The organism is Pseudoalteromonas sp. SR43-7 (assembly GCF_014163785.1).
GTDB classification, from domain to species: domain Bacteria; phylum Pseudomonadota; class Gammaproteobacteria; order Enterobacterales; family Alteromonadaceae; genus Pseudoalteromonas; species Pseudoalteromonas distincta.
Genome location: NZ_JACJDY010000009.1, coordinates 1 through 57,671, shown reverse-complemented (window position 1 = coordinate 57,671; position 57,671 = coordinate 1). Strand labels below are relative to the sequence as shown.

Genomic DNA, 57,671 nt, shown 5'->3' with positions numbered 1-57,671 from the left:
AGTTTATTTGGTATATCGGCGATTGCCAGCTCCCAGCTTGAGGTGTTTGAAGCACTGAGTAAAAAAACAGAGGTTATATTATTCTTTTTTAACCCAAGTGAGCACTACTGGGGCGATATCATAGATGAAAAAACAGCAGCTAAAATAAGCGCTAAATACGCCAAAATGCCGCTGGTGGAAGCGCAACAAAAAAAACAAACCAATCCAGATGAAGAATACTACTTTATTGGTAATCCGTTGTTATCGTCGTGGGGTAAATTAGGCCGCGACTATTTTGAACAACTTGTACAGTTAGATGCCCGTTGGATTGATGGTTTTATTGATGTGTTTGACGACACCTTACTAGGGCAAGTACAAAGCGAGATTTATCAGCTTGCGTTTAAAGGCGAATCGCTGACCGATAACAAAGAGTGGTTTATAAACGACGAAGGTAAGTTACCAATCAGCGCAACCGACACCAGTATTACGCTCAGCGATTGCCATACACCGCTCAGAGAAGTTGAGCGCTTGCACGACTACTTACTTAACTTATTTAATCAAAACCCAACGCTTACTCCCAAAGACATAATTGTCATGATGCCCGATGTAGGCACTTACAGCCCTTATATTGAAGCTGTATTTGGCGGGGCGCAAGGCAGCCGTTTTATTCCGTACGCATTAGCCGATTTAGCCATAGAGCAAGAAAAGCCCGTGCTTAGTTCATTTGCGAGTTTAGCTAACTTACCGTTTTCGCGCTTTGGTGTGTCGGATATTCTCGATTTATTACAAGTGACGCAAATAGCCGAAAAGTTTGGGCTTGAAGCGCACGAATACGAGCAAATTCAATATTGGCTTGAACGTGTAGGGGTAAAATGGGGTATAAACGCAGCGCATAAAAGCAGCTTTGATTTACCCGCTATCGATTTAAATACCTGGCAACATGGGCTCAACCGTTTACTGCTTGGTATAGCCATGCGCGACGAACAATGCCCGTTTAACGGTATTTACAGCGCTGATGAAGTAGAAGGCATGGCGCTTGATACACTTAACAAGCTCGTACATTTTATTGATGTACTGCAAAGCTTTAAAGAGCAGCTAACGCCCGATGATACGCTCACTAATAAAGCGCATATTTTAAGCGAGCTATTAAACGCCATATACGAAAGTGAAAGCGACGACAGCTGGGATTTATTAGTACTTCAAAACGTGCTCGAAGAGTTACAAAAACACCACGACAACGGCGATTACAGTAAAGCAGTTTCGCAGCGTATTGTTAGTTACTTAGTTAAACAAGGCATTCAAGAAAAAGGCGTAGGGCAGCGGTTTTTGGTTGGGCAAGTAAACTTTTGTACGCTTATGCCCATGCGCGCCGTACCATTTAAAGTGGTATGCATGCTGGGCTTAAACGATGCTGACTACCCGCGTAACGTACAGCCTATTGGTTTTGACTTAGTGCCTTATTCTAAAAAGCAAAAAGGTGACCGATCACGTAAATTAGATGACCGCTACTTATTTTTAGAAGCGCTACTGAGTGCCCGCGACAACTTATACATGAGTTACATTGGTCGCTCGTGTTTTGATAACCAACCGCGCATGCCATCAACCCTTGTAAGCGAGCTGTTAGAATATATTGGGCGTAGTTTTGTATTAAGCGAAAAGAGTGAAAAAACGCTGCCCGCATGTCTAATTAATCAGCAGCATTTACAGCCCTTTAATAGCCATTACTATTTAGCCGATGAGCAAGCAAATACTGTGCTGAGCAACCACAGTTACAATCCAATTTGGCTGCCAAGTGAGTCAATTAAAGCAGAGCCAGTTATTGCGCTTGATGTGACTGTGCCAGATCAGCTAGATCTTGATGTGTTTATTAGAAGTGTGTGCAGCGCACAAGAGAGCTTTTATCAACAAACATTGGGCTTACGCCTGCCACAATTTAACGAAGTAGCAAAAGACGAAGAACCCTTTAGCCTAGATGCGCTGCGCCGTTATTTTTACCTTGATGAAATACTTAAAGCCAATATAAACGAGCAACCCCTAAGTACCGAGCAAATACTGCAGCGGGGTGAGTTACCTCAAGCCAATGTAGGCAGTCTCATATTTGAGAGTATGGAGCACCGAGTTGACGCGCTTGCAGGGCAAGTAAAAGAGCACATTAAAGGCGGGAAAAGTGAGCCAATAGAAGTTTTGCTTACCATTGAAGGCACTAAAATAGAGGGCTGGCTCAATCATGTGTATTTGCAAAAACAAGTGTTTTACCGCAGTGCGAGTATTAAAGCGAAAGATTTAATTAAAGGCTTTATTTATCACCTCGCAGCGCAAAGTATGGATCAACAAGTAGAAACATTGTTACTTGGGCTTGATAAGCAAATTACCTTTGCGCCAATTAATAAAGCTGATGCCGATGCATTGTTACTTGATTGGTTTGAGTTATACAAAGCGCTGCGCGCGGAGCCTGTGCCGTTCTTTCCGGTAAGTGGTTATGAATACGTTAAAAGCGGCGGCGATATAACAAAAGCAATGAGCAAATTTAGCCCGCAATACATAGGGCGAGGCGAGGGCGAAAATCCGTATATTCGCTTAACGGTGCAATCGCTAAATGACTGCCAAGAAGAATTTATAAAATGGAGTGATAAATTGCTCACGCCTTTATTTGAACACGCAAAGGAGAGTGACCATGCAAGCACTTAATCCTCTTACTATGCCGCTCATTGGTCAAAGTTTAATAGAAGCCAGTGCGGGTACCGGCAAAACCTATACGATTACGGGGCTGTATTTACGTTACTTACTAGGTATGCAAATAGAAGGTGAGTTAAGTACGCCGCTCAGTGTTGAGCAAATTTTGGTTGTAACCTTTACCGACGCCGCCACCCAAGAAATTAAAGACCGCGTACGCAGCCGAATTATTGCTGCGCGCGACGCATTGCTTGGGCAAGACCCAAACGACGAACTCATTGAAGGCGTAATTGCCAAAATTGATGATAAGCACCGCGCGTTTGATTTGCTCGATGCAGCTGCTAAATCAATGGACGAAGCCGCTATTTTTACTATTCATGGCTTTTGTCAGCGGATGCTAAAACAACATGCGTTTGAGTCGGGAGTGGCGTTTAATCTCGAATTTATTTTAGATGAGCGCGACATATTACTTGAAACCATTAAAGATTTTTGGCGTGCGTTTGTATACCCACTTAATAAAGAACGCACCGATGCTATTTTAGATGTATTTGCCGCACCAGAGTCTTTATTCGCTCAAGTGGCGAGCATTTTAAACAAAGCTAATGCACACATTACACCACAAATAAATTTAGATGATGTATGGAAAGCCCGTGACGAGTACATAACCCGTGTGCCTGCATTTAAAAAAGCGGTGTTAGAGCAAGAGTTTATCGGTGCTATTAAAAGCTCGGGTTTAAGCGGGTCTAAAACGCCAGCACGAAAAGGCAGCCTTGGTGCGCTTGAAGCATTTTGTTTAGGCGGCGATTTGTTTTTTGAATTTGGCACTAGCAAGTATTCGTTTGAAGTGTGGAGTACAGAAAACTTAAGCGATGTGAGCAATTATAAAAAAAATCAGCCATTATTTGTGCATCCATTACTGAGTCAGTTTGACGAGCTTGCCGCCCTTAACAACACCATAAACCAAGGGCTAAAAATAGCGGTTGTACAACATGCAGCACGCTGGGTAAAAGCCGCAATAGTTAAGCGCAAGCAAGAGCAAAGCGTTATCACCCCAGATGACTTATTGACCAATTTACACAGTGCGCTTAATAACGAGCAAGGCGACGTACTAGCGCAAAAAATTGCGCAGTTGTTCCCGGTTGCCATGATTGATGAATTCCAAGATACCGATCCGATTCAGTACGGTATTTTTAGTAAAATTTATGGGCAACAAAATACCACGCTTGCCATGATAGGCGACCCTAAACAAGCTATTTATGGCTTTAGGGGCGCAGATATTTTTACCTATATTGGCGCAAAAGAAGCTGTACAGACTGATCAGCAATTTACGCTGGGTACTAACTTTCGCTCAAGCACCGATATAGTCAATAGCGTTAATAGTTTATTTGGCAAACACGCTAACAGCTTTATTTATAACGACGCCATCCCCTTTAACGCAGTAGCTGCTAAAGGTAAAAAAGCGGAAGACTCTTTTTTAATTGATGGCAAACCCACGACCGCATTCGAATTTAATGTATTTGTGGATGAAGCCGCAGACGAAAAAAACAAACCAACCAACAAAGGTGTAGGGCAAGCACATTTAGCCACTCACTTTGCTAATAAAATAGTGATCCTGCTTGAAAAAGCAAAACAAGGGGATGCGTGTATTGGCAGTACCCCTGTCAGCGCTGCCGATATTTGTATATTAGTGCGCGACCGTGTTGAAGCGCAAATAATGAAAAAAGCGCTAGGTGATGCCAAAATTTCCAGCGTGTATTTATCGCGCGAGAGCGTTTTTAGCCAAGAGCTTAGCCATCACCTACTTAACTTTTTAACAGCGCTGCATGGACAATATGATGAGTCATTGCTGCGCGGTGTTTTAGCTGGTCCGCTATTTTGTTTAAGTTATAACGAAATACATGCACTCGCTGATGATGAAAATAAATGGCAAGACTACTTAAACTTTTTTGCACAACTTAGCCACATTTGGAACAAGCAAGGCGCTATGGCAATGCTTGAGCGCTTAATGAGCCATAACCAACTTAGCGCTAAATGGCAAGGGTTAGGATATAACGTTGAGCGTTGGCTGACGGACTTTAGGCACTTGGGCGAAATACTTCAGCAAAAACAAATAGAGCTTGAAGGCACGCTGCGTTTACTGCGATGGTTTGCACAAAAGGTAAGCCAACAAGACGGTGAAACAGTACAGGTACGCCTAGAAAGTGACGCCAACTTAGTTAAAATTGTCACTATGCATGCCTCAAAAGGGCTTGAATACCCTTTGGTATTTATGCCGTTTGCCAGTGGCTATCGCGAAACAAAAGAAGCGCTTTATCATAATAATGGCAAGCTAGTTTACGATTTAAGTAAAGACGAAGATGCCCTTCAAAAAGCAGAACAAGAACGCCTAGCTGAAGATTTACGCCTGCTTTATGTAGCACTTACTCGCGCCGTACATTTTTGTGCGCTTGGTGTTTATAACATAGGGCAAGGACAAAGTAGCCGCTTGGCTATGCAAAGTAGTGCACTTGGGCATGTTTTATTTGCAGGGCTTGAACTTGCCAGTAGCCAAACATGGCGCACGCATTTAAGTGAGTTTTGCGACGCTAACAGCGCGATGAGCTATCAGCAATTTACCTCACAAACATTATTAGAGCAGGGAACACTTTGTTTTAATAACAGTGAAAGTGCGCAGCAAACGTTAAGTGTTAATAAAGTAACAGCAAATATTGAACGTAACTGGCGAGCAACCAGCTTTAGTGCGTTGAGCTTTAAAAAGCACAGCGACCAATTAGCCCCAGGGCGAAGTGATGAAGATCACGAAAAAGACGAGTTTGCAGTGCAAGAGGACGAACTACCATCACCTTATAGTTTTCCTAAAGGGGCAAAGCCTGGTAGCTGTTTACACGAAATATTTGAACAAATAGATTTTACTAGCCCAATAGTTCACCCAACTAATACCGAGCAAAACTTATCTGAAGTAGTTAAGCGCAGCCTTGAAAAGTACCACATAGGTGATCAATGGCGAGAAGTGGCTGAAAAGTGGGTACTTGATGTTCTTGCGTGCCCCCTAGATAACAGTTCTTTAGAAAAAAGCCTTCTTTCATTGGGTGTGCTTACACCCAGAGATTGCCTAGTCGAAATGGAATTTAATTTACCTCTTGAGAGCTTAAGTGCACCAAAGCTAAACGAAATGCTGGTTAAACATTTTGGTTTTACACAAAGTAAGCTTGAATTTTCGCACGTAAAGGGCTTGTTAAAAGGCTTTGTCGATTTAATATTTTGCTACCAAGGCAAATATTATATTTTAGATTATAAGTCTAATTATTTAGGTAGCACGCCAGCTGATTACGAGAGCGACATGCTTGAGCAAGCGATGAGCAGTCATCAGTATCATTTACAGTATTTAATCTACACGGTAGCGCTGCATCGTTTATTAAAACAACGTATAGCTGATTACTCAATAGAAACCCATTTAGGCGGCGTGTATTACACGTTTTTACGTGGGATGCCGGCAGGGCAAGGCGTGTACTTTAAAAAGCTAACTGAAGAACAAGTGATTATTTTAGATGGCTTATTTAGCCAAGGAGCCATGCTATGAGCGATTTAAATGAGCAACCTGGCTTGTTTGACGATATAGACGAGACACTTAATAATGAAGCCGTAGAGCCTCTTACTTCAAAAAATGTAGCACAAGATGTCCCATTAGAGGACATTGTGTTAAATAATACTATTATCGAAGTCCCGTTACTTGAATATTTATTAGCGCAAAATAGACTACGTGTGGTTGATGTTAAACTCGCTGAATTACTGTGTGCTAATGACATTGAGCAAACACATAATGAGCTGTTTTATATTATTTTATTACTGTGCTTATCGCAGCAAAGTCAGCATAGCTGCCTAACTTTAAATGAGGTTGACTGGAGCAATCCTTTTAACTTGCGCAAAAGCGACTTTAATAAACTAGATGGCAATGTACCCAGTACGCTAAGCCCGTTTAGTGATGACTTTAATGTACATACAGCGCTCAGTTATTTACAAAACCATGAAAGCGTGGGCGAGAGTAAACCACTGCAACTGTTTAAAGAGCGACTTTATTTTGCGCGCCTTGCCGGTTATGAGCAAACACTCGCTGACAGATTATTAAGTATGAGCGAGCGAAAGCTCAATATTAATAATGAAATATTGGCAGAACTTTTAAATACCTATTTTCCTGCTGATTCTGCAATTGAAACTGATTGGCAAAAAGTGGCGTGTGCGATTGCTGCCACCAAAGGCTTTAGCGTGATCACGGGTGGTCCAGGTACCGGTAAAACTACCACAGTGACTAAGTTGTTGGCTATTTTGCAGTCACTTTATAAAACCGCGCCGCTTAGCATTAAGCTGGTGGCACCGACAGGTAAAGCCGCTGCACGTTTAAGTGAGTCTATTTTAGGCGCTAAAAATAAGCTCACAACGATTCCTGATGATATAAAAACGCTGATACCGCAAAACGCTCAAACTATTCATCGCTTATTAGGCGTAAAACCGTTTACTAATAAATTCAGACATAACAAAAGCAATCCACTGCATTTAGATGTGCTGATTATTGACGAAGCCAGTATGGTCGATTTATCGCTGATGGCTAAATTAATAGAAGCACTGCCTGCGCATGCGAGATTAATACTCCTAGGTGACAAAGACCAGCTTGCCTCGGTAGATACTGGCAGCGTAATGAGCGATTTATGCCAAGGTTTAACACTTGGGCAAACGCCACGCTACTCGCAAGCACGTTGTGATGAGCTAAATAGCTTATGTTTTAATAATGAGCCTAAGCTCGTAGCGCAAAGCGTGAGTGAATTTATACTCGCAGATTGCGTTGCCTTTTTACAGCACAGTTATCGATTTGATGCACAAAGCGGCATTGGTCAACTCGCACTTGCGGTAAACACAAATAACACCGGTATTTTAAATTACGTTGAGCAAGAAAGTACCGAAGGGCGTTTTAACGATGTAATTTTAGATTACGACTTTGTAGCGAAACCAATTGAAAAGCTTGTTAAAAGTGCAGCAAGTCATTATGCAAAATACCTTAACTTAATTGCCCAAGGTGCAGATGTTGCTCAGGTGCATGCTGCTTTTGCTAGTTATCAGCTTTTAGCTGCGGTACGAGAGGGCGATTACGGCGTGCATAGCTTAAATCAGCGAATAGAGCGCGTATTGCAACAGCAAGGTTTAATAACAGTTAGCCCTAATACTCATCATTATACAGGCATGCCCATTATGGTGAGCCAAAACGATTACCAGCTTAAGTTATTTAACGGCGATATTGGTATTTTAATGCCCGATGAAAGCAATCAGCTCAAAGCCATATTTATTGACGAGCAAGGTAATCAACGAGCATTTTCGCCAGCACGACTCCCTGCACACGATAAAGTATACGTAATGACTATTCATAAATCACAAGGTTCAGAGTTTAGTTACACCGCTATGGTACTGCCACCGCTAAAACAAGCGCGCATGGGTATTAACAGGCAATTAGTGTATACGGGAATAACCCGCGCTAAAAATAAGTTTGAGCTGGTGGCTGACAAAAAAGTACTGCAACTAGCAATGAATAAAAGCGTATCAAGAGCATCTGGTTTATATGAAAGGTTACAATTTTAAGCTTAATTTGAATTTTTTATTAATAATTTAGCTTCAAACTGCTTGTTATTTATCGCGTTATTATAAATGTCTTCTATACTAAAGTTAATTTTATATTGAATGTATTCGGGCGTGTTGATCTTTGGTGGGTGAATTTGCAGTAGTGTGTTTGGTTTTTAGGCAAGGCAGAGCCTATGTAGTGTGGTATTTCCCATAAATAGGCGATAACGTAGTATAAATACCAAACATACGCTGCCCTTTGGGTTCTTTCTAGGGACGATTAACTCTTTGTTGCCTACATGGATGTAGGTAAGGGGCGTGAGCAGGACGCGGAAGCTTTGCTCGGTTTTTACTTATTCTTACATGGATGTAAGCCATTAGAATAACGCAGGAGCAGTTATCGAGCCCACTAGGTTACAAACCTCGCGCCGTGATTTAATCGCCCCTAGATTGAACAAATTTCAATCCACAAAGGTCAACACGCCCAATTAAGGATATTAATGTTTTTTTCTAAAAATAAGCAAAATGAAATAGCCTCTTTAAAAGCAGAACTCTATCCGTTACAACAAGTGTGGGAAGGGCTTTACCGAGAGATGTTAGTACTGAACATTCTCTACGATGGCAGAATTTCGCACGCCAATGATAGGTTTTTAGAAAACTTAGGCTACAACGAAGACGATCTTACTAATAACTCTTTTGATGATTTTATTACTGAGTCATCTCGTCAATCTGTCGAATTTAAAAGCCTACAGCAAGCTATAAAAAAAGAAGGACATTGGGGCGGTGCATTACAAATTGCGCGCGGTGATGGTAAAGCTGAATGGTTACGTTTAATAGTACATCCTGTAAAAGGGGAGCAAGATCAGTTGCTCTATTTTTCTATATTCGGGAGTGTGCTTACAAAAACAATTACGGCTTCCCGCGAGCAAAGCGACACTATCAAAGCGATATATCGCTCTATGGCAGTAATTGAATTTGATTTAGAAGGCCATGTTTTAAAAGCAAATGAGCAGTTTTTATCAGCAATGGGTTATCAAGAAAGTGAATTAATAGGAAAACACCATCGCACATTTTGTGAAGCTTCAGAGTATAATTCCCAAGAGTATCAACAGTTTTGGGCTAAATTAAGAGAAGGACAGTTTATAGCGGAGCGCTTTAAGCGTGTTGATAAATACGGCAATGTTGTATGGTTAGAAGCGTCATATAACCCAATCTCAAATGACGCGAATGAGCTTTATAAAGTAATGAAGTTTGCAACAGTTATTACAGAGCAAGTAAATCAAGAAATTGCGATATCTAAGGCTGCCGAAATTGCTTATAGCACCTCAACCCAAACGGATAAAAAAGCAGAGCAAGGCGCGAGCGTTATACAAGATACGGTTGCAGTAATGACCGAGCTGGCTATTAACATGGAGCAAGCGGCAAGTGAAATTTCAGCGCTTGATCAGCAGTCGCAACAAATATCGAGTATTGTACAAAGTATTAGTAGTATTGCAGAGCAAACCAATTTGTTAGCATTAAATGCCGCAATTGAAGCGGCTAGAGCTGGCGAGCAAGGTCGAGGCTTTGCTGTGGTTGCAGACGAGGTTCGACTGCTTGCATCTCGTACATCAAAAGCAACAGAAGAAATAGTAGAAGTAGTACAGCGTAACCAATCACAAACCCAAAATACGGTGGCTGTAATAGAAAAAGGTAAAGAAAAAGCAGAGCAAGGTTTAGCACTATCTAAAGAGTCGGGTGATGTGATGCAGGAAATTCAGCAAGGCGCACAAGAAGTTGTAAATGCGATTGGGCAATTTACCAGTGAACTCAAAGCTAACGGCTAGATTAGTTACGTCCTTATTCTAAAGCGGGCACCTTTACCGGTACCCGCTCAACCTAACCCCCCTCAATATTACTCTCGAAACATCCCTGATAATTTTAAATTTAACAACTATTCTTTATTAACCCATTAAATAACAAGTAATAAGTTTCTTCATCTCTATAAATGATAATAAATTGTTGCATTTTTGTTCTTTGTTCCTAATACTGATGAACGCCAAGGCTGACAAGCCCTAGTATGAATACCTTAAATGATAATAAAATATTACGTACACAACATTAAGGAATTGTATGAACAACACTAAGCGCACACACACATTAATTAAACCAAGTCACCTAATTGGTGCTGGGCTTGCTATGCTAATGAGCTTTTCTGCTGCGAGTAAAGACTACAAAATTATATTAATTCACGGGTTACAAACTTCGCAAATAACCAATAAGTCGGGTAGTGATGTAATTAATGACGGTGAAACATATTGGCAATCGTACTGGAATAATCGTGCAGATGAGCGAATTGATTGGCCTGCTTATGAGCGAATTGAAGGTAAAATTGCTACCGATTGGGTGTGGCCAAAGTTAAAGCAAATTTCACGCTCTAATTTATGCAGTGATGGCTGTGTATTTGTAACACATTCAACAGGCGACTTAGTTGCACGCCATATTATTGATAACCAAGAAAACTGGTTAGAAAACGCAGGCTTACAGCCGCTTAATATTGTTGCGACGTTTGATTTAGCAGGCGCGGGCGGTGGAAGTGAGCTGGCTGATGTAGCAGTTAGTGCTTTAACTGGCGCATCATGGAACTTTGCGGTCGATGCAGCACTCAAATGGTGGCTAGGGAGCGATGTAACCGAAGCTGTTGGTGTATTACACGATTTAAAAGTGAATAATGCCCGTAAAATATCGCCATTTCCTGATGCACGTACACCTAGATTACGCTTTGTGGCAGATGGTAATGCGTATTTAGGTTTAACAGGTGGATTTTTAAAAGGTAATGATGATTCGGTTGTAGCATCGCACTCTTCATGTGGTGCAAGTTCGGCTGGCTCGTTTGGAAGTTGTAGCAGCAGTATTGATACAGATGGCCATTTAAAATCGCAAGGTGATGCTGTTAGTAGCTTTATGCCAAATCATTATCCAATGATGATGAGTGACAGTTATAGCCATAACGAAATACATAACGCGCAGCGTAAAGGTAATGTCACAATAGCCATGAATAACGTAAATGTTGAAGGTAATAACGTAGGGTTTAATACGTTTGATAAAACTACAGGTAGTTGGTTTTGGAAAAAACAATATCGTTATATTAGGGATTCAAATAATTTAAGTGCATCAGCACTTATTTATAATGTGATTCCATAACATAGAAGGCGTGTAGTTATACCAATCTGCATAAATCTTTGATCAATTTAACGAATTAAATTCCACTATAACGTCGTTAAAAATTTTTTATTTACGACTGCATGGATGCAGGAGGTAGAGCAATGCAGGGAGCAATTGCCGAGAACAACTAGATACAAAAATTTTTGCCTAGTTCTAGCGTAATTTTCTTGACGTTAAATAGACCCATATATAAGCAGATTGGTATTAAAAACTATACGCCTTATAAAAGATTGAAATATAAAAATGAAAAAATTTTATGTCGTTGCTTTAATTATTAGCACTATTTTATTCTCGCTATGGTTTACTGGTAAAAATGATGCTCATAAAGTTGCTGAGCCAATAAAACCACAGATTAAACACAGCGCGAACGCACCTGACTTATCGCCTGTAAAAGTGATCCCTATAGATGTGCCTAAAGCTAAAAAACCACAATCAAAAAAGCAAATTGCGTTTAATGAAGACCTAACAAAAGCAGCGCAGCAAGTGGTGATGCAATACGAAAGTGCACTTAAGTTTCCTCCTTATTCTCAACCTTTAAGTCCTTTAGATGAAGATCGATTAAAGCCAAATCAGTTTTATCCTGTGTCGAGCCCCATAGGTGAAAGCGGCGATGCTTTAACGGTAAGCCTCAAACAATATCGTTTTGTATATCCAGAAGAAATAACAATAAAGGTAAGCGCTCAAGGGCTTGGTAAAGTGGTCATTGAACTTGCAAATACTGATACAAAGGAAGTATTAAATACCCATACGGGCAATGCGCGTGAAGGTGAGGCAATTATTACATTTAAAGAAGATGAAGATTACCCTCGTAGTTTGCAAGTGTATGTGCAGGGCGATGTTGACGGCAAAAAAGTACCCGTAGTTGCGCAAATTCAATATATGCCGCCAAGTGCTACTTTGACAGGTTTTGAAATAGCTTATGCTCAAAATGAAAACATGATTATGCCAGCTAATTTAACGGTGATAAAAAGTGGTTTGTATCGTGTTAGGGCGAATTTATATAGTGGTGATACACCACTTGCTCATTTGGTATCTAAGGAACGCTTAACACAAGGGAGCCAAACCGTAGACTTAAAAGCTCATTGGTCAGTATTACCTAAGGGCGTTACCGATATGCGCTTAAGTGACTTTGTAATAGAAAGAATGTCGCCAAGCCCAGGTGAGCGTAACAGCTTTGGGAATAGTGAAATAAGCCATTTTGATATAAACGATTTCTCGTACGACAGTTTACAGCAGTTGCCGTATCAGACTAATGCACAAGAAAAGTTAAGTTTAGAGTTTTTACAAGGCCTAGCTGAGAGTTAAAAAGACAACGTAAGGCTGAATTGGTAAATTTAAGGGGGTTGTACATAAATACAACCCCCTTAAATTTGTTAGCCTAGATATGTTAGCTTAAATTTATAGTAACTACACTTGGCGCTTCTTGTTCATCAAGCTCATTAGTAACAGGCACTTTAGGAATGTCTGGCTTATCAAGAGCTATATCGCCACCATCAATGACTTCACCGGTTTGTAAGTTTTTAAAATCAAACAAATCAGCATCAGCTAAGTGTGAAGGCACGACGTTTTGCATTGCTGTAAAAATACTCTCAATACGGCCTGGGTGCTCAGCATCCCATTTAGCGAGCATTGCTTTTGTATGTTTACGCTGTAGGTTTTCTTGCGAACCACATAGGTTACACGGAATAATTGGATAACCTTGTGCAAATGCGTATTGGCTTATATCGCTTTCTTTGCAGTATGCAAGTGGGCGAATAACCATATGCTCGCCGTTATCACTCATTAATTTAGCCGGCATACTTTTTAGTTTTCCACCGTAAAACATATTTAAAAACAACGTTTCAATCATGTCGTCACGATGGTGGCCAAGGGCTATTTTAGTTGCGCCTAACTCATTTGCTGTGCGGTATAAAATACCACGACGCAGTCGTGAGCAAAGTGAACAGGTTGTTTTACCTTCAGGAATAATGTCAGTAACAATGCTGTAGGTATCTTCTTCTACAATTTTGTATTCTACATTTAATTTATCAAGATACTGGGGTAAAACGTGCTCAGGAAACCCTGGTTGTTTTTGATCTAGGTTTACAACAACGAGATCAAACTTTATAGGTGCTACACGTTTTAAATGTTGAAGCATTTCAAGCATTGTGTAGCTGTCTTTGCCACCTGATAAACACACCATTATACGGTCACCTTCTTCAATCATATTGAAGTCCATAACGGCTTGACCAGTTTGGCGACGTAAACGCTTTTGTAGCTTATTTAAGTTAAATTGAGCTTTAGCTTGATCTGAGTGTGACAATTACGCCCCCTAGTAAAACAATACAGCAAAGTTATTTGCTAAAAATAAAGGGGCGTATTATACCCAAACCACCTGAATATGCGAGTTTAGGATGTAATTAAACACGGTATTTTTAGCAAGTAATATCCAGTTTGTTACTTGCTAAATTTTTAATTAATCTAGTTTCTTTGCCATCGGGCTTACGTAACCATCGGGCTTAAGTGCTAGTACATCGCAGTCAAGGCTATCAATTACATGCTCTGCTGTATTACCTACTAAAGCGGCACTTAAGCCTGTACGACCAACGGTACCAATAACAACTAATTCGCTATTTAACCGCTTAGCTACATCAGGGATTACATCCTCTGGTAGGCCTTCTTCAATAAAACATTGCTCTTGGCTTAAATTAAACTCAGCAGCAAGTGCATTGGTTGATTCAATGTGGTGTTTTTTAACTGATTCGTTATAAAGTCCAGGGTTAAACTCAGGAATTTCAATTGCTATATTTATGGGCGTTGCAGGATAAGCATTAACTAAATTAAGTTTTGCGTTGGCAAGTTCACATAAAAATTGTGCGTCTTTAATTACCCGTTTATTAAGTGCTACATGTTCTTCGTTTTCACTAACCGCATTCACAGCAGCTAAAATATTACCGTTTTCTGGCCATGCCATTTCTTTAACAAACAACACCGGGGCAGGGCATTTTCGTACTAAATGCCAGTCGGTAGGGGTGAAAATAACGGATTTAAGTGCACCATGTTGATGTGTGCCTTTAATTACTAAATCGTACTTTTGATCAATTACAGTATCGATTATGGCTTCATAAGGACGGTTATGCCAAACCACTTGGGTGTCAATATTTATATCTTTGTAAGGTGAAACCAAATCTTTAAGCCATAGCTGGCGATCTTTTAGTACGGCATCACGCATTGCTTCGCGTTCATCGCCAGATAGCATCGTTGTCATTTCATAAGAGAAGTCGTAAACCGTCATAAAGGCGGTAATACTTGCGCCAGATTTTTTGGCTAAGTCTATTGAACGTGATAAACCGTGTTGCTCGTCTTTGGTAGGGTCAATAACCGCAATAATGCGTTTAATAGTGTTCATATGCTACTCCATTTGCCTAACGGGTGTACAATTAGTGTAACGCAAATATAAAACAGTTAAAGGGGTAGCATATAAATTGTTGTTCTAAATCAAACTATTTAATTTAGCGAGGCTTAACGATTGCTGCCGTTTTAGCTAAGGCATCATTATCTAAAATTGTAATAAATTTACCTTCTACTTTTATTAAGTCGGCTTTTTGAAAACGGCTTAATAAACGGCTAATGGTCTCTACGGTAAGGCCTAAGTAGTTACCTATTTCACCGCGAGTCATGGTAAATCTAAATTCTTTGCGTGAAAAACCACGTTCACCAAAACGCTCTGACAGGTTATAAATAAAACTAGCTAAGCGTTCTTCTGCTGATTTTTTATTGAGTAATAACAGCATTTCTTGATCGTATGTAATTTCGCTGCTCATCAAGCGCATTATTTGTTGACGAAGTTTTGGTAATTTACCAGCAAGTTCGTCAAGGGTATCGAATGGTATTTCGCACACCATTGACGTTTCAAGTGCTTGTGAAAAACTCTGGTGCGCCATTTTGCTTATCGCGTCAAAGCCTACTAAGTCACCCGCTAAATGAAACCCGGTTATTTGCTCATCACCTTGCTCTGATAATGTGTACGATTTAAATGAGCCAGAGCGTACAGCATAAATCGCCTGTAAAGGTGCGCCTGATTCAAATAGATAATCGCCTTTATGGAGTGGTTTTTTTCGCTCAATAATTTCGTCTAGCTTATCCATTTCTTGGCCATTGAGAGAAAATGGCAAGCACAATTGACTAATACTGCAGTTATTACAGCTAATAGCACAATTACCTTTAGCGCGACTTTGAGAGAAATCCATAATTTAATCCGTTTAAATTTTTATACACACGACTGCAAAATAACCATAAAAGGTTAATACTGCGAATAGGTTATTGTATCAGCTTGTCAGTTGCAATTATCAATAAGTAGATACCATACCAGATTATAACACTGCCCAATACAATTCGGGTCCAAGGGTGGTTAATAATACTATTTAGTTTTTGTGCGGTAACGCCTAACGTGATCATTGCGGGGAAAGTACCCAAAGCAAAACAAAGCATCACTAAAGCACCGTCTAGGGCACTTGGGCTAGTCATCGCCCATGTAAGTGCTGAGTAAACAAGTCCACATGGAAGCCATCCCCACAAAGCACCGTAACCTAGGGCTTTAAATGGTGAGTTAATAGGCATTAAGTATTTATTTAGCTTAACAATGTGTTGCCACACTAAGGTTTTACCAATTTTTTCTAACCATTGCAACGTAGGGCCTAAGCGCATTATATACACGCCGACAAGGAGCATAAAAATAGCTGCAATGAATGAAAGTGCTAAAGAAAAAGATGTGTTTTGCCTAGCAAATTGGCTGCTAATACCAGCAACAAGTGCACCTGCTGCCATGTAGCTCAGTGCACGTCCGGTATTATAGGCAAATGAATAGGTGAATGCTTTGCGTTTATCACTTGCCAGTTGTAATGAGCTTGCAATACCGCCGCACATGGCAATGCAATGACCGCTACCTATTAGCCCCATTAAAAATGCGCTGGTGTAAAGAGGGTCAATCATTACTTTTGTTATGTTGCTCTTTGTCGTCTTCAAACAAAATACTATGACCTTGCTTATTTAAATCAGAAAACTGCTCACTTTTTACGGCCCAAAAGAAAACGCCTATAGCAATAATGACAAACAAAATGGCAATGGGGATCAAAATGTAAATTATGCTCATAACTTTAATAGCCTTAGTGAATTACTAATCACAATAATTGAGCTGGCAGACATGCCAATAACAGCCATCCACGGAGCGACTAAGCCCAGCGCTGCCAATGGTAATATGGATGCATTATACAATAAAGACAGTGCAAGGTTTTGCTTAATAATTCGTCTGGTTTGTTTTGCCACATTGAGTAAATGATCAATTGAAGCTAAATCGCTATTAAGGAGCACTACATCGGCGCTATTTTTTGATATGTCAGCACCGGTTTCCATAGCAATAGATAAATGTGCACTGGCAAATACAGGGCTGTCGTTTACGCCATCGCCGACCATTGCAACTACTTCGTTTTGTGACGCCCATTGTTCAACAGCTGTTTGTTTATCTTGTGGCGAACACCCAGATTGCACACTTTCAAGGTTAAGTTGTTTAGCTACTTTTTGCCCAGCATCTGACGCGTCACCGGTTAACATATGACACGTTAAGTTTTGCGATTGAAGTGAGTCTATAAGCTTTTTAGCATCGTTTTTTACTTTATCAATAAAGTAAAAACGTGCAACAACCTGCTTATTTATATACAAGCTTGCTTGTGCATTTGATTTTTTGCTATCAAACCAACCACTTTTACCAATTGCATAATGATTAGTTGCATCTTGTGCGCTAATTCCCAGACCTGGATGCACTTCAACGTTATTAAGATTGTGGTGAGCAGGAGTAATTTCATCAAATGCGCTGGCTATAGGGTGCTCAGAATAACGCTCTAACATAGCTGCCATATCTAGCACTTGCGCTTTTGTGTATTGCTTATCGAGTATATCTACTTCATCTAGGCTAAATTTACCTTGAGTAAGTGTGCCTGTTTTATCAAAGGCAAATAACGTAATTTGTGAGAGTGTTTCGAGCACATGCGCTTGTTTTATTAATACGCCTTTACGGGTCAAGGTTGCAACCGCGCATGTAAGTGCGGTTGGTATGGCTAAACTCAGGGCACATGGGCAGGTAGCAACTAAAACCGAAATGGTGATCCAAAATGCGTGTTCAGGGTCAATTTGGTACCAGCCAATAGCTGTAAGTGAAGCAAATATAAGCAGGCACGCTATAAACCATTGCGCAACTTTATCTGTAATTTCAACCAGTTTAGGGCGTTTAGTTAATGCGTTGTGTTGCAAGCGGATAATTTGATTTAAAAGCGTATTTTGGCCAATTTTATTGATTTTTATTTCAATAACACCGTCATGGTTAACGCAACCGGCGTAGACATTGTGGCCGATAAATTTTGTAACGGGTTGGTGTTCGCCCGTCATCATTGATTCATCAACCGTAGTTTTACCCTTTATAAGTTCGCCGTCGGCAGGGATTGTTTCACCCGCTTTAATGAGTACTACGTCATTAAGTTTTAGTTTTTTGGCTGCAATTATAAGTTCTTCACCACTTTCGTTAATGGTGCGGGCTGTTAATGGCAATAATTTTTGTAAGTTGGCAGTAAATTCGCTCGCTTTTAAACGCGCTCTAAATTCAAGGTACTTACCTAATAAAAGTAAAAAGGTAAACATGCACACAGACTCAAAATATACTTCGCCGACTTGCATAAATGTGGCGTAACAACTTGCGCCAAACGCACCAAAAATAGCCAGCGATACCGGTAAATCCATATTGAGCTGTTTTGCTTTTAAGCCATTTATGGCGTTGGTTAAAAAGGGCAGTGCGCTATATAAAATAACCGGAGAGGCAAGTACTAAGCTGATCCATCTAAAATACTGCTCAAAATTGCTGTCCATCCCGGAGAACATGCCAAAGTACATGGCAAACGCAAACATCATAACTTGCATGGTCATTAAGCCTGCAACACCTAAGCGGCGAATATAGGCTTTGGCAGTTTGTTGCTTTTGTTGAGCTTCAATATCTGATTGAAATGGGTAGGCTTTATAACCAATTTTGGCAAGTGCGGTAATAATTTCACTCAATGGGGTGTTGGTTTTATCCCATTGGATCATCGCGCGGTTGGTGGATGTATTTACATCAACCCGTTTTACAGTCTTTAAGTTTAAGAGTTGTTTTTCGATAAGCCATGCACACGCTGCGCAGGTTATACCTTCAACACTCAACAATACCTCTGAGATATTGTCGTTAGTAGCTATAAATTCGTCTTGAATATCTTCGTTGTCATAACTTTTTATAAATGCGAGTTGCTCAGGTATCAGTTGCTCAACCTTGCCTGCGCGAACAGTTCGGTATTTATAATAATCAGTCATACCTTGATCAACAATATTTTGCGCAACTGCTTGGCAGCCAATGCAACACATTGGCTGGGCTATATCGTCAATTATAACGTTTGCGCTAAATCCGTTTGGCACACTTTCAAGGCAATGAAAGCAAGAGTGAGACATAGTGATGATTACTTATAGTTAGGAGTAACTAAAACGGTTTCAGCCGTCGGTAGAACAATGTTTTCTTTTAGTTTCCAGCTGCCATCAATTGGCTCAATAAATACAGAATATGCACCTGGCGTATACTTATCAAGTAATTCAGTAAATTCTTGATTGGCATTAGGTGTAAGTGTGGCCTCAAAGTCATGCGCTTTAATAGTCCGGTGGTAAAACGAAAGTTTTAAAACATGTACGTTGCTACTGTCACCTTTTGTAAACTTAAAGCTTACACGCTCGTTGGTAACATTTAATTCGCCATGTAAGTAAAGTGCTTTTGCTTTTTCAAACTTAGTCAGTTCTAAGTTTATTGCTTTGCCTTTTTTGTAGTAGTCGTCAACAACCATATCTGGGCCGTTACCTATTGCCGTAATAAATAAGCTAATACAGCCAATAATGGCAACTAACGGAAAAAAGATTAAAAACCAAGGCCAAAAATTTTTATACCACGGAGTAGGTTGCATAGTGTCTCTAAAATTAGTTTAGGAAGCGTTATTTTATAGGAATTATACGTAAAAGACTAAAAAAAAGCCTCCGACTGGAGGCTTTTTTGATCTGGATTAATCTATTGAATTAAATAAATTAATTTATAAACATTTTATTAACCGCGTGCTTATTTATCTTGCGATAAACTGTAAACGTAGGCTGTTAATAAGTGAATCTTATCTTCACCTAAAATGTCTTTCCAAGCAGGCATTACACCAGCACGGCCGTGGTTAAGCGTTTCTTCAACAGCACGTTGAGAACCACCGTATAACCATATGTTATCAGTCAGGTTAGGCGCGCCAAATGGTAGGTTGTGTGCAACCGACCCTTTACCGTCAGCACCGTGACATGCAGCACACATAGCAAACTTAGCTTTACCTGCGGCTGCATCTTTTTGGTTAACAGTACGACCAGAAAGGCTCAACACATGTGCTGTCATTTCTTTAACGCCTTGCTCACCAAGAGCATCGCCCCAAGCTGGCATTGCAGCTATACGACCATTAAGCAGTGTTTCTCTAATTTTGTCTGGTGTACCGCCATATAACCAATCTTTATCAGTTAGGTTAGGGAAGCCTGTTCCACCACGTGCATCAGAGCCGTGACATTGCGCACAGTTTTGTGAGAATAAACGCTGACCAATTTCGATGGCTAATTGACCATCTGTTTGTTCATGTTTGTCACCATTTTCAAGAGCAACTTGCTGCGCTGCGTCACCTTCAAACTTAGAATTAACTAAATCTAAAACCGGCACTTGTGCAAGTCGATTAAAAATAGGACCAAAGCGTTCTTCTGCAGCTTCATACTCTTTATCAAGTTTAACAAAACGACCTTCTGCTTTGGCCTCTGCAACTGCTTTTTTAGATTCAGCTAAAGACGTAATACCTTGATTAGAGCTAGTCCATTTACCTAAACCTTCCCAGTTGCCTAAACCTGGGTAAGCTGCAAGGTAATATACTGACCAAATAAAAGTTGCGAAAAACATGTAAGTCCACCATTTTGGTAGTGGATTATTTAGCTCTTCAATGCCGTCAAATTCATGTCCACAGCTTTCACCTTCTTTTACGCCAGCATAGTTTTTTAAGTTCCAAACTAATAGGCCAAAGATGATGCATAAGCATGCAAGGGTTAATACAATAACCCAAATACTCCAAAAGCTAGTCATTTTTCAGACTCCTTTTCCTCGTTAGAGAGTGTGTTGTTATGTTTTTTTTCATCTTCGAAAATGGCATTAGCAGCGCTATCAAAACGATTTTTGCTACGCTTGCTGTATGCCCATACAACAATCACAATAAACAATACTAAAATTACCAGAGTCAAAATGCCTCTGTATGTTCCGTAATCCATAATAATTTACTTCAAGTGGGTACCAAGTTGCTGTAAATACGCGATTAGAGCTTGGATTTCTGTTGCGCCTTCGCCGTTATTCATAGCGTTAACTTTTTCAACATCAGCTTTAAGTTCTTCGTCGCTGCCATAACCTAGGCCCGGGTGTTTAGGGTTTTCTGGGTTGATAGCAAAAGTATCACGGAAAATTTGTAGTTTTTTCAGAGTCAGGCTTGTATCTACCTTATCCTCTGCTAACCAAGGAAAACCTGGCATATTCGACTCAGGAACCACAGCACGTGGGTCAACTAAGTGAGCATAATGCCAATCGTCCGAGTAACGTTTACCAACGCGAGCAAGGTCAGGGCCAGTACGTTTAGAACCCCATTGGAAAGGGTGATCCCATACTGACTCGCCTGCTACAGAGTAGTGACCGTAACGCTCAACTTCATCACGAAAAGGGCGGATCATTTGTGAGTGACAGTTATAACAACCTTCACGTACATATATGTCACGGCCTTCCATTTCTAAAGCATTAAGAGGGCGTAGGCCTTCTACTGGTTTAGTTGTGTCGTCTTGGAACATTAGCGGAGTAATTTCAACTAATGCACCAAAGCTGATAGCAAAAACAGTCAGAATAGCCATAAGGCCAACGTTCTTTTCTACTATTTCATGTTTGTTTTGTGAATTTTTATTGCTCATCATCTCACTCCGTTATGCTAATTGTGCTTGCGCGTCTAACTTCAGAGATTCTTTCTCAGCTGAAATTGTACGGAAAACGTTATAAGCCATAACTAACATGCCTGTTACGATGAATACACCGCCTACAAAACGCATAATGTAGAAAGGATGCGACGCTTCTAAAGACTGCACAAAGCTGTACATTAATGTACCGTCGGCATTTACCGCACGCCACATAAGACCTTGCATTACACCAGAGATCCACATTGCAACAATGTATAAAACAACACCTACAGTGTGTAACCAGAAGTGGGTATTAACTAATTTAACGCTATACATACGACCTTGCGCAAATAACGCAGGAATTAAGTGGTAAATAGCACCAATTGAAATCATAGCAACCCAACCTAGTGCACCTGAGTGTACGTGGCCGATTGTCCAATCTGTGTAGTGAGATAACGCATTTACAGATTTAATTGCCATCATAGGGCCTTCGAACGTAGACATACCGTAGAAAGACAATGAAACAACTAAGAAGCGTAGTACTGGATCAGTACGCAGTTTATGCCATGCGCCTGATAGGGTCATAATACCGTTAATCATACCACCCCAAGACGGTACGAATAGGATAATAGACATAACCATACCTAAACTTTGCGTCCAATCAGGAAGCGCAGTGTAGTGAAGGTGGTGAGGACCTGCCCAAATATATAATGAAATTAATGCCCAAAAGTGAACTACCGATAAACGGTATGAGTAAACTGGGCGACCTGCTTGTTTAGGTACAAAGTAATACATCATACCCAAGAAACCAGCAGTTAATAGGAAACCTACAGCGTTATGACCGTACCACCACTGAACCATAGCATCTACCGCACCTGCGTAGATTGAGTATGATTTAGTTAACGACACAGGCACTGCCATGCTGTTTACAATGTGTAGTACTGCAACAGTAATAATAAAGCCAGCATAGAACCAGTTAGCAACATAAATGTGCGACACTTTACGCTTGATTAAAGTACCAAAGAATACAATAGCGTAAACAATCCAAACCACAGCGATTAAAATATCGATTGGCCATTCAAGTTCTGCGTATTCTTTTGAGCTAGTAATACCAAGTGGTAATGTAATTACTGCTAATACAATAACTAGCTGCCAGCCCCAAAATGAAAAGGCGGCGAGTTTGTCTGAGAAAAGACGCGTTTGGCAAGTACGTTGTACGACGTAATAAGACGTCGCAAACAGTGCACTAGTACCAAATGCGAAAATTACTGCGTTCGTGTGTAACGGACGTAGTCGAGAGTAAGTTAACCATGGTGTATCAAAGTTAAGTGCTGGCCAAGCTAATTGGGCAGCAATCAGAACCCCAATACTCATGCCAACGATGCCCCAAATCACTGTCATAATAGCGAATTGGCGTACAACCTTATAGTTATACTCAGTTTGTGATGCTACTGTTTGGCTCATTTTCTGGCTTCCGCTGCAATAAATGCGTTTAGAAATGAATTACCCACTATTAAAAGTGGGGCCTACTATTTTTCTCAAGCGTGTTACCTAAAACTTTCAATACATGAAAACTTCAGAAAAAAAACTTGAGAAACCCTTATTTTTTGCGGGTGAAATGATAAATTTTTTGGCCTAAAAAAGATAGGTCAATTACATAAAATTATGACATCAATCAAACTTTGTGAGCTTGTTGTTTATTTTTTGATACAGTTTGTACCTAATTTGGCCTAATAGTAACACTCGCACTTGTTATTTACAGTCACGATTATTAGTATTTGCTTTTCTTTAGTGCGAAATTGTTATGCTTATATATAGGTTAAGTTTATTCACTGTGGTGTTTTTTTTATTAACAGCGTGTGATTTTTCTAAAAATACAGATGAAAAATTTCTTAAAAATGCCCAGTGCGAAGCCAATTTGCCTTGTACTTTTTCAAATGATGTTAAAGTATGGTTAAGTGAGAAAACCCTTTCCCCCGAAACCCCATTTACTATCTTTAGTGACTTACCTGCAAACGTTACAATTGAAGATGCCAAGCTTAAAGGCATCACTATGTACATGGGTTACATTCCCCAAAAATTTAAAAAACATAATGATCTTTGGCAAAGTAATACTATGGTTGGTATTTGTTCAGAGCAAAATATGCTTTGGAATTTAGAACTAACCGTTAAAGATAATGCCACCTCTGTAATACAAACACTCAATTACTCTTTTTACGTTACGTATTAAAGTTGCGACTACAAACTCTTGTATACAGCTTACATTTTTGATGTGAGTTCGTTTTCTTATACATACGATTATTTGAGTGACAAGATCAATAAAATTGCCTTTTTAGGTTTTAATACTGACAAAACTTCAATAGTGAATAAGTGCTCTCAAAAAGTTCAACTTTAATTACGACTGAATAAAAAAATCTAATCAAAAAACCTTCCAAAGAGACTAAATAAGACTATTTAAGCATCAAGTATGCATAAATATGGTTATTAATTAACATTTAGTTTTGCGGTTTTAATAATGTGCTGTGATTAAGTTGTTAATTTGTCTGTTTTTGGTACGTAGCTCAGTTAATTACATTTGATTACAAAGTGAATCACTTTGGTTTCAGGTGTGTTTCTAATGTTTCCTTGTCTTTTCAAGGCATTGTTTTCAAAGTGTATTTATTAATTAACACTGAAACATAATGTAACCTATGTACCTACTATGGTTATTCCATTTTATTTCTTGATATAAATTGAGCTGCCGTTAAGTTTTCGTTCAGTTAAAAGCGCCTAAGTTGCCCACCTGACTCACTATTCTAATAAAAAGTGAGCATTACCAATAAAGGTAAATTTCCAACAAGTAGGGTTCTTTCATGAAAAAATCAACTCTTGGTTTAGCTGTAATCGCAGCATTTCCAATGTTCTCAAGTGTGCAAGTTCTTGCTGCTGAAGACTCAGCACAAGCAATCGAAAAAATTCAAGTAACGGGTTCTCGCATTAAGCGCGCAGATATGGAAACCGCTAGCCCAGTTACTATTATCGGTGCTGACGATATTGCTGCTTCAGGCGCAGTATCAGTAGATTCTGTACTACAAAAAATGACCGCTACAGGCGGCGCAATGACAAACCCAGGTATCAATAATGGTTCTGGTGGTAATGCATCAATTGATTTACGTGGTTTAGGTTCACAACGTACTTTAGTACTTGTAAACGGCCGCCGTATGATCAACTCAGGTACAGGCGCAGCTTCTACAGTTGATTTAAATACTATCCCAGTATCTATGATCAAGCATATTGAAGTACTTAAAGATGGCGCATCTGCTGTTTATGGTACTGATGCTGTTGCGGGTGTTGTAAATATTATCTTAAAAGATAACTTTGAAGGCCTAGACCTTAATGTTAAATCAGCAATCACTACTGAAGGTGACGCAGATGAAACGTCTTTTGATATTACAATGGGTGGTAACTTCGGTCGTGGTAACGTTGTAATCGGTTTGCAGTACACAGACCGTGGCGATGCTTCTCAGGCTGATCGTAGCTTTTCTGATTGTCCATTAACTGAAGATGGCGATGGCAGTGCTCCGTACTGTTCTGGTTCTTCTTATACTCCTAATGGTCATGTTTGGTCAGGTGATGAATCTTTACAAGGTCAAGCTGATAATGGTTGGCACGACTTTGGTACTAGTGATGCTTACAATTATTCGCAATCTAGCTACTTATACACGCCAATGCGTCGTTTAAACCTTACAGGTATTGGTAGTTTTGATTTAACTGATGACACGCGTTTATACTCTGAATTTACATACTCAAAACGTTGGTCAGAGCAGCAATTAGCACCTCAACCAGTATGGTTCGACTTTGACTACGCTGAGTGGATGGGTGATTCTTTAATCGACCAAAATATTAATTACGGTGATGAAGTTTCTTACGGCCGTCGTATGGTTGACACTGGTACACGTGATTCATCTCAAGTAGTTGATACAGTTCGTTCTGTTATCGGTGCTGCAGGTTATTTAGATAACGGTTTAGAGTGGGATACATCAGTAATTTTTGGTCGTAATGACTCAGTAGATCGCTTAAGCAACCTTCACAATATGGGTTCAATTCAAAGCGAAATTGAAGCTGGTAACTTTAACCCACTTTCACAAGCTTCATGGTCAAGCAGTAGCTTTAGTGATTATGTTTACACTGAGCAAAACTCAGGCGGCAGTCAATTATTTATGATTACAGCTGCGCTTTCTGGTGAGTTAATGGAAGTACCTGCGGGCTTTGTAGGTTTTGCTGCAGGTCTTGAACGCCGTGAAGAAAAAGCGTGGTACACACCAGATTCGATCACTTCACAAGGTCTTGCAAATGATCCACGCGTTGATGCAACAAGCGGTCGTTTTGATGTAAACGAAGCATACCTTGAGCTGGCTATTCCTTTAGTTGCAGATGCTTATCTTGCACAAAATGTAGAATTAAGCGCTGCGATCCGTGCTTTTGATTACAGCACATTTGGTTCTGATGAAACGTGGAAACTTGGTTTAACTTGGCGTGTAAACGACGAATTAATGCTTCGTGGTGTTCGTTCTACAGCTTTCCGTGCTCCTACAGTTGCTGAGCTATACTCAGGTGACTCACCATCTTATGAGCAAGTTAGCTTCACCGGTGCACAAGATCAGGCTGAAGTAACCGTTGGTGGTAATGACCAATTAACACCTGAATTAGCTGATACAGTTACCGTTGGTGTAGTTTACGAACCAGAATGGTTTGAAGGTTTCTCAATGACGTTAGATTACTACGACATTGAAATCGAAAACGCTATTGCTACAGTAAACAACCAATACATTGTTGATTCATGTCTTGCAACAGATGGCTCTTTAGCGAATCAATCAACAGCACTTTGTAGTTCAGCAAATATCGATTTTAACCAAAGCACAGGTCGTATCGCGTTTAATAACCAACTACAAAACGTAGGTTATGAGCAAACAAAAGGTTATGACCTAAACTTAAATTACAAATTTGATTTAGCTGGCCTTGCTTGGAATACGTCATTAGATGTTACTTACCTTGACGAGTACACTGTTGATGTTATTGAATCAAGCATTGATTACGCTGGTTTAATTACTTCTGGTATAGGTGGTTATGCTGACGTAAAAGCAAACTTTGAGCTAGATGTTAAAGGTGATGCTTGGTCTGCTAACTACAAAGCACGTTACATTGCAGGAATGGATAGCTACAGCTGTTTAGGTAAAGAATCTACATGTTATGCACCAACAACACCATCTGTTGTTTACCATGATGTGAGCGGTTCTTACTTTATCAGTGACATGGTTTCGTTAACTGCAGGTGTAAATAACTTATTCGATAAGCAACCACCATACTACTCAGGTAACAACGATTCTAATACTGACCCGTACACATATGATGTACTTGGCCGTCGTGTATTTGCTGGTGTAAATGTTAAATTTTAACTAGCACATTAATCTTATTAAGGCTCAGTATTTACTGAGCCTTTTTTATTGAACAAAATAAAGGAGGCAAGTACACTAAAACGATATTTTAGAAGGAGAACTAATTGTTAAAACAAGATGAAAACTTATCTTTTGTCATTGAACCAGAACTAACTCCTCGTTCTGAACAGCGCATAGATCTGTATTTTTCTATCCCTAATGAAATGGGGATCAATCCGCAAACACTTACCGAAGAATCTTACTTTAATAACCACTTTAAATCACACCTAGCGTATAACGCTAACAATATACACTTGCCTTTAGTGCGAAGCCGTTTTGTTAGTAAAAACAAAGGTGAGCAACAAGATTACCGGCAAAACCTTAATTTATTTTGTTACCAAGTACGTTTAGCCCTTGATGCCGATATAAAAGACGCGTTAAAAATTGATGAAGCCGAAGACTTTTATAAACGGGCTAACGAGGTATATGAGCAAAGCGAAGGGCTTTTAAAAAAGCTGCGTCGCTACACACCAGATGACGAAAAACTACTGCCATTTTTTACCAATGCTGATAACTATTTAAGTTGGCATGTTGAGCAATCTTTTTTAAAGCTTTTAGATGAAGGCCCACGTAGTAGCGATTATGCAAAAGAGCGTAACGATTTACTGCAGTTTTGTAAAAGCGAAAATACGTATCGAGCAGAGAAAAGCTACAACTCTGAAACAACCATGCAAGACGCAAATCGAATAACAAATAAAATGCGCTTGTTACAACGCTTAATTGAGCACGGCGTAATATTACAGCGTCAAACGCGGTTTCTTAACAGCTACCTTAAGCGATTAGTTAAAGGCACTGTTACAGCCGTTATCATGGCATTTGTGATGGTTGTAATACTCAATGCTCGCTCAACGTTTACTGAAGTCACCGCGACGCTTATTTTAATTTTAGGGGTTATTTACGGGCTACGTGAAATATTTAAAGAAGATATTACACGTATGATTTGGCGAGCCATTGTACAAGGGCGACCTAAGTGGCGATTTAGTTTTAAAAATAGTATTACCAAAGACAAAGTAGCGAGTCAGCTAATTTGGCTTGAATACATGCGCTTTAAGAAAATACCTAAAGAAGTGAAATCTATTTTTTCAAAACGTCGTCAACAAAATAAACAAGCTGCGCAGTGGTTACACTTTGCAAGTGAGACACGTGTTAGTGCGAAAGAATTTTTGCCCGGCTACGATACGCTACAGCACACGCTACAATTTAATCTTGCACCATTTGCACGTTATTTAAAACGTGGTGAAGGGAAGCTATATCATTTAGACAGTAATAAAATTTCTAAGCAGGCTGTAGAAAGGCGTTATCAATTAAACATGGTACTTTTGCTAACTGAGGAAGATAAAACACTTTATCAACGCTATAAAATAACGTTAAATCGCAGTAAAATCGTTAATATTGAGCTTATCTACTCCAAAAAATGAGTTTAATTAATTTTAAAAGGGGCTGATACAATCAGCCCCTAATATTTGGTCACTTTATTTATTAGCTAAGCCATGTTTGCTATATAAAGTTACTTTGTCTGATACTAGCGTGATCTCGATATTTTTTGCTTCATCGCCCCATATACAGTTCGTATGCAGTGTTTTTTCAACACAGTTATCAGCACTGCCTAAAATAGTTTCAACTTCAGTCTTATCCATGCCTACTTTAATTTTTTCATAATTTTCAAGACTTACCTTAGAACAAGCCGCAAGGCTTAATGTAGCTGCGATGATAAGGAGTTTTTTCATTGTTATATCCTACTTAATATTAATGTTTGAATTTTCTGATCTGGACAATCATGCCCATTCGTGGATGGTCAAAGTAATGTACTTCACCACTAATTACACGTCTAAACTGAGAGAAACGGGCTGACTCTATATCGCCGTTTTCTAGCTTTTGGCTAATATCAAAATTAGCTGTTATGTATAAATAATGTCGTAAATGTATTTTAAATAAACCGTCTAGTTCCCATTCTGCTTTTGATTGATCTGGGTCGTTAAATAGCGCCGGTTGTGAATTTAATAAATTTACAAAGTCAGGGTTTGAATAGCCTGGTATTACATTGGGTTCACTTTTAAGGTGCTTACCCGCTATTAAATGTATGCTTGGGGAGCGTGACTTACTTGCCCCTTCAAAGCGCCAGCCAGTATGTAGAATAGGTGTTAAGCCTTTGCGGTCCAGTTGCCTATATTGCGCTTTAAATTGCAGCTGTTGCGGCGCTAATAAATAGGTTTGCTGCATATCATCTTTAGCGGGTGCTAAAGGCGTTACAGGTAGATCATCGTAGCTTTGTAGGTAGTCAATACTGTTGTCACATACACCTGATTGCGGGTTTGAATTAACTAATGAATCAGTAAAAGTGCGTTTTTGAAAACGCTCATCGCCATCTATGCAGGCCTGCATTGCTTGTTCAGTGTAAAGAGGGGTCAGTAAGTCTAGCGTATTTTTATCTTCAATAGCTTTGTGCTTAAGGCTAAAGTCTTCTTGTAAATACGGGGCAGGGCGCTGTTTAAATACAAGCACCTCAACCTCAAACCAGCGTTCTGCAAATGCAGTGCTGCTAAATAAGCAGCATAAAACAATAAGCGATTTTTTTAGCAACATTAATGGCTAACCTTTTTTTCGAAATCTGCAATCATTGCAGTGACCATTTTTAAGCGTTCGCGGGCATTTGCCTCACTAATTGCAAAGCGCAGTTTATTTGCGCCATCCATTTTGTACACCTTAGGTGCACTTTGTATCAAGCCAATGATGAAGCTAGGGTTAACCTTGGTATCTTGGCTAAACTCAAAGTAACCACCTTTTGGGTTTGCCTCAATTTTAGTTATACCTAAACTACTAGCTTTCATTTTTAATAATTGTAGGCTAAATAGGTTTTTAGCAGCATCAGGTAGTAAACCAAAGCGGTCTATTAGTTCCACCTGTAGTTCATCCATATCATCAAGGTTAGCACAACTTGCAATTCGCTTATACATACCCAAGCGTGCATTAACATCGTGTATGTAGTCATCAGGTAATAATGCAGCCAGCTTTAAATCTACTTCGGTTTGTTTTTGAAGTAGGTTTTCAAGCGTTGGCTCTTTACCTTCGCGCAGCGCATTTACGGCTTGTTCGAGCATTTCCATATACAAACTAAAGCCAATGGTTTGCATTTGGCCTGATTGATCATCGCCAAGTAGCTCACCCGCACCACGAATTTCTAAATCGTGTGTAGCGAGGGCAAAACCTGCACCTAAATCCTCTAATGATTCAATTGCTTGTAAGCGTTTACTCGCATCTTTAGAAAGCGCTTTAGGATCACCTGTTAGTAAGTAGGCATACGCTTGATGGTGGCTTCGCCCAACTCGTCCACGTAATTGGTGTAACTGGGCAAGGCCGAGTTTATCTGCTCTGTCCATGATAATGGTATTAGCCGTAGGCACATCAATACCGGTTTCGATAATCGTGGTACATACCAGCACGTTGTATTTTTGATGGTAAAAGTCAGTCATTATTTGCTCAAGCTCTTGCTCGCGCATTTGACCATGGGCTGTAGTCACACTGGCTTCAGGTACCCATTCACTAATTTCTTGTGCAACACGCTCAATAGTTTCTACGTTGTTATGTAAAAAGTAAACTTGGCCACCGCGTTTAATTTCTCGCAGTACTGCTTCGCGTATAAGTTCTACATCGCGTTGGCGTACAAAGGTTTTTACCGCTAAACGTTTAGCCGGTGGCGTTGCGATTATCGATAAATCGCGCATGCCGCTCATGGCCATGTTGAGTGTACGAGGTATTGGTGTTGCAGTCAGTGTGAGTATGTCTACATCGGCGCGCAGTGCTTTAATTTTCTCTTTTTGGCGAACACCAAAGCGATGCTCTTCATCAACAATTAACAAGCCTAAATCGTTAAATTTAATGTCTTGCTGAATAAGTTTATGCGTGCCAATAACTATATCGAGCTTACCGTTGGCCATTTTTTCAAGTGTGTCTTTTTGCTCTTTAGTGGAGTTAAAGCGCGAAAGTACACCTACTTCAATAGGAAAATCAGCAAAACGGTCTTTAAAGTTTTCAAAGTGCTGCTGAGCCAGCAAGGTGGTAGGCACTAAAATGGCTACCTGTTTATCATCGTTAACTGCTACAAAAGCAGCGCGCATGGCCACTTCTGTTTTACCAAAGCCTACGTCACCACACACTAAACGATCCATCGCTTGTTTTGATTGCATATCACCTAATACGGCTTCTATGGCGTTGCGCTGATCGTCAGTTTCTTCAAATGGAAAGCTATCGCTAAATTGACGATATGCAGGGGCATCTACGGCAAATTTATTACCAGGTTTTGCTTGGCGCTGAGCATAAATGTCGAGTAATTCAGCGGCGACATCGCGAACTTTTTCAGCCGCACGTTTTTTTGCTTTTTCCCATGCATCTGAGCCAAGCTTATGCAGCGGGGCGCTGGCTTCTTCACCGCCAGAGTAACGACTAAGCATATGCAATGCAGATACTGGCACGTACAATTTAGCTTCACTTGCGTAAGTAATTGTTACAAATTCAGTAACTACACCTGCAGCATCAATTGTTTGCAAACCCTGATAACGGCCAACACCATGATCGAGATGCACAACAGGTTGACCTTCTTTGAGCTCTGCTAAATTACGGATTAGCGCATCTTGGCTGGCTTCGTACTTGTGCTTGCGGCGTCTGCGCTGAGATACTTTTATGCCAAGCAGTTCTTGCTCGGTAATAATAGAAAGGCTTGGTTTAGTGCCAAGTACGACACTTTGCTCGAGCGGACTTACTATTAAGCCTACGTCACTTGCACTTTTTATAAATTGTTCGAGTGTTTCAAATTCTTTAAATTTTAAACCGCTTGGCTTTAAAATGCTCAGCAATGATTCGCGACGACCGTCCGATTCAACACTGAGTAATATGCGGCCTTTTTTCTTTTTTTGCTCTGCTACATAATTTATAAACGCGCCATAAGGTTCATGCTGTTTATGATCAATACGAATGGCCGGCAGCTCGCTAACGCTTAAGTTTTTATTACCTGCTTTAGTGCCAAGCTTTGCAAGGGATAATCTAATACGTGCAAAATTGCCTAAATTAGAAAACAGCTCTTCAATTGGCTGATAAAGCGCATTGGGTTCAAGTAATGGACGAAGTGGGTCAACTCTGCGGTTTTCATAGCGTACATTTACATCGTGCCAAAAGTTATCTGCCGCGTGCTCTAAATCACCCAGCTGCATAACGGTTGTTGTATCTGGCAGGTAGTCAAAAATAGTCGCGAGCTTTTCAAAAAACAACGGCATGTAGTATTCAATACCTGCAGGCCAGTTACCTTTGCTTACTTGCATGTAAACTGAATCTTGTTGCGAGCTTGCGCCAAATTTTTCACGGTAGCTTATTCTAAAACGTTCAATATCAGCGTCGTTAGTAGGAAATTCATGCGCTGGAAGTAGCTCAATTTTATCTACTTTTTCATCAGAGCGCTGTGTTTCTACATCAAATAAGCGAATGGTATCGAGTTCGTCATCAAAAAAGTCGAGTCTAAATGGGTGCGGGCTACCCATTGGGTATAAGTCAACGATAGAGCCGCGTATAGCGTATTCGCCGTGCTCCATTACTTGTTGAACATTTAAATAACCGGCTTGCTCTAAATTGTCACGAAAGTTATGAGTGTCTAGTTTGTCGCCTACTTTAAAGTTTATTGTTGAACCGTAAATAAATGAGGCCGGGGCTGTGCGCAACATTAAAGTAGATACAGGCACAATTAACACACTTTGTTGTTCTTTTTTTAAGGTGTTTAAAGTGGCCAAACGGGCTGAAATAATATCTTGATGGGGAGAAAAATGATCGTATGGCAGAGTTTCCCAATCAGGAAATACCATGACTGGGTTATCGGGTAATAAATATTCTAATTCTGTTTCAAGGCGTAGTGCGCTTGGTGTATCAGGCGTAACAATTAAGACTAAGTTATCTTGTTGTTTAACGCCTTCAGCAATAGCAATACTTAAACCACTTCCGCTTAGCTGGCCCCATTGAATTTTATCTTTTTGAGATTTTACCCAAGGCAAGGCTGCCCATTGCTCAAACGCCATTTATTACTCCATTTATAGTTGGCTCTTAGCAAGTAAGAGCCATCTTGAGTTAAGGTTACTTAGTCTCGGTATATTTTTGTTAGGTCTTTGTAGTGATCAATTCGTCTATCACGTAAGAAAGGCCAAATACGTCTTACGTTTTCTGAGCGTTTTTGATCAATTTCTACTACTAAAATTTGCTCATCAGTATTATTAGCCTCTGCTAATAGTTCACCTTGTGGGCCTGCAATAAACGAATTGCCCCAAAACGAAATACCATCGCTTTGCGCACTAGGGTCACTTTCATGGCCAACGCGGTTACAGCTAATTACCGGCACGCCATTGGCAACAGCATGGGCACGCTGGCTAATAACCCACGCATCTTTTTGACGAGTTTGCTCAGCAATGTCGTCGTTAGGATCCCAACCGATAGCGGTTGGGTAAATTAATACCTCAGCGCCAGCCATTGCCATCAAACGTGCAGCTTCAGGAAACCATTGATCCCAACATACTAGCACGCCTAATTTACCCACCGAGGTTTGAATAGGCTCAAAACCGATATCACCTGGGGTAAAGTAAAATTTTTCGTAAAAACCTGGATCATCAGGAATATGCATTTTGCGGTATTTACCTGCAATACTGCCGTCTTGCTCTAATACAACTGCAGTATTGTGATAAAGGCCCGTAGCGCGTTTTTCAAATAAAGACGCGACAATAACAATGCTTAGCTCTTTAGCAAGCTCACCTAAGGCATTACTGCTAGGGCCTGGAATGGTTTCGGCTAAATCAAATACGTCAACATTTTCGGTTTGGCAAAAATAGAGGCTTCGGTGTAGCTCTTGGAGTACAACCAGTTTTGCACCTTTTTGAGCGGCTTCACGAATGGCACTTATTGATTTTGCCATATTGTCCTTTGCGTTATCGGTATTGCTTTGTTGCACTAACGCAACGGTTAATTTTGCAGGGCTTGTCATTGTGCTGCTCCAGCTAAAAATCCACGAGGTAATTGCATTGTAATACAGTGCAGGCTGCCAAATTGTTCAATAATTGGTTGGCAATTTACGCCAATAATAGTGTGTTGTGGGTATGCTTTTTGAACTTGTGCAAGAGCACGTTTATCATTGGCATCATTATACGTTGGCACAAGCACAGCATTATTAATAATTAAGTAGTTAGCGTAGGTAGCCGGTAAGCGTGTTTGCTCATCGTCATAAGCGGCTTTTGGCCACGGTAACTCAATTAAGTTATATGGGGTGTTATCGGCAGTTTTAAAGGTTTTTAGTTGTTTTTCCATCGCATCAAGTGCGCTAAAGTGCTCATCAGTTTTATCGTCACACTGCACATATACAAGGGTATTATTTGGAGCAAAACGCACTAAAGTATCAATGTGGCTGTCGGTGTCATCGCCCGCTAAATAGCCATGTTCAACCCATAAAAAACTCGTCGCGCCTAAGTGCTCTTTTAAAAGTGCTTCAATATCATTTGGGTTTAAATCAGGGTTACGGTTTTTATTAAGCAAACATTCGATGGTTGTTAGCAACACACCGTGCTCGTTTATTTCAATACCGCCACCTTCAAGTACCATATCGAGCGCTTGATATCGGTTGTTTGTACTACTTAGCTCTTTTACCAAAGTGCGATTAATTTGATTGTCTAATGCGCTTTCAAACTTATTGCCCCAACCATTAAAAGTAAAATCATATACTTTTAATTGCTTTGGTGAATCAATAGCGGCGCAAGTAAGCGGACCATGATCGCGCGCCCATGTATCGTTAGTAGGGGTTACTACAAAATGAACACGATTAAGAGAGACGTTAGCACTATTTAGTAATGCTGTAATATGCACTTTTAAGGCACTGTTATGCGCCACAATAACAAGCTGTTGCTGCGTTGTTATGTGTTTAGCAAGTTCAATATATACAGGTTCTACACGCGCTAAGTTGTCGGCCCAATCGGTGTCTTTGTGAGGCCATGTAAGCATAACAGCGTCTTGCTCGGCCCATTCTGGTAAAAGTCTAAAGTTCATGAATTTTATATACTAATTAAGATGGCGCTAGTTTAGCATTTTACATAAAGATGTCAGCTAATTATCACTGTTTAGGTCGCCTCGGTTTTGATCAAGTTCTTGACGTTTTTTAAGTTGGCGGGTTTGAGCATGTAAACTCGCTCTAACAATAAGTTCTTGGTCAGTAGTTCTAATTGCGGTAAAGAGCATAGTGTATTGGTAGTGTTCGCTATCTTGTTTTTCTACTGCTACAACTTCGGTGTAACAATAAACCGCAGAGGCCTCGTGGTGCAAAAACAGTTTGGTTCTAAATGCTTGGCCAATTGAGTGTACTTCAGGTGATGTAAAACGAATACCGCCACCGCCGTAGCTATCACATTGTATTGCGTTATCTTGGGCTTGTTCTGAGGCCAAAATATGGCTCATTATTAAATCTATTTTACGTGACTGCGCTTGTAAAAAAGTAGCTAGCTCTTGTGCTATATCGCCTAAGTTACGCAGTGGGCGTAACGAGCTTTGTTCAAGCTCACTTACTTCATTTGCTAATCTAAATAGTGGGGGAATGTCGTCTTCAAGCTCAAGCTGCGATTTAGGAACTTGTCCGTTTGATACGGGGAATAAATTTACTCTTATACTTTCATTAATTTGAAAGTACTGCTCAAACTCACCTAATCTTTCACTATTCATTATGTTCTCCACCACGTATTTATTTAATAGTAGCGTTGTGAGTACTAAATTGCTAGCAGATAAAATAACGCATAGCGGTCTAAATGCTTTGTTTACATTCGATTTTTAGCATACTGATTATGAAAATAAATACACTAAGACATATTTAGGGTTAGTTATAAAAAAGCGGCCAATGTCATCCTAACATTGGCCGCTTGGGTATTGATTCATCAGCGTGTACTTATTTAAGTAGAGCGGCTAATTCATGTAAATCTTTCACAACGTGATCTGGTTTTTTAGCTAATGGGTAAAGTGCTTTACCTGGGCGTGCTATAAAAGTGGTTTGTAAGCCAGCTTCTTTTGCACCAGCAACATCCCAACCATGGGCTGCAACCATCATTGCTTCATTTGGTGCTACGTTTAGCTTTTTAAGTACCCACTCATACGCACGTAAGTCTGGTTTGTAAATTTTAATATCTTCAATGCTGTAACGCGCATCAAAGTAAGACATTAAACCAGCGCTTTCAAACTGTGCCTTTACACCTTTGTTTGAAGAGTTTGTAAGGCTTACTAACTTATAGCCCTGTGCTTTGAGTTTTGCCAGTCCTTCTTTAACATCGCTGTGTGGAGGAAGCGTTAAAAGAGGCGTAACAATAGCTGTTTTAGCTTGTTCACTTGTAATATCAATGTTGTTGTTTTGAGCAACCATAAGAAGTGACGCCACACCGATTTGCCCAAAGTCGTGGTAACTACCGCTTACTGTATCTACTAATGAATGATGCAGCATAGTTGAAAACCACAGTGGTAATAAATCTTCACGTCCGCCTAGCGCTTTACCAATAGAGGTACGCATTGACGTTAAATCAAGTAGGGTTTCGTTTACATCAAAAATAAGCACTTTAGGTTTTGCTTGTTCTTTTGGTTCATCAGCGACTGCATAACCAGATACAAGGCTTGTGCCCACAAGTAGTGAAAGAGTAAGTGTTTTTAACGATTTTAAAATAGACATTAATTATTCTCCGATTCAAGTGCTGTCATAACATCAATAGGTTCTGCGCGTAGGGTGTAATCTTCGCTTAAAAATGCGTATGTAATAACACCTTCTTGGTTTATCACATAGGTGGCCGGTAGCGGTAATTTAAAGCTTTTATCGCCGTAGTAGTGTTCAAAATCAATACCAAATTGTGTATATAACGCTTGAATACGCTCATCAAGTGTAAACAATAAACCAAATTGCTCAGCTACTTTATTGCTCACATCGCAAAGCACGTCAAATTCAAGGTCGTTTTTTTGTGCAGTTGAGAGAGTTTCATCAGGTAGTTGTGGTGATATTGCGACTAACTGAGCACTTTGAGTTTTAAATTGTGGTAAGTAGTCGTTAAGTGCTTTTAGTTCTAAATTACAATATGGGCACCAGCCACCACGGTAAAAGCTAATAATTACCGGGCCTTTTTTTAATAAATCTGCAAGCTCAATGTTTTCGCCGTTATGGTTGGCTAAGCTAAAGTTTTCTACTTTTTGACCAATTTGCAATGCATTGTCTTTTATATGCTGTGCAATTAGCTCTTCGTTTGTAGTGTTCATTAGTGCCAAAACGTCAGCTGGCAATTTGGCATCTTTTTGTACGTTATAGGCATCTATTTGCGCTTTTAAACTCATGATTGAACCTCAATAATTAGACTATTTGCAATTATAGTGTTTTAGATATTTAAATAAACATTGCAATACTGAAAGCTTCATTCGAAAATATTAAACATTGAAAAGTGCACAATGGCATCTTTATGTATAATTTAAGCGACCTAGAAACATTTATAGCTGTAGTTGAAAATAAGGGCGTACTTGCTGCTGCCCGCGAGCAGCGTTTATCGCCTGCAACGGTGAGCCATCGCTTAAGTAAACTAGAGCGTGAGCTTGCTACAGTACTTGTTTTTAGAGATAGCAGGCGAGTACGGTTATCTCCCGCAGGTGAAATATTTTATACGCGTGTGGGGGCTATAATAGAAGCCCTTCACGATGCTGAACATAGTATTGGCGCGCGCAGCTCATCGGTGAGTGGTTTACTACGCGTGACCATGCCGCCTTGGGTTTTTTCAAAATACGTAATGCCTAAACTCAATGAGTTTGAGCAAGCTTACCCTGAACTAAAGCTTGATTTTTTAATAACGGATCATTTTGTAAATGTGGTTGATGACGCTCAAGATGTTGCAATTAGGGTGGGAAAATTAAATGACTCAGGATTACTTTCTCGTAAAATCGTAAACAATAGTCGCATACTTTGTGCAGCCCCTAGCTATATAGAAAAGTACGGCATGCCTGAAAATTTAACGCAATTGAGTGAGCATTATTGGGTTTGCCTGCCGTGGCAACGCCAGTTAAAGCTTTTTGACGAACACAAAAAAATACATACCTTTAATGCTAAAACTCGTTTTACTATTTCAAACTCTGATAATATGACACAAGCTGCCATTGCAGGTCATGGTATTGCTATTAAATCAAAAATAGCGATTAATGAAGATCTTAAAAACGGTATTTTGGTTGAAGTTATGCCTGGGGTAATGGCACAAGATGATGCACCGGTTTGGTTTTTACGTCCGCAAAATAGTTTAACAACCCGCAAAACCGATGTATTTTATGATTTTATGAAATCACTATTTTTGAGCTGCGAATAAGCGTTTAAATGAGCGTTTTACTCCAGTTAAAAACAAATAACCAGTAAGCTCTGCAAGCAAGGCAACAATTATGGCTGCAACAATGGCGGCTATAATAGAGTCTTTTTTCAAAATGATTTGACCTTCAAAGCGTTGCCATACTTGTTGTTTTATATCGCTCATGCCACTGATCATAGTAAATATATACGGAGATTTCTCAAACCTATTTACGGCTATCTGTAAATCTTGCTGTCGCTCGTAAAGAGAACTGATATTACTTGCCCCTTTGTTCACAATTTCATCATCAATATTTTGATAGTGTTTTATTAGCTTAGTTAAATCATTATTGAAATACTTAGCTGCATCGCTTTTAAAAGGCGCAACGGCATTATTAGCTTCAATTAACTGGGCTGATAATGCTTGGCCAAAGTCACTTACAAATGCAGGTATTTGCACTCCAAGTAGTAAACCGAATGCAAAGAAACTAAGTCGTATATAATCTAAAAGTTTACTCATTTATCTTCCTATGCATTTAAATAACCCAGAATTAACATTTGAGCTTGTTTTTATGTCAAAAACTCGTAATCTATTGGGGCGTGTTAACCTTGTGGATTGAACCCAAAGGGCAGCGCATGTATGGTATTTATGCTGCGTTATCACCTATTTATGGGGAGTAACCACACTACATAGGCTCTGCCTTGCCTAAATACCAAACGTACTGCTGCAAATTCAACCACGAAAGGCCAACACGCCCTAATAATAAAAATAACAACAGGTGGATGTTAAGGATGACGAAAAAAGTAAAGTTCACGTCAACATTTGTTGATATTTCTAAACAGCTCAAACGTTTTGTATCGCGCATTGTTCAACCCGACGATGTAGAAGATATTGTGCAAGAAACTTTTGTAAAAAGCTATGAAGCTGATTTAAAACAAGACATCCAGTTTACCCGTAGTTATATGCTAAAAACAGCAAAACATCTAGCACTCAACCATATAGCTAAGTGGGACAATAAATTTAATGATTCGTTAGAAAACGATAACGAATTACCCGTATTACTCAAATCAATGAAGCTCGAAGACGAATACACATCTAAAGAGCGTTTTTTACTTTTTTGTAGAGCTACTGAGCAACTAAGCTCATCGATTCGTAAATGCTTTATATTAAAAAAAGTTTACGGTATGAGCCAAAAAGAGATAGCAGACCAAATGCAGTTAAGCCAAAGCACTGTTGAAAAACACATTGCCAAAGGATTGTTACAAACCATGTTATACATGCGTGAACATGAGCAAAGCCCTCAAACGAACCTTAAAGCTCAAGCACATCCTATATCAGTTAAGAGGGTCGCAGAATGAGTAATGTTCATCAATTTAATTCAAAAGATTTAATCTTAGAAAAGTCATGTGATTGGATAAGCGCGATTGATCGTGGTTTAACTGATGATGAAAAAGAGCAATTTAAATTATGGATGATGCAAAGCACTGCACATCAAGACTCTATATACGAGCTTGCTCAGCTTTGGGATGAGCTTTCAGTATTAAACGAATTAAGTCATTTATTTCCTCAGCGCAACAATACTAAAACATCAAAAAACAAGTGGATGTTTTCTTACTCAATTGCAGCGAGTTTGTTTGCAGCGTTAATGGTATGCAGCTACTTATTAATTAACTTAGAAAATGGCTACAACCAAGAGCTTGCAAAAGTTAATTACACTAAAATTTACAAAACAAAAGTAGGTGAGCAAGCAACGTATGTATTGCCAGACGGCACCATAGTGCAGCTTAATACTAATAGCTTACTAGAAGTTGCTTATAGTAAAGGCCGCAGGCAGTTATTACTTAGTCGTGGAGAAGGGCGCTTTAATGTAGCAAAAGATGCCACGCGTCCGTTTAGTGTTATGGCTGGTGATAAAAGTTTTACTGCGTTAGGCACGGTATTTAATGTACAACGCAATACATCATCAGATTTAGAGCTGGTGGTTACTGAAGGCAAAGTGATGATCACCGATCCAAGTGTAGCGGTTGATGCAAATGACTTTAAAGATTATCAACTTGCAGATAATAGCACGAAAAAAATTCGTCAAATTAATGCCAATATTGTTACCTCAGGCGAAAAAGCAGTTATTGAGCAAAGTGTTACAAAACCAATTACGCAGCTTTCAATGAACGACGTACAACGCGATTTGGCATGGCAAAACGGGATGCTTATTTTTAATGGAGAAGAGCTAAGCGATGCTTTAAATGAAGTAAGCCGCTATACAGCCACACGTTTTGAGCTTTCATCAGCTGAGCTTGCCAGTATTAAAGTGGCTGGAGTATTTAAAGCCGGTGACGTTGAAGGTTTACTAGAAAGTTTACAAACTAACTTTTCGATTGATCATGAGCGTTTAGGTGAGCATGTAGTAACGCTAAAACACCATACAGAATCATAAGTAGACGTTATGCAAATCAAACTAATGTTAGGTAAAGTTACATCAATAAAGATTGAACGTAAAAAAAACATTAAAAAAAAGAAACAAACCCATAGAGGATTTTTGTTTGTCAGCTGTTTATATAAGTTGCGCAGTAACCAAACGCATTTATTGAGTGGATTTAGTGTGCTTGCACCGGCTATTTTTAGTTTAAGTGTACAAGCAGCAACACAAACCACTGGGCAAATGGTGCAATTTGATATAAAAGCGCAGCGAGCAGACAAAGCCTTAATTGAATATGCTAAACAAACAGAGCAAACCGTGGTGTTTTCTTATGAGTTGGCAAAGCAGTATGACGCAAATTCAGTTTATGGATTTTACACTCAGCTAGATGCTCTAGAGGCATTATTAGGTGGGACTGAGCTCGATGCGGTTGTTGATCAAAATGGTTTACTGAGTATAAAACTCAAACAAATCAACAGGAATGATAACAACATGATGAAGCTTTCAGCGGTCAGTGCAGCAGTATTACCAGCTTTACTTGCAGTAAATTCGCAAGGTGTAAACGCAGCAGAAGAAGTCGCTCAAGAAAAAATTGAAAAAATTGCTATTGTAGGTAGCCGTGTAGCAGGACGTTCAGTTGAAGATTTACCCGTTCCAGTAGATATCCTAAGTGCAGAAGCGCTTGAAAATACAGGCCAAACAGAAGTTGGTCGTATGCTACAGTCTATCGCCCCTTCATTTAACTTTTCAAGCTCTGCAATTAGTGACGGTACTGATGCTTTAAGACCTGCGACACTTCGCGGTTTGGGCCCCGATCAAACATTGGTGTTAATTAACGGCAAACGTCGTCACCAAGCAAGTATCATTCATATTAATGGCTCTGTTGGGCGTGGTACCGCAGGTACTGACATGAATGCAATTCCAGCTTCTGCAATTAAACGCATTGAAGTATTACGTGATGGCGCTGCTGCTCAGTATGGTTCTGATGCAATTGCAGGTGTTATTAATATTGTGCTCAAAGATGGTAGCGAAGGTGGTAAAGCGGCTATTAACTACGGTCAATATTCTGAAGGCGATGGCGAAACCATTAACCTTGATTTTAATAAAGGCTTTGCGCTAGGTGATGACGGTTATTTAAATACAACTATCAATTACCGTGACCGTGCACCGACTAACCGTGCCGGTTTACATGGCTCTTGTCAGTTTTATGGTTGTACAGAACTAAGTGACGGCACTTTACTTGCTGGCGATCCGCGTGAGCTGACAGCCGATCGTGATACCTTTAGAATTGGTGATGCTGATTCTCAGCAGTTTGGTTTAACAATTAATACCGGTTACGAGTTAGGTGATGGCGAGCTTTACGGCTTTATTACTTACTCAACACGCGAAAATGAATCGGCTGCATTTTTCCGTCATAATGCAAATGCAGGCGGTAACCCAGTACTACAAGATAACGATGCGACGATTCCGCTAGGTTTCTTACCAAAAATCAACACAACTATCGATGATATCTCGTACAACTTTGGTTATAAAACTGAATTTGATAACGATGCAAGCCTTGATTTATCTTACACCTATGGTGAGAACAGCATTGATTACACTACAAGTGACACTATCAATGCCTCATACGCTAACTTTTTACGTTATGACCAAGGTTTAAGTGCAGCTGATATTCGTACAACTATTCCACGTGAAGCGTACGCTTACGGCATGGAATTATCACTGCAAACAATCAATATTGATTTTACGCAAAACTTTGATGATTATTCGTTAGCGATGGGTGCTGAAATACGTACTGATGAATACCGTATTTTAGAAGGTAATGAATATGCGTACCGCGATTACGACACATTAAATGGTGTAAGTATTTACAGCGGTTTAAGTGGCGGTGTTGGCTCTGAAGATGCATCGGGTGGTTCACAAGGTTTTGGTGGTTCATCACCTGCGTCTTCAGTGGATGAGTCACGTGATGTAATTTCATTTTACGTAGATGCAGAAGCTTATGTAATTGAAGATGTGATTTTATCTGGTGCACTTCGCTACGATAACTACAAAGGTTTTGGCGATACAGTAAACTTTAAACTTGCAGGTAACTGGTCTATAACCGACGATATTTCATTACGTGGTGCATTAAGCTCAGGATTTAGAGCGCCTTCAATGCAGCAGCTTTACTTTAATAACGTAAGCACACAATTTGTTGTTGATACTAATGGTAATTTAGTTGCAGAAGAAGTTGGTACATTTAGAAATGATTCAACACTTGCGCAAAGTTTAGGTATTCCAAAACTTAAAGAAGAAAAATCACAAAACCGTAGTTTAGGTATTGTGTATAACGTTACCGATAATATTAATGTAACCGTTGATTACTACTCGATTGATATTGACGACCGTATTGTAATTAGTGATCGCTTAGGTAAAGGGTTATCTACAAGCCTTGATGCAGCACTAAACAGTGCTGGTGCTGGTGTAGGGCAGTTTTTCTTAAATGGTGCTGATACAGAAACTCGTGGTGTTGATTTTGTAGCAACGTGGAACACTGAAGGTTTAGGCGGCACGCTTGATTTTACACTTGCAGCTAACTTTACCAAAACAGATGTTGTATCGTTGTTCTCTCCTGCTGGCTCAAGCCTTGAGACAGTAAAAGTAGAAGATATATTCTCAGCTGAAGACATCTCTATTATAGAAGAGTGGCAACCAGAGGACCGTATTAACTTAAGTGCGCTTTATCAACGTGATGATTGGACTGTTAACCTGTCACTTAATCGTTTTGGTGAATACACAGTAGAAGATGGCGGTCGTCAAACGTATGGCGCAGAAATTTTAACTGACGTTAAAGTTAATTACTTCGTTACTGAAGATTTATCAGTAAATATTGGTGCAAATAACTTGTTCGATGTTTACCCAGATAAAAATGAAATAGGTAACTCTCGCTCAGGTACTATTGTGGATGCTAGTGGCAACACAGTAATAAGTAGCTCAGGTGTGTTTGACTACTCACGTCGTTCGGCTCCATTTGGATTTAACGGTGCTTACTACTACGTAGGTGCAGAATACCGTTTTTAATTAATAACCTCCCTTTTGTTATTTAACTCAAAGGGCCGTAAGGCCCTTTTTTTGGTTTTGTAACTTACTAATATAGAAGTGAATTGCTTTTTACTAATGATTTATGGTTTTCTTTAGTTGACATTAAGTACTAAAGGGTTAGAATTTCACTTGTTCTGATTGTTTTTTAAACATGTCGGATAAGTTTATTAACATTAATTTCGGCAAATTCACTGAAAGGTGAAGACGCAAAGTCTCCGGTCTAAGGGCTCAGCCTATGATAGCGGGACCGCCTCATACATATATATTGTGTGCAGTAAAGCGTCATGCCATCTCACTTGGAGATCGTATGAGTATGATGAAGATCAAATTAATACTTACCCTTTTACTAATATTTTCGTTTAGTATTAAAACTGTTTTTGCTGATACCGCTATAAAGTTTAACGGCGTCAATAGCTTTGCTAGCTTTGATGTTTGGCAGCCCACCGGTCCATTCAAAATTGTAGTGTGGCTTGGGGAAACACCCAATGACCCTTCCAAGAAAACCTATTTACTTTCTAACTCAAATACAAAAGAATTTTTACTATTTAATCAGTCAAGTATACAAATGAAATTTGGAGACAAATACCCCGGCGTCTGGAATAAGTTAAACTTTTATCAAACACGTTTTTTAGAAGTTACAGTAAAAAATGGAGAGCTAATAGCTTCAGACGGATTAAAAAGTGTTTCAGTTAAAAAAGACTTTATTGTTCCTACTGATGTATCATTTAATTGGTTATTTAGGAGGTCAAATAAATTTTCTGAGGGAGCTCTTCAGGGACTAGGCTTAATAGACCTGAATAACATTGAAAATAGCCGTAATTTTGGCATAAGTGACAGAGGGGAGCCGCAACTTATCTCCGCAAACCAGGACTCATTCTTTGAATTACATAACATTACATCTGCTGATTTAATAAGCGGTTTAGACGTTCCTAACCCTAAAGTTTCTGATGTAGATAATGTTTCAAGTTTAGCTGAACTGATATTTGCAAAGTATCCGGGCAATCCAATGATTAATAATGAGTCTAATACAGGCAATGAATATGCTTGGAATGGGTATTATTGGTTACGTACTTATCTGCATTTCTATAATGTAACCAATAAGCTCAAGTATTTAGATATGGCTATTGAGTTAGCTAACAAAATGCTTAGTGATACGGATTTGGTGAGAAGTACAAATGGATTTTCAGCAACAAATAGCTATAAGCGGGCACCTAAATTATTCTTAAATGAAAGAGATGAAATTGCCCCCGGCTGGGAAAGATCACTCTCTGATTCGAGTATAACTGTTTTGACGGATGGTATGATTTTAAACGGTGTTATGCGTATAGTTGATATAATAAAAACTCAAAAATTATCTGATTATTATAACTTTGCGGACATTTCTATATTAGCCGCCCAAAAGATAGTAGACAGCCATGACAGCTCGTATAGCGTTAGTAAAAACTCTTCGATTAAAGGAAGTTTTTACTACGTGAACCTTTATAACGATAACTATGGTGATTCTGGTTTATATAGTAATCCTTTAGCCCATAATCATAACCTGACAATGGCAACAGCGATGCTGTATTTAGATAAATGGAGTGATAGACCTGATTTTTATAAATCAAAAATAATGGGTATTATAGATTTTTTTACTGAAAATTTAGAGTACCAAGATGATGGCACGTGTACATGGAATTATAATTGGGATCGTCGAGGTCCATCATACGAGAAATATGAAGATATTAATCATGGACATATTGATGTTGGCTTATTTGTTGTAGCTGATGAAGAGGGGTATTTTAACAACTTAGATATTATGAATTGCTTAGCTAAAACAGCGGTTGAACGCATTGCCATTGGTCCAGGTCCTATTCCACAATTTGTAACCGGAGAAGGTATTAGCAGTAAAGGTGAACAAATTGCATTCTCATATGATTGGCGTGAATTATCTAAGTTTGAACCTTCAATCATAAATCGTTCAAATAATATTATGAGGCATGCAGTGAGCAACATCACTTGGTTCAGGCAATATGCAGCTTTAGCTATGACCTTAGAAAATTAATTTAAATATGGCTTAGTTGAAATAACTAAGCCATATTATAATTGACTTAATTTTTTTGCATACGGCTCATTTCTGCATGGCAGCTTTGCATTGTTAATAATGTTTTAGCCAGTGCAGCTTCGCAGTCAGCTGGTTGCGGTTTATCCATTGCTGCTTTAATTTCTTCAAGGGTTTTATCTTCTACCTCTTCAAGCTCTTTTACATACGTGCTGTCGTTGTGTGAGGTGAAAGTAGTCAATAGGGCTGTGTACGCACGTCGTGCTTCAACTGCGAAAGATGAGCCATCTTCGCGTTCGCCTTTTTCATTAATTGCATATGGCTGCAAGCGCTCAACACTCACTTTTCGGGCATCTATCATACGCTGAAAAAGTGCACCAATAGCAGGGTCTTCAATTTTTTCCTGTGCTTTTTGATAAAAATCGATGCCGCTGTTCATAACTTGAATGATGTCAGTAATATGATTTACTTCTGATCCTTGATGGGTGTTCATAATGACCTCTTTAATTAAATGAATGTATAGTTCAATTTAATAAAAGCAATGTATGTTCCACGTTTCAATGCTTATGTAGTTATTTGATTTTATTGGTTTAATTTCATCTCAGTAGGGTGCTAAGTTAACAGGCAAAAAATTAACCTAGCAATTTTTACATTATATTGTGTAATAAAGTTATTTTAGCTCTTCAGCTACTTCAGCTACTTTTTGACGTAACCAAATGTGACTCGCATCGCGATGTAACAGTGGACTCCAAATCATATCAAGCTCAAAAGGGGGAATTGGAAATGGTGGCTCTAAAATTTTAAGCCCCGGATCATCTAAATATATATTTGCGGCTTTTGAAGGAAGGGTCGCAATCAAATTTTTCTCTTTAGCTAAATGAATTGCTACATGGTAGTTACGCGTAAAAGTGGCAATATTACGATGCTTACCAAAGTGAGCAAGTGCTTCGTCAACCCAGCCAAGTTTTTGAACATCTTTAGGGTCCATGCCTACACCTACACCAAAACCTGTTTTACTCACCCATATATGGCGCGCTTTTAAATAGCTGTCGAGGCTAAAGTTTTCAATTATAGGATTATCGGCTTTTACTAAGCAGCAAAAACTATCTTTCCAAATACGTTTATGATGAAAAGATTGAGGTAAGTTTTCAAAACGGTTGATTGCCATATCTACTTTACCGTTTTCTACATCATGAAAGGTGACATCACTTGGTGTGAGTATATCTAAAGTAGTATCGGGGGCTTCTTCGTGCAATTTACTTAAAAGCTTTGGTGCTAATGTACTTGCAGCGTAATCACTGGCCATTATTCTAAACACACGCTTACTTTGGCTTGCCTCAAATTCTCGATTAGGTGCTAGAGTTTCTTCAAGGGTCATTAAAATGCCACGAATAACGGGTTGTAACTCCAAAGCACGCTCGGTAGGTACCATACCATCGCTGGTACGAACTAAAATAGGGTCGTTAAATAAGTTACGAAGACGTTTAAGGCCATTACTCATTGCAGGTTGCGTTATACTCAATTGATTAGCAGCGCGTGTTACGTTGCATTCTCGCAGCAATGTATCGAGGTAAACGAGTAAATTTAAATCTATTTTGCTTATATTCATTGTGTGTGTCCTTTAGCGCTTACCAGTGGTGAATAAAGCGCTGTGCTGTCGGGTATGGGTAAATATGACTTACCTGACCATTTTTTATATTTTGTTGTGCCTGCTTCCAAAAGCTAACATCTATAAGCTCTGGGTGAGTGCTGAGTAAAAACTTTTTATACATAGGGTTTGGCATTACAAATGTACAAAGTTGCTCAGGAAATACGTCCTGTGGTGCAACAGAGTAACTTTGTTCATCCATTAAATAGTCGTCATAGCTCTTTGCTTTTGGTAATGCTCTAAAGTTCATATCGGTTAGGTATTGAACTTCATCGTAATCGTAAAAAATAATACGTTTGTGCTTACTTACACCAAAGTTTTTTAATAGCATATCACCAGGAAATATATTAACAGCAATCATTTCTTTTAGGGCTTGCCCATATTCTTCAATCGCGTCGGCGACACTTTCTTCATCAGCATTTTCTAAAAACAAGTTAAGAGGTGTCATGCGCCGTTCAATATACAAATGCTTGATGATCAACCAATCGCCCTCAATTACCATTGATGAGCCAATTGTTTTATGTAATTGCGCAAGTAAATTACTATCAAAACGCGCTAAAGGAAATACGACGTTAGAATATTCTATGGTATCGGCCATTCTGCCAACGCGATCATGGTTTTTTACTAGTTGATAGCGCTTTAATACGGTATCACGGCCAAAGGGTTTACTCTCACCAAATTTGTCTTTTATTACTTTAAAAACATAGCCAAATGAGGGGAGGGTAAATACCATCATCACCATACCGGGAGTCCCCGGTGCAATTGTAAACTCATCACTAGAGTGAGATAAGTGATTTAAAAACTCTCGGTAAAACTCAGTTTTCCCCTGTTTATGAAAACCCACTGCGTTATAGAGCTCAGCAAGTGTTTTGTTTGGCATAAGTTGATTTAAAAATCGAACAAGTGCTGAAGGTGCGTGTGTCTCTACCATAAAATAAGCGCGGGCAAAGCCAAAAATAACACGCATTTGAGATGACTTAGTTAAAAGTGCATCTAAATATAATCCGTTATCTTTATCGTGTAATACGGCGATTATAAAAGGCTGAACCCCACTTTTTGAAACAACACGACCAACAATATAGGCTGCTTTATTTCGATAAAAAGGCGTGTGTAAAATATCAAAGCGCATTTGCCAAGGTTGGTGATGTGTATCGGGGGCTTGTTTATAAAAAGCTTTAACAAGGAGGCGAATATCACGCTCTAAATTTACAAATGGGGCCTTAAAATCAAAATGACTAATAATGCGTTTTATTGTTGGTTTGAGGCCATCAACTACAGGAAAGTATGTTCTATATTCTGCTTCTACAGGCACTGAAGGAGCATCTTTTAAGGTTGCTTCTACAAATATAAAGTCATTATGAAAATAGCGCCTATGGTACAGCCGGCAAAATACAGAGTTATAAAAAGTTTCGGCGAGCTCTGCTTGGGGATGAAAACATAAAAAATGCTGATATATCTTTTTAACTTCAAGCCATAGGCTTTCATCGAGTTGTTCGGTTGGGGTTTCTTTTTTTAACGCTTGCGTGGTTTCGTTAACACGATCATCATAATAGCTGATACGCAAACGGCTGATATCATTAATTGCCTGCCAATCTTTTTTTGCGAAGGCAAGAGGGGCTTTGGCTGTTGTTTTTTGAAATAACTGATAGTGCCTTTTAAAACCCGTTAAAATTAATTCAGCAATATGGCGAGGTTGCATTTGCACTCCTTAAAAGTCCCTAGAGTTTATACTCTATTGTGTTAAGGGTATGTTATTTTAAGTTTAAAACCAAGATAAATGTTACTTACTAACTAAGAGTAACTTATTGGAATTGAGCTATCTTTTTTTCGAGAATTTTAATTTGTTTAGTCACAGCCGATACGTTTTTCTTATATGTTTTATTAATTATTTTTAGTTTTTTAGTAATGTCTTTAGTAATACGCTTTTTATCATCAATGGCTAAGATATGATTTAACCGCTCTTGTTGTTTGTATTCAGCACGCTCTTTATTACGATCAAGTATTGTTAGTTTATGGTTATTACTGCGAAGCTCTGCCTGTAAGCCAGATAGAAGCCTTTCACGCTCAAGTTCGTTTAGTTGTTTAGTGTAGTCAACCTTAGGACCAGAATACTGATTACCCGTTGTGTTAACTTTATAAGTCGTTGCTTCGTCGTCACAGGGGAGTTGAGAAAAGACAGTGCCTTTTTCTGTTACACATTTGTAGTAAGTGGTATCGCTAAAGCTAAAAAAACTGATAAGTAAAAAGCTAGAATGGAGAATATAACGAGAAGTTTTAAACATACATGTCATCCTTGGTTTTTTATATCTAACAACAATATAAAACTATAACCTAGCTTGGTGGTATATCAAGCTAGGTTAGGATAACTGTTATTGGGTAAAGGTTTTGAGCTTTTTAATACTCTGTACTAAAAATGGTATATCTAAACCTTGTTCAATAGAAAAACCTTCAGCGGCGGAAATGTTTTTAAAGTTACCATCTGAATCTATTAAGGTAATCCTATCTTTTTTATAGGCTATAACAACACCCTGAGAGTAGTTCACGCCCATATCGTCTTTTTTCTTGTATAGATTAACGCCTAGCATTGTTTGCTTGGCAATAGCTTTGCAATTTAAATATTGCCCAACGCTTGTTGCAATTAAATCGCTAGGTTGAATTAGCCCATCTACCTTAGAAATACGTTTGTCAGAGCTGTATAAAGTTGAGGTGGTTACTACTTCTTGCTTGTTATTGGCAAGACTAAAAGCAAAAACTTGTGTTTCATCATCTCGAACAGTAGGGGTATCACTCGCTTTAATTACTCGAATAGCACTAGAGCTATGTGCTTGATCATTAATAAAGCTTAGTTCTTCAATGCCAGTTACTTCAATGCTACGGCGCTGACTTTGCCAAACTGGGAGTGTCTGCTCGGTTAAAATTGCTGCTTTATAAAAAGCGGGTAAACCATACACTAAGCTAAATAACGTATCGTCATGATTTGTTGGCTGTAAAAACTGCTCTGTTTTGTGCATGTTTTTATTCTCGGCAACAAACTTTTCGAGTTGTTGTTGAGTTTCAAATACAAATATATCTACATTGGCTTGTGTGTAGTCCTCGCATTTTTCAAGCGGGCTTGGCATTTGATAACTAATATTTTGGTTATTAATTTTTACGTTGTGTGCTTGCTCGTAGCTTTCTATATCTAGCAGATCATTTTTAGCTAACAAGCTTTTAGCGGTAGTAGGGTATGAAAGTGGCAAAACATTATCTTGTTTTGTTACATCAAAGTTTAAATTGGCGTCAGCCCAAATATGAATACTGTGGCTAAGCGAAAAACACACGATTAAAAAAGAAATTGCGTAACGTGCAAATTTATATTGCTTTAAACGCTCAAGGTGGTGCCATGTGTAATTACTAACAAGTAGCTGAAAGCCTAAAATAACAACAACAATACCACTGGCTAAAATGGTTGTTAAAGCAGGAGAGCTTGTTAAACGATGCCACAACAATGAAATGATCTCAGGTAAGGCAGATATACTTAGGTGATAACCTAAATTAACATACACATAAGCATCAAGAGTAAGCAATGATGCGCCTACAGTGGCTATAACAGCGGCCATGCCACGAATGTGTCGTGGGTAGGGGAATATTAAACTAAGCGGAAATACCGTCAGCACAAACGCTAAAAAGGCTATAAAACTAGTGTGGCTTAGCCAAGTAACTAGCATATAGGTAATGCCTAAAAAGCTTGTAGGTGGCGAGTCTGCAAATAAATAGCTTAAGCTAATAAGTAGGGCTAAGCCGATATTGGCAAAGGTAAACCAATGCCCCCAACTTAGCAGCTGACTCGCTTTTGATGAAAATTGATTGTGCTGCGATAAATTCATAAATTTTATTTAACCGACTGCGCAAGCGCTTTTGCAAAGTTCTCGGTTACAGCTTGTCTTTTCCCTGTTGGTACATGCTCTTTTAAGATATGCGTGATAGAATTTCCTAAACACATAAGACTTAAATCAACCGGCGCATTGTGTTTAGTTAGCACATCAATAAGCTGATCGACGATTTGTTCTACTTCTTCATTAGAGTATTTTGATAAGATTGGCATTAGTTGGTTCAATAAAATAGTTATATTCTCGTATTTTAACACTAGAGGCGTGAAAAACAAAGATGACAACAGACGTTAAAAAATTAGTCGTTCACTATGTAGACAAAAAAGACGACGATACGCAAATTCACCTTCGAAATGATGAGATGGTAATTAACGATAAAGTAGCCGTTTTTATCGAACAATTACATCATGCATACAATGGTAAACCTGGTAAAGGTTATTGTGCTTTCAGTGGTGACAAAAACAGTGTTGTAGCATCTGCAATGCAAAGTTACCGTAACGATGAGTTAGGCTTTTGGCATATGACCGAGCAAGCCTCAACGGTTTTAAAAGAAGAACTTGATAAATATGCATTTAGTGAAACAGGCTATTTAGTATTTTGTCATTACCAGTACGTTGCAACTGATTACATGCTAATTGCGATGATTAACATCAAAGAGCATTATTCTATGACCTCAGAGCTTGATTTAGCCGCTTCTCGTCATTTAGACATATCACGCATGCAACTTGCTGCTCGTATCGATTTAACAGCGTGGGATACACAAGCTGACGACAACCGTTATATTTCATTTATCAAAGGGCGAGCTGGACGTAAAGTTGCTGACTTTTTCTTAGACTTTTTAGGTTGTGAAGAGGGTATTGATTCAAAACAGCAAAGCCAAGTAATGCTTAGCGCAGTAGAGGATTATTTATCTGAGCAACAATTTGATAAATCAGAAAAAGACGATTTACGTAAACAAGTTTTTGACTACTGTAATGACTGTGTGACAACTGGTGAAGATGCCAGCGTAAGCGAGCTATCTGCAACGCTTACAAAAGGCGATGACAGCCCGTTTGATAGTTTTTGTAAAGAACAAAGCTATGACTTAGAAGAAACTTTCCCTGTTGATAAGAAAACCGTAACCAGCATGGTTAAGTTCTCAGGTCTTGGTGGTGGTGTGAGTGTAAGCTTTGAACGTAAACACTTAGGTGAGCGCGTAACTTACAACGAGGCAACTGACACGCTTGTAATTAAAGGTATTCCGCCAAACTTAAAAGATCAGTTACAACGTTTTATGGAAAGTGAAAGCGAGTAAATTTCACAAGTAAAAAGCTGATTTAAGAGCGCGGTATTTATATCGCGCTTTTTTGTATCGGTATATAAATTCGTTGCATCGGAAAAAAAACCTTAAAGGTTTATTTCACAAAGAGAAGTAAATGAGAAAACACAAGTCATGCTTTATTGACAGGCTTAGCCTTATTACTACCTCTAAAAGAGCAGCGTCTCTTAACCTCTTTGTGAATAAATCGCTTATTGTGGGCTTTGAGCCCGTCACGCCAACAAGTTGTGCGTCTACAGGTTAATTTTATTCACGGTGTTAAATTTCGGCTGTAGTCGTGAAGCTTGCTTACGCGAGAAGCAACGCTTCTGTTTATTTAATTTCTTTGCTAACAAAACCACTAAAAGATCTATTTCACATAGAGAAGTGAAAGAGGAGTAAATGAGAAACACAAGCGATGGTTTGCTAGCGGGGCTTATTTAAGTTAGCTAGGCTTAGCCTTATTACTACCTCTAAAAGCGCAGCGTCTCTTAACCTCTTTGTGAAAAAATTACTTTTTACGGGCGTGAAGTCATTTTTCTGATTATTCAAATCATATAAACAAAAAAGCCCCGCTATTTATTAAATAGCGGGGCTTTTAAATGAATGTTAGTTATTAATCAACACTCATTGTTTTAGTCATTGCAGAGCTTGCACGACCAGCAGGTTTGATTGAACCTGCACGTAAACCACTGTCTGGAACTAGTTCACGTTTATCGTGAGCCATTGCTAAAGACGTATGTTTCACTTCGCTATCAGCTACAGGAGTAGGTTGTGCCATTGGCGCACTTGCTGACCCTTGAGTAACCGCTGTTTTAACATGCGGTGCTGATTTTTCAGTTTTCACTTTTGCTTCAACTTTAGCAGGCTCTTCAGTTGCTACTGGTGTTTCAACTTTAACTGGCTCTTCAGTGGCTACTGGCGTTTCAGCTTTAGCCGGTTCTTTAGCTTTTACTGGCTCTTCTACAGCTTCAACTTTTGCTAAGTCTTCAACAGCAACGGCTTGTTCAACTTGTTGCGACGCATCTACCGGTGTTTCTTCTGATTTCGCTTTAAGTTCTGCTTCGTATTCTGCAGCAGCTTGATCAGCAACTGGAATAAATGCAGGGGCTTCATCAGATTTAACTTCTGCTTCACCTTCAGGGCGACGACGACGTTGACCAGATGCACGAAGATGACGAGGAGAACGACGTGAACGTGTACGTGTTTGCTCTTGTTCGTCTTCAGTAGTTGCTGTTTCATCGTTAGAATCAACAACATCAACTTTCTCTTCTTTAATGTGAGCTGTTTTTTCTGCCGGAGTTTGCTTTTGCTTTTCTACAGCAGGAGCTTGCTCTTGAACTTGTGGAGTTTCAGTTACAGCCGTTTGCTCAGGTGCTTGCTCTGTTGAGTTAGCTTGCTCAGCTTTTTCATCTTGCAGACGTACTTTTTTACGTATGTTACGACGTTGACGGCGAACTTTAGGCTTCTGCTCTTTAGGCTCTGCAGCTTGTGCTGGCTTAGAATCAGTTTCTACTTCCGCCTTTGCAGGGGCTTCAGTTTTAACTTGATCTTTTTCTTGGTTTTTATGCTCTGGGCGCTTACGAGAGTTAGGATTACGACGGCGCTTGTTGCGGTTCTCGCTTCTCTCTTGAGTCTCGGTGCTTGCTGCTGAGTCAGTTTTAGCTTCCTCTTCAGCGGCTGGACGCTCATTGCGCGGCTTGTTAGTGCGTGGGTTATTATTGCGACGACGTTGATTGTTATTACGACGACGATTATCGTTACCACGACGCGCATTATTGCGCGTTTCTTGCTGCTCTTTTTCTACAGCTTCTTTTTTCTCTTCTTCAGATTCACTTGCAAATAACGACTTAAACCAATTACCAATAGCAGCTAGTAAGCCACCTTCAGTTTTAGTTTGTGCTACCGCAGCAGGCTCTACGGCTTTAGCTGGCGCTGCTTGTGGAGCAGGAGTAGAAGGCATTACCACGCCTTTTAGCATCGGCTCTTCACGGACTGGCGTACTTGGAGATTTTGACATCTCGAATACTTCAGGCTCCGGTGCAACAACTTGTCCGTAACTTACAGTTTCAAGTGTTTCGTCTTTACGTAAGCGCATAACTTCATAATGTGGTGTTTCCATATGTTGATTTGGAATGATCACTACGTCACATTTATGATGTTTTTCAATGCGATGAACACTACGACGTTGCTCATTTAATAAATAAGCGGCAACAGCAACAGGCACTTGTGCATTTACTTGTGCTGTATTGTCTTTAATTGCTTCTTCTTCAATTAAGCGAAGAATTGAAAGTGCTATTGATTCGTTTGAACGAATAGTACCTTGGCCACTACAACGTGGACATGGGCCTTGGCTTGCTTCACCTAATGAAGGACGCAAACGCTGGCGCGACATTTCAAGTAAACCAAAGCGTGAGATTTTACCAATTTGAACGCGAGCACGGTCTGGGCGCGCTGCATCTTTTAAACGATTCTCTACTTCACGTTGATGGCGTGGAGGAGTCATATCAATAAAGTCGATTACAATTAAACCACCTAGGTCACGAAGACGTAATTGACGTGCAATTTCATCGGCCGCTTCTAAGTTTGTATTAAGTGCTGTCTCTTCAATATCGCCGCCTTTAGTTGCCTTAGACGAGTTGATATCTATAGATGTCAGTGCTTCAGTAGGGTCAATTACGATTGAACCACCAGAAGGAAGACGTACTTCACGCTGGAATGCAGACTCAATTTGGCTTTCAATTTGATAATGTGTAAATAAAGGCGTGTCACCTTGATAAAGCTTAACACGGCTCATAAAGTCAGGACGAAAACGCTCAATGTGCGCTTTAGCTTCTTCAAAAACACGTGGTTTATCAATTAAAATTTCGCCAATGTCACGACGTAAATAGTCGCGTATTGCGCGGAAAATCACGTTGCTTTCTTGGTGAATCAAAAACGGTGCTTTAGCACTATCGGCTGCTTGTTTAATTGCATCCCAATGTACTAATAGTGCTTTTAAATCGTAGTTAAGTTCTTCAAATGACTTACCAACACCGGCTGTACGAACAATTAAGCCCATGCCTTTAGGTAGTTCTAAACGGCCTAAAGCTTCTTTAAGTTCAGTACGCTCATCACCTTCAATACGACGAGAAATACCGCCAGCACGAGGGTTATTAGGCATAAGAACTAAATAGCTACCAGCAACACTGATAAAAGTAGTTAACGCTGCGCCTTTTTGGCCGCGTTCTTCTTTATCAACTTGTACTATTACTTCTTGACCTTCTTTTATTACGTCGCGAATGTTAGGGCGACCATGAAAAGTGTAACCTGCAGGGAAGTAAGTACGTGCAATTTCTTTTAAAGGAAGGAAACCATGGCGGTCAGCACCGTAATCAACAAATGCTGCTTCAAGAGATGGTTCAATGCGAGTGATTTTGCCTTTATAAATATTGGCTTTTTTCTGTTCGTGACCTGGGCTTTCGATATCTAAATCATAAAGGCGCTGGCCATCAACCAGTGCTACGCGCATTTCTTCTTGCTGCGTTGCATTGATTAGCATACGTTTCATATTGTTACTCTACTTATTTATGTCGCTGACATGACGATGTTTTTCTCGCCTGTTCAGTTGTCCCTATTTTTAGAATGTGCAGCCTCACGACTGGGTCTTTAACGGAACGGCTCTGTATCTCGTATGCAGTATTTTAAATGCTGGCAAACAATAGCGATTATTACCGCTATTAAATTCTTAATGGTGCTAAAACTGTCGGCTTTTCAGCTACGTTTACAAGTTTTACCCAGAAGTCGGCCTGTCATATTAATCTTACTAAATATCATTCATATTAGGCGCGTAGGGCTCATTAAGTTGGTGAGCAATACAGACTGATGTATCGCTAATATCCGTTTTAAGAGCAAAAATCGCTGCCGATGTTAATGAACGCTTATTTATTAGATTTTTTTAATTCTAAATAAGCTGCTGTACGGTACTACAATAATTGAGCTAGTGCTGAACGACGTTTTTTACGTCGTCACTATCAGACAAATTATCTGTTCATTGCTTTCTCTAGCACATTAAAAATCGCTTCATGTTCAAACTTAACCAGCAATATATTACGCGCATTGCCGTTAATTGATCGCACGTGTTAACTGAGGAGGCATAAAAGCTTTGGAAAACTTAACTCGGATCTGTATGATCGGCTACCCAGAATGTGCATCACGAATGTTTTAATGTGTTAAAAAGCACCGTTGTTATTTGCAAATACTAAATATTTGCGCTGCTGATTATCCCACTATTATTACAGTGTTAGCAACTAAATTATTTTACTTAAATTAGTGATTAGGCAATGTCAGAAAAAAACGACTTACAAGTAACTTATGTCACGATCAATGAAGACCATTTAGGTCAGCGTATTGATAACTTTCTTATTACCCATTTAAAAGGGGTGCCTAAAAGCGCTATTTATAAACTTTTGCGCAAAGGTGAGGTACGCGTTAATAAAAAGCGTATTAAGCCTGTATATAAACTACAGCTTGACGATGTACTGCGTATTGCACCTATCAGAATTGCTGAGCGTGAAGAGTTTGTACCATCAAAGTTAGACAAAGTAACTCGCCTAGAAAACGATATTTTATTTGAAGATAAATACCTTATCGTCATAAATAAACCTTCAGGTATGGCTGTTCATGGTGGCAGTGGTTTAAGTTATGGTTTAATTGAAGCGCTGCGCGCGCTTCGCCCAGAAGAGCGCAATCTTGAGCTAGTACATAGGCTTGACCGTGATACATCGGGCTGTTTACTTATTGCAAAGCGCCGCTCGGTGTTAACAGCATTGCATGAACAGCTTCGTGAAAAAACCATGGAAAAAAATTACTGGGCACTTGTAGAAGGACAGTGGGACTCTAAAACTAAAAACGTTACCGAAGGGCTGCGTAAAAATACACTTAAATCGGGTGAACGCGTAGTACGTGTAGATAACACTGAGGGCAAGCCTTCGCATACGCGTTTTAAAGTACTTGAACG

At 39.4% G+C, this 57,671-nt stretch carries 43 protein-coding genes and 1 riboswitch (1 of these 44 running past the window's edge); of the genes, 16 read left to right on the top strand and 27 right to left on the bottom strand.

The genetic code is table 11. From position 1 onward, the window contains the following. The 6 genes from recC to H5087_RS08645 form a co-directional block, all read left to right on the top strand. Positions 1-2,667: the 3' portion of an exodeoxyribonuclease V subunit gamma gene (gene recC, locus H5087_RS08670; protein WP_182671763.1), read on the top strand. The gene continues 633 nt to the left of window position 1, outside the view; the window shows 2,667 of its 3,300 coding nt (coding positions 634-3,300); its start codon lies off the left edge, out of view; it ends in the stop codon at positions 2,665-2,667. Then, on the top strand, positions 2,654-6,232 hold the full coding sequence (recB, locus tag H5087_RS08665) for an exodeoxyribonuclease V subunit beta (RefSeq protein ID WP_182671762.1): 3,579 nt from the start codon (positions 2,654-2,656) through the stop codon (positions 6,230-6,232). Before recC ends, recB begins: the two co-directional genes overlap by 14 nt. Next, positions 6,229-8,277 (top strand): exodeoxyribonuclease V subunit alpha, encoded by a 2,049-nt coding sequence (recD, locus tag H5087_RS08660; protein ID WP_182671761.1) that lies wholly within the window; start codon positions 6,229-6,231, stop codon positions 8,275-8,277. Before recB ends, recD begins: the two co-directional genes overlap by 4 nt. Positions 8,278-8,756: 479 nt before the next feature. Beyond that, positions 8,757-10,082, top strand: a complete 1,326-nt coding sequence (locus tag H5087_RS08655; RefSeq protein WP_182671760.1) for a PAS domain-containing methyl-accepting chemotaxis protein — start codon at positions 8,757-8,759, stop codon at positions 10,080-10,082. 286 nt (positions 10,083-10,368) lie between these two features. After that, positions 10,369-11,439, top strand: a complete 1,071-nt coding sequence (locus tag H5087_RS08650) for a hypothetical protein (protein WP_182671759.1) — start codon at positions 10,369-10,371, stop codon at positions 11,437-11,439. 264 nt (positions 11,440-11,703) lie between these two features. Next, entirely contained in the window at positions 11,704-12,765 is a 1,062-nt protein-coding gene (locus H5087_RS08645; protein ID WP_182671758.1) for a hypothetical protein, read from the top strand. An 82-nt stretch (positions 12,766-12,847) separates the two neighbouring features. Here the strand turns inward: H5087_RS08645 and ttcA are convergent, their stop codons facing one another. From ttcA to ccoN, 11 genes are all read right to left on the bottom strand, one after another. Continuing rightward, positions 12,848-13,762: a tRNA 2-thiocytidine(32) synthetase TtcA gene (gene ttcA, locus H5087_RS08640; protein ID WP_002963067.1), complete on the bottom strand. Its 915-nt coding sequence runs from the start codon at positions 13,760-13,762 to the stop codon at positions 12,848-12,850. Between the two features lie 153 nt (positions 13,763-13,915). Continuing rightward, entirely contained in the window at positions 13,916-14,848 is a 933-nt protein-coding gene (uspE, locus tag H5087_RS08635) for a universal stress protein UspE (RefSeq protein WP_182671757.1), read from the bottom strand. 103 nt (positions 14,849-14,951) lie between these two features. Further along, positions 14,952-15,689: an FNR family transcription factor gene (locus tag H5087_RS08630; RefSeq protein WP_002963069.1), complete on the bottom strand. Its 738-nt coding sequence runs from the start codon at positions 15,687-15,689 to the stop codon at positions 14,952-14,954. 70 nt (positions 15,690-15,759) lie between these two features. After that, entirely contained in the window at positions 15,760-16,431 is a 672-nt protein-coding gene (locus tag H5087_RS08625) for a sulfite exporter TauE/SafE family protein (protein ID WP_182671756.1), read from the bottom strand. Next, positions 16,424-16,591, bottom strand: a complete 168-nt coding sequence (ccoS, locus tag H5087_RS08620; protein WP_002963071.1) for a cbb3-type cytochrome oxidase assembly protein CcoS — start codon at positions 16,589-16,591, stop codon at positions 16,424-16,426. The genes H5087_RS08625 and ccoS overlap by 8 nt, the downstream gene beginning before the upstream one ends. Next, positions 16,588-18,963: a heavy metal translocating P-type ATPase gene (locus H5087_RS08615; RefSeq protein WP_182671755.1), complete on the bottom strand. Its 2,376-nt coding sequence runs from the start codon at positions 18,961-18,963 to the stop codon at positions 16,588-16,590. Before H5087_RS08615 ends, ccoS begins: the two co-directional genes overlap by 4 nt. A gap of 8 nt (positions 18,964-18,971) precedes the next feature. Beyond that, a complete protein-coding gene (locus H5087_RS08610) occupies positions 18,972-19,463 on the bottom strand; it encodes a FixH family protein (protein ID WP_182671754.1) in 492 nt (163 codons plus the stop codon). A gap of 149 nt (positions 19,464-19,612) precedes the next feature. Then, on the bottom strand, positions 19,613-20,647 hold the full coding sequence (gene ccoP / locus H5087_RS08605; protein WP_039490091.1) for a cytochrome-c oxidase, cbb3-type subunit III: 1,035 nt from the start codon (positions 20,645-20,647) through the stop codon (positions 19,613-19,615). Then, a complete protein-coding gene (locus H5087_RS08600; RefSeq protein WP_024597380.1) occupies positions 20,644-20,829 on the bottom strand; it encodes a CcoQ/FixQ family Cbb3-type cytochrome c oxidase assembly chaperone in 186 nt (61 codons plus the stop codon). The genes ccoP and H5087_RS08600 overlap by 4 nt, the downstream gene beginning before the upstream one ends. A gap of 6 nt (positions 20,830-20,835) precedes the next feature. Next, on the bottom strand, positions 20,836-21,510 hold the full coding sequence (ccoO, locus tag H5087_RS08595; protein WP_024597379.1) for a cytochrome-c oxidase, cbb3-type subunit II: 675 nt from the start codon (positions 21,508-21,510) through the stop codon (positions 20,836-20,838). 12 nt (positions 21,511-21,522) lie between these two features. Then, on the bottom strand, positions 21,523-22,956 hold the full coding sequence (gene ccoN, locus H5087_RS08590; protein WP_002961515.1) for a cytochrome-c oxidase, cbb3-type subunit I: 1,434 nt from the start codon (positions 22,954-22,956) through the stop codon (positions 21,523-21,525). Between the two features lie 340 nt (positions 22,957-23,296). Here ccoN and H5087_RS08585 point away from each other — a divergent pair, with 340 nt between their 5' ends. The 3 genes from H5087_RS08585 to H5087_RS08575 all read left to right on the top strand — a co-directional run bounded on the left by H5087_RS08585 (position 23,297) and on the right by H5087_RS08575 (position 28,384). Then, positions 23,297-23,722, top strand: coding sequence for a hypothetical protein (locus H5087_RS08585; RefSeq protein WP_039490088.1), 426 nt, complete (start codon positions 23,297-23,299; stop codon positions 23,720-23,722). Between the two features lie 622 nt (positions 23,723-24,344). Beyond that, positions 24,345-26,927 carry a TonB-dependent receptor gene (locus tag H5087_RS08580; protein WP_182671753.1) on the top strand — a complete coding sequence of 861 codons (2,583 nt, stop codon included), beginning with the start codon at positions 24,345-24,347 and terminating at the stop codon, positions 26,925-26,927. Between the two features lie 104 nt (positions 26,928-27,031). Then, positions 27,032-28,384, top strand: coding sequence for a hypothetical protein (locus H5087_RS08575; RefSeq protein ID WP_182671752.1), 1,353 nt, complete (start codon positions 27,032-27,034; stop codon positions 28,382-28,384). Positions 28,385-28,438: 54 nt separating this feature from the next. Here the strand turns inward: H5087_RS08575 and H5087_RS08570 are convergent, their stop codons facing one another. From H5087_RS08570 to H5087_RS08535, 8 genes are all read right to left on the bottom strand, one after another. Next, positions 28,439-28,693 (bottom strand): hypothetical protein, encoded by a 255-nt coding sequence (locus H5087_RS08570; protein WP_002961511.1) that lies wholly within the window; start codon positions 28,691-28,693, stop codon positions 28,439-28,441. A gap of 19 nt (positions 28,694-28,712) precedes the next feature. Further along, positions 28,713-29,549: a peptidoglycan binding protein CsiV gene (locus H5087_RS08565; RefSeq protein ID WP_182671751.1), complete on the bottom strand. Its 837-nt coding sequence runs from the start codon at positions 29,547-29,549 to the stop codon at positions 28,713-28,715. Beyond that, positions 29,549-33,022, bottom strand: coding sequence for a transcription-repair coupling factor (mfd, locus tag H5087_RS08560; RefSeq protein ID WP_182671750.1), 3,474 nt, complete (start codon positions 33,020-33,022; stop codon positions 29,549-29,551). The genes H5087_RS08565 and mfd overlap by 1 nt, the downstream gene beginning before the upstream one ends. Positions 33,023-33,081: 59 nt before the next feature. Further along, positions 33,082-33,975, bottom strand: coding sequence for a carbon-nitrogen hydrolase (locus H5087_RS08555; protein ID WP_024597239.1), 894 nt, complete (start codon positions 33,973-33,975; stop codon positions 33,082-33,084). Continuing rightward, positions 33,972-35,027: an agmatine/peptidylarginine deiminase gene (locus H5087_RS08550; RefSeq protein WP_182671749.1), complete on the bottom strand. Its 1,056-nt coding sequence runs from the start codon at positions 35,025-35,027 to the stop codon at positions 33,972-33,974. Before H5087_RS08550 ends, H5087_RS08555 begins: the two co-directional genes overlap by 4 nt. Before the next feature lie 57 nt (positions 35,028-35,084). Next, entirely contained in the window at positions 35,085-35,693 is a 609-nt protein-coding gene (locus H5087_RS08545; RefSeq protein WP_165723942.1) for a PilZ domain-containing protein, read from the bottom strand. A gap of 220 nt (positions 35,694-35,913) precedes the next feature. Then, positions 35,914-36,681, bottom strand: coding sequence for a haloacid dehalogenase type II (locus H5087_RS08540; protein WP_002961500.1), 768 nt, complete (start codon positions 36,679-36,681; stop codon positions 35,914-35,916). Then, the gene (locus H5087_RS08535) at positions 36,681-37,331 is read right to left on the bottom strand and encodes a peroxiredoxin-like family protein (RefSeq protein WP_039490073.1); all 651 of its coding nucleotides are present in this window, start codon (positions 37,329-37,331) and stop codon (positions 36,681-36,683) included. Before H5087_RS08535 ends, H5087_RS08540 begins: the two co-directional genes overlap by 1 nt. A 122-nt stretch (positions 37,332-37,453) precedes the next feature. Here H5087_RS08535 and H5087_RS08530 point away from each other — a divergent pair, with 122 nt between their 5' ends. Continuing rightward, entirely contained in the window at positions 37,454-38,341 is an 888-nt protein-coding gene (locus H5087_RS08530) for a LysR family transcriptional regulator (protein ID WP_002961497.1), read from the top strand. Here H5087_RS08530 and H5087_RS08525 read toward each other — a convergent pair. Next, positions 38,321-38,836, bottom strand: a complete 516-nt coding sequence (locus H5087_RS08525; protein WP_182671748.1) for a DUF2937 family protein — start codon at positions 38,834-38,836, stop codon at positions 38,321-38,323. The two genes, H5087_RS08530 and H5087_RS08525, sit on opposite strands and share 21 nt — an antisense overlap. A gap of 272 nt (positions 38,837-39,108) precedes the next feature. On the opposite strand from H5087_RS08525, the gene H5087_RS08520 reads away from it, so the two are divergent. The 4 genes from H5087_RS08520 (at position 39,109) to H5087_RS08505 (ending at position 45,861) form a co-directional block, all read left to right on the top strand. Then, the gene (locus H5087_RS08520; protein WP_024597233.1) at positions 39,109-39,675 is read left to right on the top strand and encodes an RNA polymerase sigma factor; all 567 of its coding nucleotides are present in this window, start codon (positions 39,109-39,111) and stop codon (positions 39,673-39,675) included. Then, on the top strand, positions 39,672-40,751 hold the full coding sequence (locus H5087_RS08515; RefSeq protein ID WP_024603563.1) for a FecR family protein: 1,080 nt from the start codon (positions 39,672-39,674) through the stop codon (positions 40,749-40,751). Before H5087_RS08520 ends, H5087_RS08515 begins: the two co-directional genes overlap by 4 nt. 9 nt (positions 40,752-40,760) lie before the next feature. Beyond that, on the top strand, positions 40,761-43,796 hold the full coding sequence (locus H5087_RS08510) for a TonB-dependent siderophore receptor (protein WP_182671747.1): 3,036 nt from the start codon (positions 40,761-40,763) through the stop codon (positions 43,794-43,796). A gap of 192 nt (positions 43,797-43,988) precedes the next feature. Further along, positions 43,989-44,072: riboswitch (cyclic di-GMP riboswitch) on the top strand. Positions 44,073-44,124: 52 nt separating this feature from the next. After that, entirely contained in the window at positions 44,125-45,861 is a 1,737-nt protein-coding gene (locus H5087_RS08505; RefSeq protein ID WP_182671746.1) for a hypothetical protein, read from the top strand. Between the two features lie 46 nt (positions 45,862-45,907). Here H5087_RS08505 and H5087_RS08500 read toward each other — a convergent pair whose 3' ends face one another. The 6 genes from H5087_RS08500 to H5087_RS08475 form a co-directional block, all read right to left on the bottom strand. Then, on the bottom strand, positions 45,908-46,351 hold the full coding sequence (locus H5087_RS08500) for a PA2169 family four-helix-bundle protein (protein ID WP_182671745.1): 444 nt from the start codon (positions 46,349-46,351) through the stop codon (positions 45,908-45,910). 177 nt (positions 46,352-46,528) lie between these two features. Continuing rightward, complete coding sequence (locus H5087_RS08495) at positions 46,529-47,467, bottom strand: LysR family transcriptional regulator (RefSeq protein ID WP_002961484.1); 939 nt, start codon at positions 47,465-47,467, stop codon at positions 46,529-46,531. 19 nt (positions 47,468-47,486) lie between these two features. Then, positions 47,487-49,205, bottom strand: coding sequence for a bifunctional isocitrate dehydrogenase kinase/phosphatase (gene aceK / locus H5087_RS08490; protein ID WP_182671744.1), 1,719 nt, complete (start codon positions 49,203-49,205; stop codon positions 47,487-47,489). A 103-nt stretch (positions 49,206-49,308) separates the two neighbouring features. Then, positions 49,309-49,788, bottom strand: a complete 480-nt coding sequence (locus tag H5087_RS08485) for a DUF4124 domain-containing protein (protein WP_024596961.1) — start codon at positions 49,786-49,788, stop codon at positions 49,309-49,311. Positions 49,789-49,875: 87 nt separating this feature from the next. Continuing rightward, positions 49,876-51,372, bottom strand: coding sequence for a DUF3413 domain-containing protein (locus H5087_RS08480; protein ID WP_024596962.1), 1,497 nt, complete (start codon positions 51,370-51,372; stop codon positions 49,876-49,878). 5 nt (positions 51,373-51,377) lie between these two features. Then, positions 51,378-51,590 carry a DUF1414 domain-containing protein gene (locus tag H5087_RS08475; RefSeq protein WP_002961475.1) on the bottom strand — a complete coding sequence of 71 codons (213 nt, stop codon included), beginning with the start codon at positions 51,588-51,590 and terminating at the stop codon, positions 51,378-51,380. A 62-nt stretch (positions 51,591-51,652) separates the two neighbouring features. Between H5087_RS08475 and yejK the strand changes: the two genes are divergently transcribed. Further along, positions 51,653-52,669 carry a nucleoid-associated protein YejK gene (gene yejK / locus H5087_RS08470; protein ID WP_002961473.1) on the top strand — a complete coding sequence of 339 codons (1,017 nt, stop codon included), beginning with the start codon at positions 51,653-51,655 and terminating at the stop codon, positions 52,667-52,669. Positions 52,670-53,288: 619 nt separating this feature from the next. Here yejK and rne read toward each other — a convergent pair. After that, positions 53,289-56,222 (bottom strand): ribonuclease E, encoded by a 2,934-nt coding sequence (rne, locus tag H5087_RS08465; protein ID WP_182671743.1) that lies wholly within the window; start codon positions 56,220-56,222, stop codon positions 53,289-53,291. 772 nt (positions 56,223-56,994) lie between these two features. Between rne and H5087_RS08460 the strand changes: the two genes are divergently transcribed. Further along, the coding region (locus H5087_RS08460) for a pseudouridine synthase (RefSeq protein ID WP_182671742.1) at positions 56,995-57,671 on the top strand (677 nt) is incomplete at its 3' end.

What these genes read in the sequence shown, in the direction of transcription:
- H5087_RS08615 (WP_182671755.1), bottom strand. Translation starts at nt 18,963, where the DNA reads ATGTCTCACTCTTGCTTTCATTGCCTTGAAAGTGTGCCAAACGGATTT.
- H5087_RS08495 (WP_002961484.1), bottom strand. Translation starts at nt 47,467, where the DNA reads ATGAATATAAGCAAAATAGATTTAAATTTACTCGTTTACCTCGATACA.
- H5087_RS08600 (WP_024597380.1), bottom strand. Translation starts at nt 20,829, where the DNA reads ATGGATTACGGAACATACAGAGGCATTTTGACTCTGGTAATTTTAGTA.
- H5087_RS08525 (WP_182671748.1), bottom strand. Translation starts at nt 38,836, where the DNA reads ATGAGTAAACTTTTAGATTATATACGACTTAGTTTCTTTGCATTCGGT.
- H5087_RS08510 (WP_182671747.1), top strand. Translation starts at nt 40,761, where the DNA reads ATGCAAATCAAACTAATGTTAGGTAAAGTTACATCAATAAAGATTGAA.
- ccoO (WP_024597379.1), bottom strand. Translation starts at nt 21,510, where the DNA reads ATGAGCAATAAAAATTCACAAAACAAACATGAAATAGTAGAAAAGAAC.
- H5087_RS08580 (WP_182671753.1), top strand. Translation starts at nt 24,345, where the DNA reads ATGAAAAAATCAACTCTTGGTTTAGCTGTAATCGCAGCATTTCCAATG.
- H5087_RS08520 (WP_024597233.1), top strand. Translation starts at nt 39,109, where the DNA reads ATGACGAAAAAAGTAAAGTTCACGTCAACATTTGTTGATATTTCTAAA.
- H5087_RS08485 (WP_024596961.1), bottom strand. Translation starts at nt 49,788, where the DNA reads ATGTTTAAAACTTCTCGTTATATTCTCCATTCTAGCTTTTTACTTATC.
- uspE (WP_182671757.1), bottom strand. Translation starts at nt 14,848, where the DNA reads ATGAACACTATTAAACGCATTATTGCGGTTATTGACCCTACCAAAGAC.
- mfd (WP_182671750.1), bottom strand. Translation starts at nt 33,022, where the DNA reads ATGGCGTTTGAGCAATGGGCAGCCTTGCCTTGGGTAAAATCTCAAAAA.
- H5087_RS08535 (WP_039490073.1), bottom strand. Translation starts at nt 37,331, where the DNA reads ATGAGTTTAAAAGCGCAAATAGATGCCTATAACGTACAAAAAGATGCC.
- recB (WP_182671762.1), top strand. Translation starts at nt 2,654, where the DNA reads ATGCAAGCACTTAATCCTCTTACTATGCCGCTCATTGGTCAAAGTTTA.
- H5087_RS08540 (WP_002961500.1), bottom strand. Translation starts at nt 36,681, where the DNA reads ATGTCTATTTTAAAATCGTTAAAAACACTTACTCTTTCACTACTTGTG.
- H5087_RS08480 (WP_024596962.1), bottom strand. Translation starts at nt 51,372, where the DNA reads ATGAATTTATCGCAGCACAATCAATTTTCATCAAAAGCGAGTCAGCTG.
- H5087_RS08545 (WP_165723942.1), bottom strand. Translation starts at nt 35,693, where the DNA reads ATGAATAGTGAAAGATTAGGTGAGTTTGAGCAGTACTTTCAAATTAAT.
- yejK (WP_002961473.1), top strand. Translation starts at nt 51,653, where the DNA reads ATGACAACAGACGTTAAAAAATTAGTCGTTCACTATGTAGACAAAAAA.
- H5087_RS08565 (WP_182671751.1), bottom strand. Translation starts at nt 29,549, where the DNA reads ATGTTGCTAAAAAAATCGCTTATTGTTTTATGCTGCTTATTTAGCAGC.
- aceK (WP_182671744.1), bottom strand. Translation starts at nt 49,205, where the DNA reads ATGCAACCTCGCCATATTGCTGAATTAATTTTAACGGGTTTTAAAAGG.
- H5087_RS08610 (WP_182671754.1), bottom strand. Translation starts at nt 19,463, where the DNA reads ATGCAACCTACTCCGTGGTATAAAAATTTTTGGCCTTGGTTTTTAATC.
- rne (WP_182671743.1), bottom strand. Translation starts at nt 56,222, where the DNA reads ATGAAACGTATGCTAATCAATGCAACGCAGCAAGAAGAAATGCGCGTA.
- H5087_RS08585 (WP_039490088.1), top strand. Translation starts at nt 23,297, where the DNA reads ATGCTTATATATAGGTTAAGTTTATTCACTGTGGTGTTTTTTTTATTA.
- H5087_RS08555 (WP_024597239.1), bottom strand. Translation starts at nt 33,975, where the DNA reads ATGACAAGCCCTGCAAAATTAACCGTTGCGTTAGTGCAACAAAGCAAT.
- H5087_RS08500 (WP_182671745.1), bottom strand. Translation starts at nt 46,351, where the DNA reads ATGAACACCCATCAAGGATCAGAAGTAAATCATATTACTGACATCATT.
- H5087_RS08515 (WP_024603563.1), top strand. Translation starts at nt 39,672, where the DNA reads ATGAGTAATGTTCATCAATTTAATTCAAAAGATTTAATCTTAGAAAAG.
- H5087_RS08530 (WP_002961497.1), top strand. Translation starts at nt 37,454, where the DNA reads ATGTATAATTTAAGCGACCTAGAAACATTTATAGCTGTAGTTGAAAAT.
- H5087_RS08630 (WP_002963069.1), bottom strand. Translation starts at nt 15,689, where the DNA reads ATGGATTTCTCTCAAAGTCGCGCTAAAGGTAATTGTGCTATTAGCTGT.
- H5087_RS08650 (WP_182671759.1), top strand. Translation starts at nt 10,369, where the DNA reads ATGAACAACACTAAGCGCACACACACATTAATTAAACCAAGTCACCTA.
- H5087_RS08505 (WP_182671746.1), top strand. Translation starts at nt 44,125, where the DNA reads ATGAGTATGATGAAGATCAAATTAATACTTACCCTTTTACTAATATTT.
- H5087_RS08655 (WP_182671760.1), top strand. Translation starts at nt 8,757, where the DNA reads ATGTTTTTTTCTAAAAATAAGCAAAATGAAATAGCCTCTTTAAAAGCA.
- recD (WP_182671761.1), top strand. Translation starts at nt 6,229, where the DNA reads ATGAGCGATTTAAATGAGCAACCTGGCTTGTTTGACGATATAGACGAG.
- H5087_RS08570 (WP_002961511.1), bottom strand. Translation starts at nt 28,693, where the DNA reads ATGAAAAAACTCCTTATCATCGCAGCTACATTAAGCCTTGCGGCTTGT.
- H5087_RS08625 (WP_182671756.1), bottom strand. Translation starts at nt 16,431, where the DNA reads ATGATTGACCCTCTTTACACCAGCGCATTTTTAATGGGGCTAATAGGT.
- H5087_RS08550 (WP_182671749.1), bottom strand. Translation starts at nt 35,027, where the DNA reads ATGAACTTTAGACTTTTACCAGAATGGGCCGAGCAAGACGCTGTTATG.
- ccoP (WP_039490091.1), bottom strand. Translation starts at nt 20,647, where the DNA reads ATGACTAGCTTTTGGAGTATTTGGGTTATTGTATTAACCCTTGCATGC.
- ccoS (WP_002963071.1), bottom strand. Translation starts at nt 16,591, where the DNA reads ATGAGCATAATTTACATTTTGATCCCCATTGCCATTTTGTTTGTCATT.
- ccoN (WP_002961515.1), bottom strand. Translation starts at nt 22,956, where the DNA reads ATGAGCCAAACAGTAGCATCACAAACTGAGTATAACTATAAGGTTGTA.
- H5087_RS08475 (WP_002961475.1), bottom strand. Translation starts at nt 51,590, where the DNA reads ATGCCAATCTTATCAAAATACTCTAATGAAGAAGTAGAACAAATCGTC.
- H5087_RS08645 (WP_182671758.1), top strand. Translation starts at nt 11,704, where the DNA reads ATGAAAAAATTTTATGTCGTTGCTTTAATTATTAGCACTATTTTATTC.